We start from the raw sequence: 57,671 nt of genomic DNA, 5'->3' as shown, positions 1-57,671 counted from the left end.
AGGTTCCGCCGAATTCCCGCTGAATTCGCTTCAGCTCCCGCTGCATGTCCAGCCTCAGCTGCATATCCAATGCGGAGAGCGGCTCATCCAGCAGCAGCACCTCAGGACGGTTAACCAACGCGCGCGCGATGGCCACGCGCTGGGCCTGTCCGCCGGAGAGCTGTGAGATGGAGCGGCGGCTGTAGCTTCCCAACTGCACCAGCTCCAGAATTTCGCCCACCCGGCGTTTAATTTCGGCTGCTCCGGTCTTCTGCACTTTCAATCCATAAGCGATGTTATTGTAGACATCCATGTGCGGAAACAGGGCAAGCTGCTGAAAGATCATATTCGTGTTCCGCCCATATGCAGGGATGTGGGTAACATCCTTACCTGACAAGAGGATTAGGCCTTCGTCGGGGTGCTCCAGACCGCCCAGGAGCCGAAGCAGGGTAGTTTTGCCGCAGCCGCTTGGACCCAGGAGGGAGACGAATTCTCCCCGTTTGACCTGCAAGTGAACCTGGTTCACCGCCGTTTGTCCTGCATAACGTTTCACTGCCGCACGTGTTTCAATTGCGATGTCATCTTGATCGTTGCTCATTCTCCGCTCCTCCCTCCAATGTTGTGAGAATTTCATAGGATGCTCTACGGCTTACAGCTCAGTTTTGACCAGCCGGTCCCAGAATTCCTTCCACTTAGAGCTGTCCTTGGCCAGGGTTGCCCAGTCGGGATTAATACCCTTGCTCTGAACTTCAATCGAGAATGATGGATCATCCTTGTATTTGTCGGGAATAGCAGCTGTTGTACTGGTAACGGGAGTGCCTGTAGCTTCGGCGTAGCGGGAAAGCGCATCTGCACTGAGCAGCTCATTGATAATTTCGTTGGCCACTTTCTGCTGCTCCGGTGTGGAGCCCTTCACCACCTGAAGAGAATAAGGGAAGGAAATCGCCCCTTCCGAAGGGTAGGTAACCGCCAGCGGGGAGCCACCATCGATCCAGGTCTGTGCTACCTGTGCACTGAATGGGGCAATCAGGGCATCACCGGAATCAAGCAGTCCTTTTAATTGGTCGTTGGAGGTAACCAGGGTTCCGATCTGATCGCTGTGCTCCGCCCAGAACTTGAAGGCAGGCTCGGGATTATCATAGGTGGCTCCAAGCTCATCACCCTTCACGGCAATCAGCGGAGAAATGTAGGCGTAGAACATGTAATCCCACATTGCGGATTTGCCTTTAAACTCTTCGTTCGTCCATAAATCATTCCAGCTGGTTGGCGGTGTCTTCACCAGATCCTTGTTATAGACCAGGGCAAAGGAAGATACGCCCCATACAATACCCTTGTTATCTGCAGTATGGAAGGCTTCCGGGATATCCTTCATGTTGGTGACGATGGCAGGATCCAGCGGTTCCCACATATCATCATTCAACCCTTTGGCACTGGCATCTGCGTTAAAATAACCAAAATTGACCACGGGATTATTGGCATCGGCCTGCTTGCCTGCCACCATCTTGGGATACATCACAGAGTTGGAGGATTCTTCAAACGTAACCTCCACGTTCGGATGAGCTTTGACATATTCGGCTACTACCTCTTTGGGTACGATATCCTGATTGGAGCCTGCCCAGATGAACATGGTCAGCTTGACCTTCTCTCCGCTGTCCGTGGCTGCCGTACCCGGAGAGTCAGTCGCCGTATTAGCCGTATTATTGGAAGGAGATGCTGCATTCCCTCCACCGCAGGCGGACAAGGCAAGCAGAGAGGCTAGAGTGAGACTGGTCAGAAATACCGAACGTTTATTCATTGCATTTGTCATTGTTAACTCTCCTTAGATTGAAGTTTAGGTGATCTTTAGTCCAATCCTGCTGCGGACAGCTTCCATTCGCTGAGGTATTCCGGAGGCGGTTACCGATTCTCCGGCTTGAACCGCTTGTTCAATATCTCCCATCGTCTGCCGCTTCAGATAATCGCGCAGCGCCAGCGGATAAGACCGCAAGGCCTGTCCCAGGCTGTTCTGCATTTCATCGGTCCATAGCTGCTCAAACCTTTCTCTTGCCTCCCCGTAGCTGAATGGCTCCAGGTTCTCTGTATGGCCTTCCCGCTGCTGCAGGCTCAGAGCTTCGTTGATTCCATGCTCATCTACAACCACGCCATAGTATTCAGCGGCGCACCCGGGCGAGAGCAGCCCGCTGCGCACATCGTTCATCACCTCGGTGCTGCTCCTCAGATAAGGATCGCCATACCCGCCTCCGCCTTGGGAGAGGAAGGTCACCGAGTCGCCCGGCTGCAGCAGCAGCTCATCGATCCGGCCCAACTGCCGCTCGCCGGTCTGCCCGGCGTTCAGGATAGCTTCGCCATGCTGCCCGACTCCGCCACCAAGCCGCCCCCAAGGCTGGAACGACATGCGTTCCATATTGCGGGCAGTCATCACTGTATCCGGGCTGAGCACCCGGACTTTAAGCTCAATGCCGCTGCCGCCGCGGTATTTACCCGGACCGGCAGAGTCGGCCCTGAGCGAATACCGCTCAATCAGAATCGGCATCTCTGCTTCTGCTGTCTCTGCGGGAATATTCCGCAGATGGCCTACGGCGAAGTCCATGCCGTCAATCCCGTCCTTCATCGGCCGTGCACCGGAGCCGCCGCAGACCGGCTGAATGACACCCACCTTCTTCTTTCCGGTTATGGGGTCCGTCATGGCCATCATCACAATGCAGGCTTGGCCGGCTCCCGCCGCAGGCAGCTTATGGCTCTGAGCCTTGCTTAACGCTCCGGTAATCACATCCATTACCCGGATAAAGGTGGCAGCCCGGGCACCGACAGCCGCGAGCGGCTCAGGATTCAGGACGCTGGCATCCGGCACGTGATTGCTGACCATCCGGATCATGCCCGAATTCCAGGGTATCGAGGGATCGATGGTGCGGAAATAGCGGATTAATGCCGGCACCAGCATATAATGTCCTTGCTGATTGAAGGTCGGAATATTGAAGGAGGCTCTGACCTGAGGGTCGGTCCCTGTGAAGTCAAGATGGATGTCTTCCCCGGCAATCGTCAGCCGGCAGCGCAGCCGGATGGGATACCCTCCCGGTCCATCCTCTAGATAGTCCCAGAAATCGTAAGCACCGTCGGGAATCTCGTTTACAATGGCTCTGCCCTTCAGCTCGGCATATTCCAGCAGGTCAGCGATTCCTTGTTCAACCTGGACAGCACCGTAGCGGGCAATTAATTCCTGAAGCCGGCTCTCTCCCCGGTTCAGGGCCGCCATCAGCGCCTTCAGGTCGCCCAGATTCTGGTCGGGGATACGGCTGTTGTCCAGCAGCAGCCGCATCACCTGCTCATTGACCTTACCTGCTTCATAGAGCTTGACCGGTGCAATGCGGATGCCTTCCATATGAATATCATAAGCGGTGGGGGAGACGCTCCCCGGAACCTTCCCGCCGACATCCGAGGAATGGACAAAACACATCCCGAACGCGATAATTTGACCTTCATGAAAGTAGGGCTTGATCAGATGAATGTCCGGCAGATGGGTAACCATCCCTTCGGTCGTATACGGATCATTGCAGATGACAATATCCCCTTCCTGCCAATCGCCGACAGCCTGCAGGGTTGGCGCGGCTGGAATGCCAAGTGATAGATTATAGCCGGTATCAAGCGGAGAGCCGAAGGTCTCGCCGGCCGGAGAGAGCAGGTAGGTTCCGAAATCACCCGTCTCTTTGACAAAAGCGGTGAACCCCGTTCGCAGCACTACATGGGCCATTTCCTCGACGATCGCCTGGACACGGTTATTAAAGATTTCCAGAAACACCTTATCTGTGATCATCCTTCTGCCTCCCCGATAATATTGCCATGCTGGTCCCTGCAGATGGAGAAACCTGCCGGTACAAAAACAGTGGTGTCGTACTCTTCGATAATGACAGGTCCCGCCAGCCGGGTCTCTGTGCTTAGATGTTCCCTGCCGATAACCTTGGTCAGCTGTATCTCGCCGTCAAAGTCAATTAAGCGGCTCTCCTCCACTTGGCAGGAGTCTGCAGCTGCAGGCACTTCCATTGCAGGCAGTTTGGGGGTATTGCCGATTACTGTAGCGCGCAGATTCACGAACATGACCTCCGCTTCCGAATGGTTAACTCCAAAGACGGCTTGATATTGCTCATGAAATCTATGCTGCGCTGCTTCAGGATCGTTCCATTCCGGCTCGGTCAGCGGGACTTCGAGGTCAAAGGCTTGTCCCTCATATCGCATATCGGCACTGAAAAGCACATCAACACCTGCCAGCCTCACTCCCCCTGCGGCTTCTTCTCCAATCCAGCGGCGGCCTTGTTGCTCCAGAGTCATGAAATGCCGCTGCAGTTCATCCGGCTCCAGCTGGCCTGCGCTTGTGTGCAGCGTGTACACAAAATCATTGCGCAGATCGGCAACTGCGCAACCCATGGCGCACAGTGTCCCCGGTGATGGCGGAATCAGCACCTTGCGGATGCCTACCTCCCTTGCCATCAAAAAAGCGTGCATGGGACCCGCGCCGCCATAAGCCAGCAGGGTGAAGTCCCGCGGGTCTACGCCCTTACGGGCCATCAGCGGCGAGAACTGGGCATACATATTCGCCGTTGCCACATCAAGAATCGCCTGTGCGGCTTGTCTGGAGCTGAGTCCCAAGGAATCACCCAGCCGCTGCAGCGCCTGTTCCGCGAGCTGTGGCACCAGCTGCATTTCGCCTCCGAGGAATCGGTCAGCCTGCAGCACGCCCAGATGCAGGTAAGCATCCGTAGTGGTGGCCTGCATCCCTCCCCTGTTGTAGCAGGCGGGGCCAGGATTCGCTCCCGCGCTGCGCGGGCCGACCTTCAGCACGCCCACCGAATCCACCCAAGCGATGGACCCGCCCCCGGCGCCAATCGCGGTTACATCAATGGCCGGGAGGATAACCGGGAAGTCCCCCACATGGTTCTCGGTGGAATATACCGGTGAGCCGTCGATCAGTGCCACATCGACACTGGTTCCGCCCATGTCAAATGTGACCACCTGCTTCAGTCCTGCCCGCTCTGCAATGTATGTTGCCCCGATAACACCCGAGGCCGGGCCGGACAACAGGGTCTTGACTGGCTCCAGAGAGGCGCGCGCTGCTGTCATTACGCCCCCGTTGGACATAGTGGACAGCACACTCGCTTGCACGCCGTATGCTCCAATACCTGCTTCCAGTCTTTTGAAATAAGAGCCCATCCGTGTGCCAACATATGCGTTCATGACCGTAGCGAGCGTACGCTCATATTCACGCTGCTGCGGCCAGACCTCGCTGCTGGTGCAGATGAACAGCTGAGGATAACGCCTGCGGATCCATAATGCGGCCTGCTGCTCATGCTGAGGATTGGCGTAAGCATGAAGGAAGCTGATGGCAACGGCAGCAACCCCTGCCTCCACCAATACCTCCACAGCCTGCAGCAGCTGCTCTTCATGAAGCGGGGTATGGACGCTGCCGTTAGCGAGCAGACGCTCATCCACTTCCTGCACCAGATGACGGGGTACAAGCGGCAGTGTTTTATCTCCATAGAGGTTCGTCGTATTCTCCAGCCTTAGCCGGCGGATCTCCAGAATGTCACGGTAGCCTGCTGTAACCAGCAGGCCCGTAACCGCTCCACTGCGTTCGATCAGTGTATTGACGCCCAGTGTGGTGCCATGCACGAACCTCTCGATGCGGGCAGTATCCAATCCCGAAGCCTGAAGCTGCTCCAAGGCCTGGAAGATGGCCTGCTCAGGTGCTTCGGCCACTGAAGGAGTCTTAAGCGCCGCAGCTATCCGGCCCTGCTCGTCCATCACAATCACGTCTGTAAATGTACCGCCGATGTCAATGCCTAAACGATATGTCTTGTCCACGTTGTCCCTCCTCATTACCGTCTTAAGTCAAGATGCTGTCCGCTTTGAAGAGCGTAATACCGTTTAACGTCCTCAATCATCTGATTGATATGATCCACCATTGCCGCCTCAGCTGCTTCCGGCGATCTGCTGGCTACCGCCGCGAGGATACGCTGATGATCTACAGCCAGCGCACTGCCAACACTGCGGCGGATAAAGGCCGTCTCTTCGAAATCGCGGCTAGTCTGCCATACCAGCTCTACGGCGTGCAGCAGTACCTGATTGCGAGCCGCGAGAGCCAGCAGCTTGTGGAATTCACGGTCCTCCTCATAAGGAATCTCGCCCCTGGAGAGCATCTGCAGTTGAAGCTCAATGGAATCCTCCATTAGTTTCAGATCTGCTGAGGAAGCCCTCACTGCAGCCAGAGAAGCTATCTCCCGTTCCAGAGCCCGCCTGGCCACCAATACATCCAGCAGAGCGGCCTCCCCCGCATGGTTCAGCACCTGCAGCAGGCGGGAATTCACATTCTTCTGGAGCAGCTCTTTCTCCAGGAAGCTTACACGCTGGCTTCCCTTGGCGGTGAGCAGCCGCCCTTTTCTTCCTTTAAGCACCGTGTAGCCTTCCACGTCCAGCTCCATGAGCTTCCGGCCTATGGTGGCCTGGCTCAGATTATATTTTTTACCGAGTGAATACACCAATGTGCTCGCACCAACCGGCATGTTTGCCAGATCAAGCTCCTTTAACAGTTCAAGTTCCAGCTGTAAGGGATGCAGCTCCAGAGTCATTCCATTCATCCTTTCGAAGTTGAGATATCGTTAGCTGGGAATGTTGTTACTCATTGATGATTAACGAAATTATAACGTCGGGCATTACTAAAATCAAGTAATCACACAAAATTAGTTGGAATAAAATTAAGCATTATAAATCCGCCACGAATTCGATTCAATTAAATACATTAAATTCCTATTATTATGTAAATATACACTTGGGATTTACGCTTCACCAGTGCCATTTTGCTTATTATTTAAATTTTTCAGCTTCGCATACACATTCTGTATCGCCCATAGAAAAAAACCCTTATCCCAGCAGCTCCCTTCTGTTTCATCGTAAGGGTACTGTTAGGGGTAAGGGGTTCTAAGCTTAATGTAAGCCGCTTACGGGAACCCGGAACTGCTCGGTTATGGAGCTGTTGCCTTCCATGCCTGCCATCTGCCGGATGGTGGTTCCCCACACATTATGGAATTAATTCTCTTCCAGATAAGAAATTGGTTTCTTAACTTCTACCTTGGTTCCGCCAAAATTCTCTTTGATATAATTCTGGGTGTCCTCGCTATGGTACAAGGCCGACAGCTTCTGGATATCTTCATTATCTTGCTTGTCCGCTGTCGTTACTAGGATATTGATGTTATTCTTGGTCGCTTCTGAGATTTCTTCGTAATAGAGAGAATCCTCCAGCACATTCAGCCCGCCTTCGAGCGCAATCGTATTGCCGATGAGCACCAGATCTACATCCTTGATAACCCGTGGCCCTGTCGTATCGTCAATCAATGTGAAGCTGAGCTGCTTCGGATTGCTGTCAATATCGTTAACCGAGCCGGTTCCGTTATCGAAATCCGCCTTCAAGGTAATTAATCCGGCCGCTTCCAGCAGCTTCAGGCCTCTGGCTGTATTGGCAGGGTTGTTGGCGATCGCGACCTCTGCACCTTCGGGCACATCGGCAAGGTTCTTGATCTTATCGGAATAGATACCCATAGGCTCCAGGTATGTAGTGTCAAAAGCGACCAAATTGGCTTTGCTGTCCTTGTTGTAGCTCACCAGGTAAGCCCAGGATTGGAACGCGTTCACATCCACTTCGCCTTCCTTGGTGGCATTGTTCAGCGGAACGCCGTCACTGATCTCTTTCACTTCAAGCTTCAGGCCCGCATCCTTGGCTGCCTGGGATTCGGCAATATGCTTCCAGATCTGCGCATCTGATCCCATTGAGCCAATCACCAATTCCCCCGCTGCGGAATTATTCTTGCTGCCGCAGCCGGCAATCACCAGCAGAATAGTCATAGTTAGTAGAATAGCGGATATTTTCCTCATCAAAAACACTCCCTTTTTCTTTTTCGCAATTATACATCGGATAACTCGGAATTGCTACAAGGAATGTAAACTATTCTTGTTGTTCGCCTCTGCATTCTGTTGCCGGCTCTCTATAATTACCGCGTTGCGGTGAAGCTTGAACAATGAACTGTGTGTCCTATAAAGAACGGCAACGCCCAACAGACCGCATATTGCCACCGTCACGGTTATCACCATTAAAGCCTTGGCTGCACCTACCTGTCTCCTTATATAGCAGGTTAAGCTTATACCTAACCAAGCTCCGCAAGTGTTATAGACGAGATCATCTACATCACTACTGCCGATAGCCAGCCCGAACTGCAGAATTTCCAGCACCAGACTGAAGGCCGAACCAAACAGTAGTACCTGTCCTGGACGCAGCTTGGTCAATACGGGCAGCATGAGGCCCAGTGGAACGAACAGAACGATATTGCCGATGATATTCTCAAGCAGTCGTCCGCTGTCCATTCCGCCCTGGATCATCTCCAATGTAGAGGCCATAGGTACAGGACTGACGGTACGCGGAAATAATCCGATACCCCCTAGCAGATTGTAGAGCGGCGCGTCCTTGAACAGGATAATTCGGATCAACAGCGACAGGTAGAGAACAAACATAATCCATAAGACGGTAATTGTTCTTCCCGGTGAAACCTTAGGTGTTTTCTTCATGTTAAGTCCCTTTCTGCAGAACGGAGCTGCATAGCAACAGCCCGCCATATTTTAGCATCAGCATACTAAATCCGGGCGGGCTGTTGATTTTCTTTTTATGAAGAAAGCTTAAGAATTTCTTAAGGGCAACCCTACCTGAAAGGTTGTTTTTGTTCAGAGTAATCCCGGAAAAGCTGATCATCTGCCCCACCTTCTGCGGACCGGCTGTGTTATACAGTGTGCAGCGCCTTAGATGCGCCTTCACCCGTGCCACCAGCTCTAGCGGCAGAAATGGCTTTGTCACATAATCGTCCGCGCCCAGCGTCAGACCCGTAATCCGATCCATGCCTTCCGTTCTTGAAGTCAGCAGGATGATGGGATAATGGTGCTGCTCCCTGATCTGCCGGCATAGCTGGAACCCATCCATATCCGGCAGCATGACATCAAGGACAGCCAGTTCAACCGGCTCGGTGGCAACCGCTTGCAGTGCTGTACGAGCGTTATAATGTTTAGACACGGCATACCCTTCGTTCCTCAGATACAGCTCAATTAAATCAGCGATCTCCTGCTCGTCGTCAACTACAAGTATCGTACCGTTCAAGATTGAACCCTCCATTTCGTTGCTGGTCCTGCTGTGTCAGGCCGTACTGAAATTACACCAAACCGGCATACGATGTCAACGGCAATCGGCACGTCCGGAGTAAAGCCTATATCCTCAGGGAAAGAACAAAATCACCCTGGCGGGTGAATAACTTTCTAGCCAGCGGTTATTTATCCGCTGGCTCTTCTTTTCTCACCAAGGTTCCATTACAAACAGGACAGAAAAACTCTGGGGATTCTCCGCCTTCCAGTTCATACGAACACTCGGCTACTATAAATTCAGGTACAGGGTCCATCATCCCACATTTCACGCAGATATAATCGATCCATACCTCTGACTCCTCTTCTTCCTCCCATGGATTCCATAGGTCCAGTTCTTGTTCTTTATCCTGTCCGGACTTTTGGCCCTGTTCTTTTCCCATGACTTCGTATCCCCCATTTCTTTTGGTTTTCATATTCTCGCTGCTCGTCATAATAATAAATTCTCCCATATTCCGCATGCCAAATCACCACAAGCAACATCCGGTGCTTGCAGCAGGGACAAAGCATCGGGTCTCGCCCATAGCTCTCCAGCATCCGCTGGCGGTAGCTTTTCTTCTTCCTTTCCTCCGCTGGAAAAGTCATCTCGATTTGTTTGTGCACCATGTACCGCCACAGATTAATTACCTTTTGTGACTCTTTGTTTTTCCCCCGGCTGTATAGACCATAGCGCCCCACCATCCGAAAATGCTTGGGCGGAATGTGCTGCACCAGATCGTAAATGAATTTCATTACCGGCGATACCACATCCACCCGTTTGCCCGTTCGGTGATCCTCATACCAGTAGTGCACCTTGTGGTAGTTGTAGCTTACTACCCGGTACTCCGCGATCGCCGGACGCGCCAAATAGCGCCCAATGTATTTCGCTGCTCCTCGGGCATTTTTCATCCGCTGCTCCGCATTCACATAAAACCCCTGCGAATAGCGCTGGTATAACTCATTCACCAGTCTCTTTATACGTTCTTCCTCCGGATACCATTTCATCATTAAATCCAGTAGCAGTTTCTGCCACGATTTCCGCAAGTACTCATACGAGATATACTCCGCCTTCTTCCACTCCTTGTTCCGGTCTAGCGCGCCTTCCGTAATTAGCGCATGGATATGCGGATTAAACTTTAAATCACGGCCAAAGGTATGAATCACGGTAATCACACCGACTTCGTATTTCTTGCTCTTATTTTTCCGCCGGTAATAATATTGAATGACCTTGGCCACTTGGTTACTCAGTTCATTTAACTTCCGCCGGTCTTGAAAGAATACCTTGCGTAGTTCTTCAGGCACTGTAAATACGAGGTGGCGATGAGGTACATCTAGTATTCGTTCTTGCTGCTTTTCCGCCCATTCATCCGTATATTTCTTCCCACATCCATGACAAAAACGGCTTTTACAGGTGAAGCAAATAAACACGGGTTCCGGCGTTCCCTCCGTGCATCCCTTGCACTCATATCTGGCATAGCCCATATCCCGTGTACCACAGCGTATCGCTTTATTCACGGTTTCTATCATGCTACTGTGGAGTTCCTTGGGCAGATGATGTCCGTGCATTTCCATGAATCCATGAAAGTGATCTTTTAAAATCTGCCGGATGACTCCTCGTTTCTTCCACCTCTCCTGATTCTTCACGTCCATCCCTCCTCCTTTTTTCATCGGAGTTATCCACATTTTTTTACACTCTATAATTTCCTATACAATAAAAAAAGCCCCTAAAGGGGCTTTTGAATCTGATTATGGATGAGTCATCTCCAACTATGAAGTATAACTACTTTTGGGGTTACTGTTTAGGTCTCAGTGAGGATCTAGAATGTTACTCCGGGACGTTCAACGCAAATAGATGCATAAGTGCAACTAATTTCGGCTGAAACCTCTATCAGAGGCGATTAAGTGCGATATTACAACTAATTTCGAGTAAATCAAGTCTTCTACGCTCAAACGCCGGAATTAAGTGCCTTATTGCAACTATCCGCTCCAAAACGTAAAAAATCAGATAATTAGATGCACTTCTGCAACTAATTTATTGGCTCGGACTTAGCAAACCACTACGAAGTTAAATCTTCGATATTCTCATCATACGGAGGCCTAAGCAGTAACCTTTTTTGTCACTTGTATCCTGGATTATTTTATGGAATACTTTATTAATTTCAAGTTAATTGATGGGGTGTGGCCAGACTATGATAAAATTGGACTTCTTCTGATGGAGTAGAATGGAATATGAAAAAGTAAGCATAAAGCTAAAAATAAAAGCCCTGCAGAACATCCTGCAGGGCGTATATGAAGGTGAGAAGTGTAACTCCATATGAAGCTTTCTTGCTCATGCTGTTTTAGCCAAGCTGTAAGAACGGAAACAAATGCCGCAACCGCGTAATTAATTTTCTCTTGCGATGTTTCATGGTCCAGTCAACTACCTTTCGGAAATACAAGCAACTCTTGTGATTCCTGCTGACAATTGATACCTTCCACTTCCCACCTACTTGTAATTACCCGGTTTGACGGCTCACTAAACCGCTGAAAAGGCAAAAGGAGATAGATGAATGAATAAACTTGTATTTTTTCTCGGACCAGGCGGAGCAGGCAAAACGTCATTGGCCAAAGCTGTAGCGACACGCCGTAAGGCAGTTGTGCTGGATATGGATATTCTGCTTCGTCCCGCCTCGGATGTGATTATGACCCTGCATGGCCTTGACCCTACAGACCGCGATTCTGCAGAATATAAGCAGCTGTGCCGTGATCTGGGTTACCGGATTACGATGGACGCGGCGCTGGATAATCTGCCCCTCGGCACGGATATCCTGGTGGTGGGCCCCTTCACCAAGGAAGCTGAAGATCCTGGCTGGATTGAAAGCGAGCTGGCCCGGATCGGCTATACACTGCAGGATGTTGAGGTCAAGGTGGTTCTGGTCAAGCTGGCGAATGAAGCCCTCTACCGTCAGCGGATCATCGACCGGCAATCCCCGCTGGATGACTGGAAGCTGGAGCACTGGGACCAGTTCCGGCTTGCGCTGGGCAGCCGCACCGTAGCCTGGCCGCTTCCTCCTGCCCATATTACGGTTATTGATAATTCCAATCCTGATATGTCTGCCGCTGCCGCAGCGGTGGAGCATTTCATGGACGCTTAAGCTGATTCTTCCGCCAGTCGCACGTATTGGCACACGCGAAGGAACAGGCGGTGTAATCGTGCCTCATCTCCGACTAGAGATGCCGCCCACGCTGGGCTTACCACGAAAGCAGCGAGTTTCTAATAACAAGAAACTCGCTGCTTTTTGGGAAGTATTTACTTATTGAAAAGACTTTAATACCCCTATAATCTCATCCAGCTGCTTGTTCAGCGCATAAGCATCCGAGAAATAATATGTGGTGAGGTCATAAGTGAACACATGCCCTGCTTGTACAGCCGGGAGGCTCTTCCAGATTGGACTCTCCATAACGTCGAGCCTGTCCTGCTCATCTCCGCGGCTGAAGCCCTGGAAGATGTAATCGGCTTCGCCCAGATACTCCGGCAGTGCTTCGTGGGAAACGGAGGCCCAGCCTTCCTCAAAAGCCGCTTCCTCAACAATCTTCGGCGCATGCAGCCCAAGTCCGTTATACAGAATCTCGCCGCCCCGTCCATAGGAGGAACCGTACAAATACAGCTCTTTGCCGGCAATTTCGAAGATGGCCACTTTTTTGTCCGCTGCGATCAGGTCTGCAATTTCCGCTTTTTTATCTTCCAGTTTCTTGTCAAAATCAGCTACCCACTGCACCGCCTGCTGTTCCTTGTTCAGAATTTTACCGATTTCGATCAATCGTTCCTTGTAGTTGTATTTGCCCCAGGGAATGAAGACCGTCGGCGCAATCTTGGAAAGTTGTTCATAGTTTTCTTCTTGATAGGTAATAATCAGATCCGGATTTAGAGTTATAATTTTTTCTAGCGACAATGTAGTATCATCACCCACAACTTCTACCCCGGCCAATGGCTCTTTGAAGTACGGATTCTCCAAGATATTATTTCCGGTAACGCCAATGGGCGTTACGTCCAAGGTCAGTAAATCACCTATGAAGTCCGATGCGGGCAAGACTACTCTCTGTGGATTCCGGGAAATCTGTACCGACCCTTTGTCGCTCTCATAGGTCCATTCTTCCGTTTCTGCTGCCTGTTCCGCGCTGCTGGCGGCGCTCTCGTCAGCGGCTGCGTTGCCCGCGTTGGCTGTGTTGGCTGCGTTCCCCGAATTGTTGCCCTGGTTCGCAACTTGTCCGCAGGCACTCAATATCATCACTAGTATTAGCGCAAAGGCTATTCTGCTCATTTTTCCCATGGCTGTTATGTTGTACAATGTAAATCCCCCTTGAAGCTATTTTATTTGATATTGATAATCAATATCATTCAATCTCCGTCTACTATACCACCTCAGGGGGAACACATATATACACGCTAACACATCGATTTGCCTATGGACTATTGTCAGTTTAAACTGCAGCCGGTTAACAGATTAGTCTGTATCTCCAGCTGACGCTCCAGTGCAAGCCCCTCGCTGTACCAGAATTCCTCAAGCTTCAGATAATAGATATTCCCGTTCCTAAATGCCGGAAGATTACGCCAAACTGCGCTTTTACTAATATGTTTGCGTGTCCAGGCAGTCCAACCCTGGCGGCCCGAAGCGACAACAAACATATGGTCTGCGGCATACTCCGGCAAGTCTGAAACGGAAATGCACAAATGCTCGTTCCGCTCCAGTACATCTGTCCTTACCTTGTCAGGCGGAGTCAAGCCAAGCATCGGGTACAGGTTGTACACTCCCCGAGCCGTATGATTCCAGATGTAAATCCCGTTATTTTGCCTGATTTCATAGACCGCTACCGTTTCACCGGATTTGATTAGGGCGGACAGCCGATGCCGGGCCGAATCTACTTTCAATTGATAATGTCTGACCCAAGCCTCAGCCCGCTCTTCTTCACCCAGCAGCCTCCCGAAGAGACGGATCTGCTCCAGCCTGTCCATGTCGTCACATTCTACGGTAATGAGCGGCCCCAACTTCTCAAGGTATCTCAGCTGCTGTGGGCTCAGGAAAGTCGAGGCAATGACCAAGTCTGCTTCCAGGTCGGACGAAACCGGTTCTGCAGTATCTGTAGGCAACTCAAGCCCTCTCACCCCTTCAAGCTCCGGCGACAGCAGCAAGGAGTTGTTCATTATATGGGGATCAGCTGCAACAGGCAGTACCCCCAGAGCAAGCAAATCTCCGTAAAATTGCAGCGCTACAATCCGCTTCGGTTTGGGGCGTGCGCGGAATTGCGTCGGGGTCATCCCGGTGATCTGCTTAAATTTGCGGCTGAGATACAGTCCGTCTGTGTAGCCCACTCTTTGGGATATCTCTTGGATTGTTGTTTCGCCGCACATTAGCTGCATCTTCGCTTTATTCACTCTGAGATGTGTTAAATACTCCGTGAAACTCCAACCGGTCTGCTTGCGGAACCAAATCGAGAAATAACGGGGATTAAACCCCATCATCTGAGACATCACCTCCCGGGTAATCTCTTTATGAAAGTTCTGATGGAGATAGGAGAGCATCCTGAAATACGAACTGTCCGTAATGGTTGTTCCCGCCTTCGCCTCGATGACCAGCAAATGTATTTGGCACAGCAGGGACTGAATTTTATCGGTATCGGCTGCCAGATTGTTGGTGTTGAGATCTTCCAGTTCACTGAATAAGCGGGAAATCTTGTTCGTCAGGCGAACAGGCAGGATGCCATTCGTTGGAAAAAATTCACGGCACAGCTTGTACACCAGTTCTTGTTCCGTGCTGCTGCCCAGCTCATATACCTCATAGGAGAGCGAATGAACAGAGGCCGGTGCCTCCACTGTCCCATTCAACTGATAAGCCGTGCCTGCACTTAGAAAAAGAATTTCTCCCATTCTAAGCGTTGTACGCTCCCCTTCCACGGTAATTTGAACATTTCCTTCCTCCGGTGTCAGAACGAGAGGGGATTGGACGATTTCGGGACTTACGGCAAGCCCGCCGCCGACTTGGTGTTTCCCCGCTTCTTGTAACCTATAAATTCTATGGAGCGGCTTGTTATGGTAGGGCTTCATTTCTACTTCTCCCTTACGGACGGCTGTGCTCTTCAACCCATGGAAACCAAAGCAAGCGCACAGGACTCATATCCACTAAATATTGTTAATTCCTGATCGTCGCCAGGCGATGCGCAATGGAGCATTTCATGGACGCCTAAGCTGATTCCTCCGCCAGACGCACATATTGGCACAGGCGTAGGAAAAGCCGGTGTAATCGTACCTCATCCCCGCCGCCAAGCATTAACTTGCTTCCTTCCTCACCTAGCTGGTTCAGCAGCTCTGCCAGGTAATCCATCTGCAGCTCTGTGGCAGCGGCAGCCCGCTGCTCCAGCCGCTCCAGATCTTGCCGTGTCAGCTGAGACAGCCCCCGCAGCAGCAGCTCGTTATTACTGTTGCGGATGTTGTCCAGTATATGGGTTAGGTCTTCCATCGGTTTATCCTTCCTCCCTATGTTACGCCACCTATAGATCCAGCTTCAGGCTGATCAGCTGCTGTCCTTTCAGGAAGCTGACCGGTTGAATCCGGCTGCCTTCCAGCCGCACCAGTGCCAGGAAAGGGTCTGCAAGCTTCAAGCCGGCATGCTGTTCAAGGCGGTTGACCGCTTTCGCCCAATCCTGCTCAAAGGGCAAGGTCAGCTCCAGCGGTTCACCTGCCTCCAGCTCGGCAGTAAGCACTAGTTGCTGTGAGGAAGGATCGAACCGGGTTTCGGTAATCCGGGCAACAGGCAGAATGGCAAGCTGCTCTTTGCCCCCGCTGAATAAGGCAGTCTCGGCTTGCAGCCTCTCCTGCTGGCTGCTGCCAGGAACGAGAGTGCCGAAGTCCAGCTCCTCCACCCTCATTCGGGGCACCAGCTCCAGCCTTGCTCCTTCAGCGGTGGACAGCCGCCGCTCCCCATTTACTTTTACTCCGCTGAATTCAAGCTGTTCCCTGCTGAGTTGCTTCATGCTAATGCCAGGCAGCCAGGGCGAATAAGCTGCATATTGCTTGGAGAAATTGAACTCTGCACCTTCATAATACACCGGGCGAGTATCGGTATACGTATAGATGGCTTGGTCTTCAAGTCCGAAGAAATAATAGGTGATGCCCCTGTAGGCCGACCTTGTCTCCCAGGCATCGGCTCCGAGCGCATACAATCTAAGCTTCGGAACGGTGTAATATTGGCTGCGGAAACTTCCGACGAGCTGTTCTTGCTGCTCCGCCGCAAGCGGCTGCGCAAGGGCTTCAATCATCAGACCCAGCTCACTGAGCCGGTCCAGGAAGGCAGTCATCGAGAAGCGGACGTGCCGGGCAAAAAACAGTTCAAGCTCTCCTTGAATTCCACGCAGGGCACGCTCTATGTTAGGAAGCGCCTCACTGTGAGCCGACACTGCCATCGTCTCCAGCCGGGCGGCAAAGGTCTGCGGCAGGCGAGCCAGTCCTGTTCGCAGGATGGAGGACAGGAGGCTGGCGCATTCTTTGAGAAATTCGGGCGAAATACTCTTCGTTTCGGTTAGCCCGTCCAGCTCCGGGGCATCGTTAATCCCTTGTTGTGCCCGGTAGCGCAGAAGCGCCTCCAGTTTGCACAGCTCGCCTTCTCTTTGCTTCAGGCTACAAAGAGCTTTGCCTGGGTCTCGCTCCTCCGTAAAGGAGACTTCCGCATTGTACTGGAGCAGCTTGACCGTTAGCAGGGAATCCTCGCGGATCTCCACTTCCCCAGCAAACTTAAGCCGAAAGCGGACCTCGGCCACCACCAAGGGGGTAAACGACTTTAGCAGCTGCGCAAGCGGCAGCTTCAGCAGCCAACTGAAGTCTGCTGAGGCAACCGGCTCAGCTCCGGCGGAATCCGCAACTTGATGCTCGCGGTAATACAGAATCGAGATCAGCACATGCTTGCAGACCGTTTCAGCCGGGCAGCTGCACTGGCACTGCGCAAGCGTATCGGTTAACTTGCATTCGGTGCCGTCCTCCAGAGTGCAGCGGACCTCGTTCTCCGCCAAGTCATACTGCACCGCTGCGCCCTTCTCCAGTTCTTTTAATGCTCGCTTATATAAGCCTTTATTGGCATAACGGATCAAGTAGTCTTCCGTGCAGCGTACAATGAACTGCTGAAATTCCATTCTGAACTCTGCAGTCATCCTCAGCGTCCTGTGGCACGCATAATATCGTACAACGTTTCGCTGTACACGCGGGTAGGCACTTGGTCCAGATAGAGACCCTGGGTCTGATCATAATAATAATAAGTGCTGTGGCGGTTAGTGAAGAAGGCCAGTGATTCGAGCGTGATATCTTCCATACCTTCATAATAAGAGATGCTGGCTCCGCTGAATTTCAGCTCGGCGATCAGCTCACCGTACTCTTTGTAGAATTCGAAGTACATGCCTCCATCCTGAGCGGCTCCCTTGTACCAGCCGTATTTCTCCAGCACCTTCGGGAAGGCGGTAGGCGAGAAATCTTCCTCCGGGAGGGCTGTATAGGCACGGCTGCCACTGTCTTCTTCGCCAGGTTTATAGACGGTACGGTTCAACTGCTCGAACGGCTGGGTGATCTCATAATCCTCCAGCTGTGTTCTCCAAGCCGCCAGCGTCTCCTGATCCAGCTCCACCGGATGGATCAGACCAATCAGCACTCCATCGGCGAATTCATATTCATCCTCATCTACCGTGTTAAACGTACCGTCTTCCATATAACGAAAGGTATCTGCCAGCTTGCCGTCCCGGTAGACAGCCCATACCAGCCCAATGCTGAATTTGCGCATGATGACATTATGCACAAATAAATCACGCCATGCTTCGAGCGTCCACAGCCGCTGCTTGGACAAGGATTCCTCCACCCGCTGAGACTGGATTGCCACCATCATCTTCAGGTCTTTTTTAAGCTGGGTGAAGGTTTTTTTGGCTTGTGCAGCTAATTCAGCATCGTCTTTCTGAGCGGGTGCCGGCAGGCTTTTGACTTCTTTGCCTGTCTCTTCATTAAGGACGCTAAGCTGCAGATCGCCTGTCACCTTAACGGTAAATGCACGTTCACCATAGCTTAGACTAAGTGTACCTGCCTCGTCGAAGCCCAAGGACGTTACCAGTCTGTCCTCCAGCTCTTCTTGTGTTAATCCCATATTCTCGGCGGCCATTGACAATGCTTCTTCCGCCGCCCCTTTCACCTGACGGTTCTTGACGGACCGCTTCACACGGTCAATCGTCATCAAGGCTGCCTTGTCGTTCACATAGGACAGCGCTCTAACCGCTTCCGCGGCAATTGCACCCCGGCTGTTCTCGGTCCATTCCTTAATTTGAGCCGCCAGCAGTTCAATAACCCGGCGGTCACCGAACAATGCGGACAGGAACAACACCCATTTCTCTTTGGCCGGAGCCTGGTTCTGAATCCACAGCGACAGTATTTCTGCTGAGAAGTCTGCCAGCGAGAGCGAGTCGGCATATTCCCGAACCTCTGCCAGCCTCGGGTTCGGCTCAGTAGCGAAGTCAAGGGATTGAACCAGCAGATACAGTGGGATGCCTTCATCTAGCTCCTCCCCGCCTTGGCCGCGCAGAGCCGGCAGATGATCCAACGGCAGCCAGTTAAGCCGTGACATCCGCTTCGCGTCTGTCAGCTTGGCGAGTGCGGCATGGGCTGCAGTCGGACTCTGCCCTTCGGTATTAAGCAGCACCTGAATCAGCTGCTTCAAGGCTTCCGAAGTCTCGTAAGCCAGCAGCTCTTCATAGGCTTGACTTGCACCAGGAAGCTCCCGGAGTCCGTTCAGCACCAATTCCTTCAGGCTTGCCTTATTATCCGCCTTGTACAAGTTGACGTACAGCTCTCGGTCCGGATTGCGGGTGAATTCGCTCTGGGCCAGCTGATTGGCTTGCTTGGAGCTGTCAGTCAAGCCAAGCCGAAGGCTCTCTGCATACTCTTCAGTGGGCAGGGAATCCCGGTTCGTATAGGCCGTTTCCAGCAAGGTCAGCCTTGTATCTGTAGGCAGCTTCTTATAGAACTTCAGGCTGTTCGCCATATGGCTCTGTATGATACGTCCCAATTCTACCCTTGGTATCGATACATAATCGTATTCCTGCTGCCCATTTAGCATCAGGAGGTCCAGGAGCAGCTGTTCTCCGTCTACTTCCGGGTCATTCTCATACTGCGCCAGCAGCTGCTCACCGCTGAAATCAAATGATTTATAGAGCATAGCAAGAAGACCTGCAGTCCGGGTATCCGGGTGGCAGAGCAGCAGGACGAAGCGGCGGTAGGCTTGCGAATCCAGCGGCAGGAAGCTGATGGCGATGAACACGCTTCTGCGGCTGGTGTCCCGGTCGCGGCTGTCGAACATGGTCAGTTTATTATCATCACTCAGATAAGACTCCAGAGACAGTTCCCCGGACAAATAGCGGATCAGACTCAGTGCATGTTTGTTCTTGTTGCTTAAGTCACTTATAGATTGCAGAACTAACTGCTCCAGATTTCCCGGTATCGCCTCCAGATCAGCACTATTGTCTTCCAATACCTTCCTCAGAAAGGCTCTGGGATAAGGACGGCGCATAATTTCCAGCGCCCGTCCAGATCTGGCGGGATCGTCTTGCACAGCTGCTTTAAGCGTATTCCAGGCAATGGTGAAATACTGCAGCTGCGCTCCAAGCTGCTCGATCAACGGGTAGGGTTCATCCAGTGGAACGATTCCGGCCAGCAGGCTCTGGGGGTTCTTCGCCTTGTCATCCAGCTCAAGCAGGTTGCTGCGCACCTCCAGCGGAAGAACCTCATGCAGGTCCCGGACTGCTTCCAGCAGGAGTTGTCCTGTCTCATCCAGCTCCTTCAGGAAGACTTCCTTTCCGCCTTTCAGATGGATGGCGTACATAAAGGCACTGTGGATCTGCAGCAGGGAATCGTAGAAAACTTCCCTCTGGAGATGCTGCGAAGCGCTATATGCAGAGCTCGGGAATCGGCGGGCTTGCACCGCGTCCCGTTTCGCCTGCAGAAACTGCGGCTCCAGATCCAGTGTGGACAGATTGTCCTTAAGCGGCAGCTGCTGAATCACAACCCGCTCCAGCACTTGATCCAGTTCTGCCTGAAGACGCGTCTGGTCTTCATCCAGCAGCGCCTGCAGAAGCGGCGGAAGCTCCTTCTGCTTCTCCTGCACATACTCAGGATTCAGCGCCTTGTAGGCCTTCAACAGCAGCAGCAGTCCGGCAGCACTGTGAAAGTGACCGGTATTCTTGGTGCCGAATGCGGAATGATTCTGTCTGCTTTTTATTTCGGATTGGATCACAGCATCCCCTGCATATTGGACGATCAGGCGGAGGCGCTCCACCGCCTGATCCAGCCGCTCTGCTCCGATGACGCTTCTGGCGCCCAGGCCACGGGGCAGAAGGGTATCCCCTGTGGCAAGGTCGAAAATTTGATTGTAACGGTAATACACACGATTCTGGTTCGAACCGGTGCGAAGCACAATCCCCGCCGCCCTAGTAAAAACGTGCTCGTCAACCTTGCCTGACATTCTCTTCAGGGCCTCCATTGTTCGGTAAGAGTAAATATTGGAGTTATTCATCAATGAGGGGAACTCAGCAGATTCGCCCATGATATAGGCTGCAATCTCAGCTTTGCGGTCAACAGTACGGGAATATTCGTCTGAGCAGGATTGAGCAAATTTCTCAATCAATGGACTGGTAGTATGATTGATCAGGTTCATGATTAATCCCTCCTAGTTACTAAGTAATAATATCGCCGATCCAGTCGGCCAGCTTGTCCGGTGTAAGCGCAGCCACATAGGCTCCCATATTCGTCAGCACCTGGGCTGCACGTTCGTTATAAATGGCTGTTCCTGCGAAGTCCAGGGCAGTGAGCACCAGCAGCCTGCTGCCGCCGTCCAGAATATCCTTGGCCGCCCGGTACATCTGCTCCGCCGGATACCCTTCCTCCAGATCACTGACCAGGATAAATAACGTCCGGGCCGGATTCTCGATCAGAGTCTCTCCGTATCGCAAGGCTTTGGCAATATGGGTACCGCCTCCGAGCTGGACGCTCATCAATAGATCCACCGGGTCTTCCAGCCGGCCCGACAGGTCGACTACCTGGGTGTCGAAGATAAAGAGACTTGTCTTGAGCGAATTCAACCGGTAGAAGATACTGGCCATAATCGAACTGTAGATCACGGAATTCAGCATACTGCCGCTCTCGTCTACGCCAATAATGATATGCCAGCGGTTGTGCGTCTGGACGCTGCCGTCGAAATACAGCCGGTCGATCACGAAACGCCGGTTGCTTGTATCATAATTCTTCAGGTTTCGTACGATGGTCTTCTTGAAGTTCAGATTGCGCAAGGAGCGGGAGCGGCTGCTCTCATATCGGCTTCTTCGGCCTCTTAGGCTGCTCACAGCCTGGGACTCCAGCTGCCTGCGCAGCTCTTCGACCACCGTATGCACAATAGTCTTGGCACTGTTTAGCACATCGCCCTTCATCCGGTGCTTGAACTGCATAATATTCTTCAGCAGATTCATATTGGGTTCAAGCGATTCAAGCAGCTTCCTGTCGGTCAACAGCTCGTGAAGCCCATATTTGTCGAGGGCCTGCTTCTCCAGAATCTCTACGGTCTGCTTGGGAAAAAGTGTTCTTACCTTGTGCAGCCATTTCGGCACCGTCAGCCGGGAACTGCCTCTGCCGCCGCCTTGCTGGCGGTACCCCTGCTCCTCACCGTATTCCCGGTCATACAGAAATCCGAGAATTTCGTCCTGCTCCGTGTAGGTGAAACCCTCAGCAGAATAACCAGCAGCCTCAGATAAACCGTCCTCGGCGGCTTCGCCGAGCAGAAGACGCCAGCGGTTCAGTGTATCTGTTGCTCCGATGCCGTCTGTCTGACCTGCTGACGGAGTGGGATGCTTCATATCAGCTTCCATAAGGCAAACTCCTTTCGGATCGACTGGTCCAGAGCCTTGGCGCGCCGCAGCTCTTGTTCATCGATGCCCGAACGCTGCAGTTCCCCAGTGTCGACTTGATATAGTCCGGCTACCCGCTGTGCAATCAGTTCCGTCTCCACCGGTGTGAAGAAGGTGAAGGCCAGCCTCAGCTCGGGAATCATCTGCATAAAGTCATCAGGGGACAACTCCTGCAGCAGCAGATTGAGGTCGCTCAGCAGCGTGCTGTCATATAGGAAAGCTTCCCGGCCTGCCGTGAACACGCCCTGAAGATAAGGCGCGGTATGCTTCGCCTGGTTCGGCGCTCCCTGCATGTAGCTTCTGCCCCGTGCTGCAATCTCCAGCCGGTCCCGTTGACCTAGCCGCACGAGCAATGTGATGCAGACACCTTCGAGCTGCGGGGCAAGACTCCGCTGTGCAAGCAGTGCCTGCAGAGCATCACAGAAGCCTTCGCGGCTGAAGCTGCCCTCCGGCGCTTCCGCCAGCATCGCCAGCAGCTTCAGTGCCTGGACAATCTCCGTATGCTCTTCCGGCAGGGTCTTGCGCAAGGCATCCATTTTGCCTAAGGCGTTGTCATAGGCTTCCTCCTGCAAATGCAGCAGCTGGTGCCCTTCGGCAAGTCCGAACAACCTGCGGTGTTCGTGAATCCGGCCCAGAATGGTCAGCGTGCCGCACAGAGAGAGGAAGCTGCCGTCCAAACGCAGTGACCGCTTGACCAGCCCCACCAGATTGTCTGCCAGCTCTTCAAGCCCCATCAGCAGTGCACGCAGCAGCCACTGAGCAGCTTCCCTGCTGTGGTGCCCGGGCAGCTCGCGCACGGCTTGCTCCACCTTGGCGACAGCCGCTTCCTGCACCGTGCCGCCGAAGATGGAGGCTTCGATCAGCCTCGCCTCCGTTAGCGAGGAATACGTATAGGTCCAGTGCTCACGGACCAGATTCAGATTGCGGCCATGGACCCAATCCGGTCCGTTCTCCAGCCTGGCGAAGCCTGTCCCCAGGAAGTCAGCGCAATGCAGCAGCTGGCTCGTTCTGCGGTGCACCGGCTTCCCGTACAGCTCCAGAACCTTCTTATGCTTGCCTGTGAGGCGGAGCTGAAGCTTACTGACGGCGGATTGTGCCTTGAAGTCCTCGACCAGCGGCACGGCGAATTCATTGGGCGCGACCTCACCGATGCGGTCGCCGGTCAGCAGCCGCTGCAATTCTTCCAGCGGCCGGTCGGCGGCCAGGGTGTGCTCGCCCTTGACGAAAGCGGAGGTTACCGCATCCAGCAGCTCGTACACTCCGCCTTCCCTTTTGCCGCGCAACACGGCCAGGCCTTGGATCATCGAATAGGCTTCGATGGCATCGGTAGTCGAGACGGCTCCGTGACCCTTACGCAGACTGCGCAGCAGCCTCGTGAGGAAAGCGGTGGCGGTGCGGTTGTAAACAGCCTGCGGTCCCCGCCGCAATAGCTTCCACACCTGATCATAATAATTGACATAAGGCATGCCGCTGGCATAGCCGTTCAGACGGTCGGCTTCCGTGAAGGTATACACCATCGGATAGATCTGCTTGTCGGCAGCCTGCATCTGCTGTTCCCGCTGGCGGGCGTCCTCCAGATCGCGTTTGGCCGCGTTCTGCTCCAGCAGACCATAGGTATGGAAGCCTCCGGTTACGACCAGCACCCGCTCATATTGTGCAGAGGCTTCTTGAATCCGCTCACGCATATGAGCTTCTCTTGCCAGATCACCCTCCTGGCGAAGCCGTTCCTCGCTGTAGCACATCCGGGAAAGAGAGCAATAGGTGAAGACCTCACGGGCAAATGCCGCTGGAGTCTTGTCAAGACTGCCGATCTCGAAGACCTTCTCCCACAGCTCATCGAAGCTGCGGCAGTTCAGCTTGCCGCAGAGCCGGGCGATGAAGCTGGAGCCGGCCAGCAGCGTCTCATCCTGATAGGAAACCATCCCTTCGCGGGAGGATTCTGGATTCAGCCGGTAATCCAGATCGATAAACCACGCAGGAATCCGGCGTTCGGCCGCTTCCTTAATTGCGGTATACTCTGGCGAATAGTCCAGCATCGGGTAATAACAAGCTGCTCTCTCGTCCCCATTGTTGTAGGCATAATAGAGACTGACCGGAGTTCGGGTCGCCTCGTCCGCAAGCACCGGAATCAGCGGATTGCCGCTCTCGGGACCCTCGACCAGCACGATATCCGGCTTATAGTCTCTGAACACCTCCAGCAGGTGCCGCGAGCATGCCGGGCTGTGGTGGCGGACCGGATAATACAGGATGCCTCTGTCCAGATTAAACACTTCTTGGGTGAACAGCTCCTCCAGACGGTCTACCTGAGCCTGCAGAGGCTCAGCCTGCCCCTGATCCGGCAGCAGATCCGACTCCATATCCAGAAGCCCCGCTTGCTTGCTTAATTGATCCATTTCTTCTCCCGGTAGTATTCCTTCCAGATCCCGTCTTCCTGCGCCCGGTCTTTGACAACCTTGGAGAAATAGGTTCTCAGCACCGCCAAGTCCTTGTCATTCTCCTTGGCGATTGTACCCAGCATGTTCTGCACCAGCCGGTCCAGGGATACGCCCTTGTTCTCATAATAATAAGACGTCATTGCACTCTGCACATAGACTGAGACCGCTTCCGCCGTGCTCATCACAGCTTGCGGGGAATCAATCTTGTACCCTTCACGTGTCATTCCGGTGCGCAGCTCCATAAAAGTCGTGGCGAGCAGCTCGACCACGTCCGTGTCAATCTCAATTTCAATACCACTATGTATCAGCAGGCTCCGTGCTTGCGATTCGATAATCCGGGCTTCCATCTTCAGATTATCCACCGGCCGGATCGTTTCGAAGTTGAACCGCCGTTTCAAGGCGCTGCTCATCTCATTGACGCCTTTATCACGCACATTGGCCGTGGCAATGACATTGAAGCCCGGCTTCGCGAACAGTACGCCGCCATCCAGCTCCGGGATGCTCAGCACCTTGTCGCTGAGGATGCTGATCAGGCTGTCCTGCGCTTCGGCCGGACAGCGGGTAATCTCCTCGAAGCGGGTGAGAATCCCCTTCTTCATTCCGTTATATAGCGGAGCCGGAACGAGCGCCTGCTCCGATGGGCCTTTATCCAGCAGCATGGCATAATTCCACGAGTATTTGATCATATCCTCGGTTGTGCCTGCTGTGCCTTGAATCGTATTGGTGCTGGTCCCGGAGATGGCTGCGCTAAGCAGCTCGCTCAGCATGGTCTTCGCCGTTCCCGGGTCGCCCACAAGCATCAGCCCCCGGTTGCCCGCCAGTGTCACTACGGCGCGTTCAATCTGTATATCATTGCCATAGAACTTCCGCGTGATCTCCACCTGCTCCCCGTCCAGCAGCGCCGGCTGCTCGCGGCCGATAATGAAATCGCGCACCTGAACGGGCGAGAGCAGCCAACTCGCGGGCCGCAGCCCCTGCGGCTCTTCCCGCAATGCCCGCAGCTCCCGTTCATATAGAATCTCCGCGGGAGGCTTGATCATTTCGATGGACATCCCTATCATTATCCCCTCTCATAAACAGATCATATGTTCCTATTCTTGTATTCTAGCATATGTACTTAAGGTCATGCCACTGTTGAAAAATAGGTTTCATAGAAATATACTATATTAGACAAACATCGAATTCAAATTTGTGCAGGAGGAACTATGAATCTTAATATTCATGAACAGCTGGATCCCGTATTTGAAACGCTGGGCTTGCTGTATGTCAGCAGCCATATGGTTCATCACAGACAGCATATGATTGACGAGTTGGGCCGGTTTGGCGTCGATGGAGAAGCCTTCTATACGAAACATCTGAAGACCGTGGACAAATACCTCAACACCTTCAGGAAACACAGGGTAGATCATGAAAGTGACAGTTTCTTTTTTAAGGATGAGGACACGACGTTCTTTACCCTTCTGCTTAGGCTTCTGTGTGAGAATAGGAGTTGGCTGAGCGGCCTTGAAACAGCAGCTGAGGATCTGATCCGTCAGGAGTTGCTTAAAGTTCTGTTCGATGAGCAAAAAAAGGAGGATGACATTCCGGGGGAAGCGGTGTTGGCGGAAATACTAACCTTGGAGGACATCATTGCTTTTCTCGGCGGATGTTCGTACGAGGAAGGTATAAAATGGAAGCTGATGGCGCTGCTACAGCATCCCCATAAACAGATTGCAGCGTTGATTGCAGCTGTAAACAACAACATCCACGCGTTTGAGAAGGCCAGGCAAGAAGTGGAGAAGCCGCTCAGACGGCTGATTTCAGCCTATGTTCAGTCCATACGCAGCAACGGGGATCAGCCGTTTGTGAAGGTAGTAGAAATTTTTGCCCACGATGCTTCCATCTACCCGGCCTTGATTATGCCGCTCGGCCAATCGATTTATACCACACAGGGCCATTACGGGCTGTTTGTCGACTGCCTACCCTTGAACGGCAAGAATCCGGCCGATTCCAGGGAACACCTGCTGCTGCTGCTGAAGGCGCTCGCTGACAACAGTAAGCTGCAGATCCTCGCTTCGCTGAAGCTCAGTCCCAAATACAACCTGGAAATCGCGGAGCATTTGGGACTATCGGCGGCCACTGTATCCCATCATATGAACGTGCTGCTGACCTGCGGAATGGTTAGCATTGACAAACAAAATGGTAAAGTGTACTACCATCTGGACACGGCTAATCTGGAACTGCTGATCGAAGAGCTGGAGCGGTATTTGTTATAGTTATAGTTATAGTTATAGTTATAGTTAGCAGGCAAGCCTATGACTTTCTCATTGAACTGAAACTTCCCACTACTGTTGGGGAGTTTTTTTGCATATTGCTCCAAAGCCGATTTTGCGGGATCTGTAATCTCTATTTGCAATAATATATTATAATGATCTAATTTGTTTGACATTAATCGAATACGTATGATAATATTCCCTTGGGATTATACGGAAATCTAATTTTAGGAGTTGGCTGAACATTGAAAGCTTCCCTGCGTCAACACAAACTGCTGCTTATGATTACACTGTTCTTCAGCATCATCACGGCGGCGGCGGGAGTGCTGATTGCCCTTGTGCTGCAAAAGGTCATTGATGCCGCGCTGCAGGGCGACCGCGGGCTATTCCGCGAAATTCTGGTTATCTCAGTGGTTTATTTGCTGCTGCTCGGTGTGATGGGCCTGATTTATAATTTATGCAGCAAGGCATTGATTCGCAATCTTACCCTGTCGCTACGGGAGCGGGTGTTTCGAGGCATATTCAGTAGAAAAGCAGAAGCCTTCGCGGCATCCAACACGGCCGATTATTTATCCGCACTGACCAACGATATCAAACAGCTGGAGGATCAGTATATTCAGCCTCTGCTGCAGGTCATGCAGAATGTGGTGGTGTTTGCGGCTTCCGTGCTGGTTCTCCTCTACATTAGTCCGCTGGTGACGGCCATCCTTGCCGGCTGCATGGTGCTGATATTCATTATCCCCTCCCTCTTCGGCACAGCGCTGCAGACCAAGCAAAGCGCCGTATCAGCTCAGATGTCGATCTTTACCATCCGCTTAAAAGACCTGTTATCCGGCTTCGAGGTGATCAAATCCTATGCGATGGGCACATACGCCGGACACAAGTTCCAGACGGAGAACCGGCAGGCAGCGGATACCCGTTTTGCCGCCGACCGGCTGTTTGCACTGAATGAAAGTGTGTCCCAGACTTTGGCGATCCTGACCCAGTTTGCGGTTGTTTTTGTGGCCGCCTATCTGATTATTACCGGAAATCTATCGGCGGGAAGTCTGGTTGCGCTGGTCCAGCTGAGTGGCGGTTTCGTCGGTCCTGTTCTCGTAATTATGGAGAATCTGCCCAAGATCAAAGGTGTACGGCCGGTAGTGGAACGGATCGATGCCCTCTCTGCCCAGCACCATGATACCCCTGCGGAACAGCTTGATCCTCAATTCAACGTAGCTTTATCCGCCAACCATCTGCAGTTTGGGTATACGCCAGGACAGCCGGTCCTTAAAGACGTATCACTCACACTGGACAAAGGCAAAAAATACGCGCTCGCCGGACCCAGCGGCTGTGGTAAATCCACACTGGTCAAGCTGCTGACAGGTTATTATGACCGTTATGAAGGCACTGTCGAGTTGGACGGCACTAATCTGAAGCAGCTGGACACCTCTCGGCTGCAGGAACTGGTCTCAACGATTCATCAGAATGTGTATATGTTTGATAGTGACATCCATTTTAATATTTGTCTGCACGAAGAGTTCTCAGCGGAACAGCTGGAAGAGGTGCTTCACACCAGCGGCATACATAAGTTCCTCGAGCAGACTAATGGGCTGCAGTCCCCCGTAGGCGAGAACGGTTCACAGCTGTCCGGAGGCCAGCGGCAGCGGATTGCCGTTGCCCGTGCCCTGATCCGTAATAAGCCGATCCTGATTCTGGATGAAGGCACGTCGGCGATAGACATGCAGACCGCGTATGAAATCGAGGGCCGTTTGCTCGCGTTGGAGGATCTGACCCTGATTACGATCACCCATAATATGAATGAGCTGATGCTTGGCAGGTACGATGAGATTATTTATATGGAAGAGGGACGAATTGCCGAGCGGGGCAGCCTGCACGAACTGCTGGCGTATGGAGGGCGATTCCATGACTTCTACACGCAAAAAGAAGCCGTTACGCCGTCTAATGAACAACAGCAACCGTTGCTGCAAGAAATCGATGCTGTCTAATCCTACGCAATGATGCCATTAGATCCCGCGTACACCTCTGTAAACGCAAGAACAAACAGACCTGTTCCTCACGTTAAGGTGAGAGACAGGTCTGTGTTTTTTTATAAATATAAGAATTTATATAATTCCGTATAAATTATCCTTCTATTTCTCGCTGAAACGGTACCGTCCTATAAAAGGACGGCAAAGCCGTTTCCACTTGCCGGCTCAGAAGCGGGTTAACCCAGCTTGACCAGACTGTAATTTTTTTTGCCTTTACGGATAATGATGAATCGACCGCCAATGGCATGCTCAGCGGTAACGTCCAGCTGGATGTCACTTACGCGTTCGCCATTCAGGGAGATTGCACCCTTGGTGATATCCTCACGCGCCTGGCGTTTGGATGGCTCAATCCCCAGATCCACCAACCAGTCTACGATATTCTTCGTTTCGCGGCCAGTCGTGAATGTAGGCATTTCCTTGAAGCCTTCTTCAATTTCATCGGCGGTCAGTGAGCGGATATCTCCGCTGAACAAGGCGGCGGTGATCCGCTTCGCCTGCTCCAGCAGCTCTTCGCCGTGTACGAAGCGGGTCATTTCTTCCGCCAGCGCTTTCTGTGCTTCGCGTTTGTGCGGCTCACTCTGTACCTTCTCGGCCAATGCTTCAATAGCCGCCTGATCCAGGAAAGTGAAGTATTTCAGGTATTTGACCACATCGCGGTCATCGCTATTGGCCCAGAACTGGTAGAATTCGAACGGCGTTGTTTGGGCCGGGTCGAGCCAGATTGCACCGCCGGCACTTTTGCCAAACTTGGTGCCATCGGATTTCAGCATCAGCGGAATGGTCAGGCCGAAGGCCCTGGCTTCGGAGCCTTCTTTCTTACGGATCAGATCCAGTCCACTTGTAATGTTGCCCCATTGGTCGGAGCCGCCGATCTGCAGCTGCACATCCTCATGCTGGTACAGATGCAGGTAGTCGAGCGACTGCAGGATCTGGTAGGAGAATTCGGTGAACGTGATTCCACTGTCGAGCCGGCTCGCTACCACATCCTTCGAGAGCATCGTGTTCATGCTGAAGTTTTTGCCATAATCGCGCAGGAATTCGATCACATTAATCTTGTGGGTCCAGTCATAGTTGTTCACCATCCGCACCTGATTAGCCTCATTGTCGGTCAGGAACAGCTTCTTCATCTGGGCGGTCAAGGCATCCACATTCTCCTGCACCTGCTCCATCGTCTGCAGCGAGCGTTCGGTCTGGCGTCCGCTTGGATCGCCAATCGTTCCCGTTGCCCCGCCGATCAGAATGACCGGACGGTGACCGGCCAGCTGGAAACGCTTCAGTATCATGAACGGAATCAAATGCCCGATATGCATACTGTTGCCTGTCGGGTCAATGCCGCAATACAGCGAAACCGCCTTGGTCTCCATCAGCTCGCGCAAGCCTTCGGCGTCGGTCTGCTGGTTAATGGCCTCACGCCACTCCAGTTCATCAATAATGTTCAATGTGATACAGCCCCTTTGTGTACAGAAGATTTCCTTATGAATTACGTTGATGGCCTCGCAGCAGCCCATGGCGCACACGGTACTTCCGGACAACAAAAAATCGCCCCTTGTCTATTGTAGACACAGGGACGATTGAATAAACCGTGTTACCACCCAAATTGAACAAGCAGCACGTCATAGCGCAGCTCATACCACTCTTAGCGAGATATCGTTCGCTTCAGTCCGCTTGGCATTACCCAAGATACTCCAGAGTGTAATTCACAGACCTTGTATATATCAGGTTCCATCAACCCCTGACTTTCTATAACAGGGACAAGACTGCTACTGGGCTCTTTCAACGTATATCCTCTATAAGATTACAGCCAGTATAGCTTAACTGCAAAATACTTGTCAATACATGACATAGCCGGAGCGCGATGATAGAGCCTCACTTCATGCGGGTCTATAAGTCTCTGATGTACCAGGTGTCACAAGCATAGTGCTCAGAACCGGGAAGTGGAGCAGGCAGTGGCTCGAACCCTTGTTTGCTGTAGAAACGGTTCGCGGCGTGCATGTTCTGCAGCGTCTCCAGGTAACAATGGCGGTAATCGAGTTTGGCGAAATCAAGAGCAGTCTCCAGCAGTTGTGAGGCGATACCCGACCCGCGGCATTCCGGGGAGAGATACATTTTCTGAAGCTCACATACCTCATCCGATTCAGCGAACTCAGCTATTCCGCACCCGCCAAGCAATCTGCCATCTGATTCAACGATCCAATAAGCCCGCTTCCCGTGCTGATTGTAGTATTCATACAAATGATCCAGGCTTGGATCTGCCCAAGCCAAGCCTTCGCGGTTACCGCCGAATTCAGTCAGGCATGTTCTGATAATCTGTGCTATCGCTTCATTATCGCTGTTATGTATGAGTCTGATGTTCATCAATGAATGTACTTCCTCCTATGGGTTCTTAAGTAGTGTAGGAAGCTGGCTGCTCCAAGCCTGAACTTATGAATTAAGTCCATCGTCTCAGCTGATTTCAGTTGTGTTCATGCTCTAGAATCGAATATAGACAGGAATCATGCCATAGGCCCTTATGCCACATATGCTCTCTAAGCTGACCTTCGTATTTCATACCGATAGCTTGCATCACCTTGGCAGAACCGAGATTGACCGGGCGGCAGGTTGCATAAATGCGGTGAAGGCCCTGCTCCTTAAAACCCAATCGCAAAAGGGCTGCGGCAGCCTCTGAAGCGAAACCTTGACCCCAGTAGGTACGGTTATAACAATAACCGATTTCTCCTTGACCAGTAGCTGTGATATGTATGCCGCTGCCGCCGATCAGTTTTCCGGTTGCTTTGTAGACTACGGCGAACTCATAGTCTTTCCGGGGTTGATGCTGCTGTGTCTCGATGACAGCGGCAAGATAGTCTTGTGTATCCTGTTTGTCATTAGGTCCCCATATCATATACCGGGTAACCAATGGATCAGATGCATACACATGAACAGCCTCCCAATCTTCAGCCCGGAATTCCCGGATAAGCAAGCGTTCCGTTTCAATAACCATAGTATTCCTCCCAAAAGTTATACTAGCATCAGATTCACAGAAGTTACATCGGTAAAACTTGCTTCGTAAGCTCCCCATATAGAAACTGCTTAGCTACGATAGCATAAGTTTAGTATCACATGCCGAACTTTCGGAGTAAATGATGCGAATGTGATTACTACTTAGGACTCTTCCCTCTTCGCACGTAAGCCCGGCTCCGATTTCAGACCGCTAGCGGACCCAGGAGCCTCTATTTGCTGTACATACGCAGATTTGACGGATTAACGGACCGAGGAGCCTCTATATCACATAAAATCCCCGGGCCAGAGCCCGTTTGGACGATATAGCGGCTATACGGTCCTAAGACCTCTACCTATCGCAGTAATGAGCAAATAAGAGCTATGAGGTCCGCTAGACAGTGGGTTAGCTATCATTTAAGCTCTTGGAGTATCGCAGGGCCTAAGTAGTAACCGATTGTGCAACTAATTCCATCCCAATCGTAAGTTATCAGGCGATTAAGTGCGATAGTGCAACTAATTTCGAGAAAATAAAGTATTTTTCGTTCAAACGCCGGAATTAAGTGCTATTCTGCAACTATTTGCTCCAAAACGGAAAAAATCGTCTAATTAGATGCAGTTTTGCAACTAAATTAATAACTCCTGTTCAATCTTATGAAAACACTATGTAGCACTTCAAAGCATACCTCATGGTTACTCTAAACAATCTACTCGCTTTCGCCCCGCAGTGCCAGCTCGAACGCCTCATCCCGGTCACAGACCAGCTTGCCCTCCACCACGTCCAGCCGTGCAGCCTGAACCGAGGAGCGTCGGGTGGCATATGTGGACAGATTGGCATTCGCAGCAGAACGTTCCGGGTGCGTGAAATAGAAGATGAACGCCTCATCCCCCTGTACCACCACGTCAGCATGCAGGCCGATGGTTCCGTCATCCGGTCGGCTGCCGGGCTGATCGAGGATCAGACCATTGCGTTCCCAGTGCTCCAGATCCTCAGAGCGGAAGACGCCTTGCCCTCTCCACTCGTCGATGATCATCCAGTAGCTTCCTTTGAACTCAAACACATTCGGACCTTCATGGCCCTGATGGGTCAAGACTGGACCGACGACCTCCCAATCATACAGGTTCTGGCTGTCGGCGGCATAGGTGGCGGAGTTATGTGCTTCATCCTTATACCACATGCGGAAGCCGCCACCCGGCAGCGGGAACACACAGGCATCGATCACCCGATTCGAGCTAAGCGACAACATAGACTGGTAGGACCATGCTAGCAGATCCGGGCTGGTGTAGTGCAGAATATTACGTTCGAAACCGCTCCAGCGGTCCGGCACACCTTGGATGTAGCTCACATACATGTGATAAGTTCCTTCATGCCAGATGATCTCCGGCGCCCAGAACGTATTGTGTCCCCACTCGATGTCAAGGCCAGGCAGCAGCCCCCGGTAGGCCCAGGTAGCACCTCCATCCTTAGAGGAAGCCACACCAAGCCCGCTGCCGTGAACCCAGGCCACGCCGGAATCTTCGGCGGACGCTCTGCGGCTGGTGTACACCATCCACCATTCCTTCGCAGCACGGTTCCAGATCAGTGTGGGGTCTGTTGCCCCGTCATGAATCGGGTCACGGAATAAAGGTGCATTCATCTTCATTCTCCTATTCTATAGGTTATTGGGATACACGCTGGCGAATTCTAAAGACCGTGACCGATTGTTTCGGAAAAGTATAGGCGAAACCGGATTCCTCCGTACTGAAACTCCGCTCTTGCGGTACAATTTGCTCAGGGTGCTCGAAGCTGTTCTCGTCCTCCAGGTTGTGGCCGGACAATTCAAATACGTCTACATTCATTCCCCCTTGAATGTTGTCATCTATATTGATATGAGCGGTCACAGCCTCAGCCTGCACATTGACAGCCTTCAGAATGATGTCTCCGCTTGAAAGCTCCATGCTGGCCGTATAATACAGCGGTTCAATGGTTGGAAGCTTGTCTTCGGTCTCATTCACCAGTTCGCCGTCAATATAGGTGCGGATCTCTCTGCCGGACACTTCCAGCACCAGGCTGTATTCCACATCGGTTTCTACCGAGAACATGCTCTGCGTCAGGACAGAATTCCGTCCGTCTACAACGGCACAGACCATCGTATCCTGATTCAGCCAGCCGCCCAGCTCCCAGAAGAGGCGATTGTGATCATCCTTGCGCCCGAATTCAATAATGAACCCTTTGGGTCCTGCCGTTCTTCTCGCCTTCAGGCTTAAAGTATAGTGCTCCCAGCCGGTTTCACCCAGTTCAAGTACACGCGGAATATTGCTGCCTTCCGGCAGATCCTTCATTGTATTCACTTCCGGGGATAGTCCGCTGAAGGTTCGCTTCTCCCCGGTGACCCGGTTCAGCAGCTCTATGTCGTAGAATTCGGCCGCCGTATTACTGGCCGTCAGGACAATTGGCCCGATAATCGCAGAAGCCGCAGCCGCCTGCGGTGCGCTGAAGCCGCTGCCTTCCACAGCCAGCAATTGATCGCCGTGGTGATTCATAAACAGCTTTTGCACATAATAGTTGGGTGTTCCGTAAACTTGATGGTTATTGAACCAGATCATATCCGGCTTCCAGTTCACATAATCGGCATTGCATAACATGGGGGCATAGCAGACCAGGCCGACGGCATGGGCATTTCGTTCCAGACCGGTCATGTAAGCCGCTTCAGCGAGCGCATTATAATAGCTATTGCCCCAGGAGGCGAACTCTCCCAAGAAAACCTTCGGCTCATCCGCCTTGAAGTTGTCATAGCGGTGATAGTTGGCCAGGAACCACTCCGGTGATTGATAATAATGCTCGTCTACCAGATCGGAGCCATGTCCTTTTGCCGAGTTCCAGCCCCGGTCATATTCCGAGCCTGCCGCAAACGGGCCGCTTGAATTAATCACCTTGATGTCCGGGTAACGTTCTTTGATCGCCCGGTGGAAATAAGGATAACGCTCGAAGAAGGGTTCCCCTACTTCCTCGTTGCCGATCCCTACATATTCCAGGCCAAACGGTTCAGGATGTCCCAATTCAGCACGTTTGCTTCCCCAAGGGGTGGAGCTGTCACCGTTGGCGAACTCAATCAAATCCAGCGCATCCTGAATCCATGGTTCCAGCTCATCCAGCGGAACGGCTTGATTGCGGTGCGGATTATAGCCGCCGGGAAGTACGGGAAGCGGCTTGGCCCCAATATCCTCGCAGAATTGAAAATACTCATAATACCCCAGTCCGAGTGTCTGATTATAAGACCAATTGTTTCGTCTGGACGGTCTTTGCGCAACATCGCCAAGTGTATTCTTCCAGTGATACAGGGAATCTCTGGCATCCGGATTCAAGGAGCCATCATGGATCAGGCAGCCGCCGGGGAAACGCATGAACTTCGGCTTAAGCGCAGCCAGCCATTCAGAAATATCCTTGCGCATTCCGCCCGGACGTCCCCGGAAGGTCGCTTCAGGAAACAGGGAAACCATATCCAGGTACAGCTTGCCGCTTCCTGTGGTAACCAGCACCAGTCTGCTGCTGACATCGGTGTCTTGTGCGGTTAGTCTCACCTCATATTTCCGCCATTCTGCGCTGTCCACTGTAATGGATGCCTCAGCATGCACAACTCCTTCATGGCTCTCCAGTGTGAGCACAAGCGGTTCATTGAAGCTGTTGTCACGGCGGGCATACACCGAGAACAGATAGCTCTCACCCTTGGTCAGCGATATGCCGCTGTTAAATCCCTGATTCAGGATGCCGACACCTGCCCCTTCTGCCAGAATTTCGATTACGGCATAATGAGGGTTGCGCTCATTGAGCGGGTGGCTGGTTTCTATTGTGACTGCTGCTTTGCCACCCCCTCTTTCGACGGTTTCCCATGCCGTTAATGCGTGATATTCCCGATGATCAATAGGGTCAAATTCGAACGAACGGTTCTGCACAAGCTCTGCATAGAGTCCTCCATCTGCCGCATGATTAATGTCTTCGAAAAAAATGCCGAACATATCCCCAAGCTCTGCTCCACGTCTGCGGGGATGGATCGTTAATGCTGCTGTTGTTGTATCCATTAGGTTAGTCTCCTCAATTGGTTAATAAGTTAATATAAATATTAATTAAGTAGCACTTATATAAACCATTATAAGCAAACACCTTCTTATTCGTCAATTGATCATAGGCCGGAACTTGGGTGTGTCTCCCAGGCCTGAAATCCTCGCTCCACCATGACCGTTTATTAAAGCCAATTCAGCAAAAGAGCCTGACCCGCAGAATCGCGGATCAGGTCCTTTTGCTGCTGATACATAATCGAAAAAGCTGTTTGCGTAAAATTTGTTGTCTTGCGTAAATTTTAAAATGTATATTCTTGTCTATTCAAAATGACCTTGGTATAATTTACCTATGAATAGAAACAAAGGGGTGAGTTTAGATGAATGCAACTGATTTAATCATTTTTAATTTTGAAGAAGTTAGACGTAGAAGTATAAAATTATGGAAAGCTATACCCGAAGAAAGGTTAAATTGGAAACCTGATGAAGACGCTCTTACTTGTGCTGAAATGATTAGACATTTATTACAAGGTGAGTTTCTTTTTCACCAAGTTCTTATAGGTAGAGGTGGTAAAGCACTATCTAATTTGTTTAATCCCTTTGAAGCAAAAGAATTCACATCAGTAGATGATGAACTTGAATTTGCACAACCTTATCGTGAGGAATTCTTGAAATACATAAGAACAATTAGTATAAACGATTTAGAAAATATAGAAATCGACCTTTATGATGCAGGTGGTTATATTAGAACACTTGGGGATATGTTATTACGCATTGCTTACCACGAAGCTGTTCACACAGGTCAGTTGTTAGACTATATGAGAACAATGGGAATTGACCGCCCTAAGATATGGGATTGATAGTCTTAAATTACGTTTAAGCTCTCCTGATCGCTTGCCTTCCGTACCCTCCTCTGAAAGCTGATTACAACCACCGTGTACTCTAACAGAATGACTACCAGCGGTAGTACCAGCATCCACGGACTGGTGGAGAACGGTATATAATCGCCTGTCTGCAAAGAAATCAAGCGGAGAATTTGTTTAGTAATATAAATGGCCGGAAGCAGGGATAGCAGATAAAATACCACGAATAATGGTTTATATACATCCAGCAGGAAACGCCCAATCTCCTTCGGTCTGTAGCCAAGCAGCTTCAGCACTTGCATATCCCTGAGGCTGTCCTGGAAATTCAGCAGAATCACCAGGTAGATCAGCAGGCAGCCGATAACCAGGCCAATCACCTGGTTCATCACCGCACTGGAACGGTTGGACACCGCGCTGCTCTGCAGGGCGGCTTGCCGATCCGCTGAAGTAACCACCTGGGCTTGTACATCCGCAGTGTTCAGCTTGCTCCATAACCCGGAATGAACGTTCGCGGGCAGATTCAGCCACTCCACAAGCCGAGGTCTGGCAGTGTATACCGTATCCGGTTCGCCATTCTCGCTGATCGCTTCAACCGAAGCGGTAAATGTGCTGTCGCTCACCTTGAATTGCAGCTGATCCCCAGCGTCGATGCCATACAATACATGCATGGCCTGGGGGACCACCACGCCCTCCATATTCTCCAACTCAATAGGATGCTTCTTATCATCCAGCAGTATAAACAGGTCTCCGTCTGTGTCCAGTCCAAGCATTTGCAGCGGCTTACTGGTTGAACTGCTCTCTGTAAACAGCTCGACCGGCTGCCGCAAGTAATACATCCGGCCGGCTGCGGAAGCTTCAAGGGCATCCGGCTGCAGACTGGAATAGGATATATCGTAAGAATAATTTACGCCTGCCGTTTGCGAATCAATAAGGGTATTACTGGATTGGTATAAGGCATAGCTCATAATAAACAGCGTAGTCATCAGGAGCACAGCGGCAGCACTGAGAAGCAAGGCATTCCATCTGCGCAGTACCACGCGGAATGGCAGTCGCAGCTTCTCCGGCAGCAGGCTTACAAGCTTGTTCAGCGCTGCCAGTACTCCGCGATTATCCCTGTTGCTCTGAACGGGATTGAGTAAGCTGGCTGGCTCCCGCTTCATAAAGGGAACTATAGTCGCTAAAGTGATCAGTATCGTTCCGGCGACAGGAAGCAATAGTCCGAGCGCAAGGGAAGCGGCGGACACACCCCGCTCATAATAAGGGAAGGAATACGAGCTGCGCAGCATATTCATCAGCACATTGCTGGCCAGGAAGCCGGCGAGCAGACCTCCCAAGGCCCCCGCTGCTGACAGAATCACAGCAAAACGCAGCATTACAGAGCTAATCTGACGTCGGGTATACCCCAAGGCCTTATAGACTCCAATTTCTTGTTGATGCAGCAGCAAGAATCGTTTGTAGAACATATGAAAGATAAACCAGGTGACCATGCTCAGCACCACCAGGAAAGACAATGCCAAGCTGGTATTGGACTCCAGCGAATGCCGCAGCTCGGAATTGGCAGCCGTATCTTCTGATTGTTCGAAATTAATAAATTCAGGGTCATCCTTCAGCTTCTGCAGGGAGACAGCTGCCTCCACCCCTGACTTCGCTCTGGCGCTGTAATAGTTGCGCTTATAAGCGGTCACTGCCTGGTAATCCTCCGGCTGCATCAGCACAAACGTAGCAGAGGCATATTCCTGCTGCATTTCGCCCCACGGAACAAACGCCTGAACATCCGGAAGATACATACTTCCCGTAATGGTATACCCTTCACGTCCGATATACAGCTTATCCCCTACCCGTTTATGGTTCAACTCCAGAAATTGCGGCAGCACGGCGATCTCACCGGTACGCTGCGGCAGCTGACCTTCAACCAGATAAGGCAAATTCAACTCTTGCGGCGTTTGCATCAGGAACAGGTTACGGCCTTGTTCGGTCACTTTTTTGATCCTGCGTTCTTCAATCACGAACTGCTGCTTCAGTTCTTCCAGCTTCAGCTCTGCTTCCGGGGTATCGCTTAGCTGAAAGCGGAATTGTTCCTGCTTCTGAGCCAGATTGTATCCCTTAAGCTTCACTTCGTTCTTGTCTATAGAGAACTGTACGAAGAAGAACATCAGCGAGGTCAGCAGGACGATTAGAAACAGGACGATGGCATAACTGCGGCTCTGCCGCAACTGACTATAGATTTGTTTATTCAGACCCCTCATGCCCAGCTCATCTCTTCTGCCCGGATCGGCTTGGCATTGACAACATCCTTATGAACAGAACCGTCTTTCATAGTAATAACCCGCTGCGCAGTCCGTGCAATCTCCGGATTGTGGGTGATGAACAGCACTGTAACTCCATATTGCAGCCTTACCTGATGCAGCAGGGCGATCACCTTCTTGCTGTTCAGCTCATCCAATGCTCCAGTAGCCTCATCGCAGAACAGAACCTGCGGTTTCTTGATCAAGGCTCTGGCAATCGCCACCCGCTGCTGCTGGCCTCCGGACATCTGCCTGGGAAATTGGCCGAGAATCCCCTCGATATCCAGCAGCTGCGCCAGCTCCTGAACCGTTTGGCTGTCACCGGATACCGGCAGGCCCATGCGAATATTCTCTTCAGCCGTGAGATGGGACATCAGATAATAGCCCTGAAAAATCTGCCCCAGCGACCTCCTCCGCAGGTTGGCCATTTCCTTCTCGCTGAAGCGGGTAATATTGTTCCCGTTGATATACACTTCACCGCTGCTCGGCTTCTGCAAGCCGGACATGATGTTCAGCAAGGTGCTTTTGCCTGAGCCGCTGGGTCCTACGATGGCTGTGAACGAGCCCTCCTCCACCTCCAGCGTTACCTCCTTCAGCACAAGCTCCTGCTCGCGGTATTGCTTCGTTATCTTGTGAACGCTTAGTCCTGCTCTCATTAGGCGTTGTTCCTTCCATAGAGCTGGTTCTGAATAAAGCCCAACTGCTCAGTGATAAAAGCTTCGGTCAGCTCCACCGACAGGCTGAGTACACGCAAGCCTTCAATGAATACGACAATCCGGCTGGCGGCAGCCGGAGCCGAGTCGACTTCGAGCTCCCCGCGTTGATTGCCATAGCTGATTAACCCGGCCAGCAGCGTTGTATTCTGTTCATATTGCCCGCGCAGCAGCTCACGGTCCCCAGCGGATTTATGGGAGAGAAAAAATTCATAGGCTGCCGTCATCAGGCTATGGTGGATCTCCAGCAGCTCCACTTTCTGCTCCTGAATAAAAAGCTCCATGATATCACGGAATGTCATGCCTGCCCCCATCATATCTTCAAAAGCCGCTCGCATCGTATCCGTATTCTCGCTCATTAACGCCCGAAACAGCTCCTCCGTGGAGCTGTAATACCTGTACAAGCCGCCCCGGCTGATGCCGCATTGCTCCACGATATCCGTCATTGTAGCGGCGGTGAAGCCTTTACGGATAAATACCTGGTGGGCGGCCTCCAGGATAAGACGTTTTTTTAACGCTGATTTCTCTGTCATGGTAATTCCTCCATCAGATTGCTTCGCTATAAAACGACAATGATGTCGCTTTTTAATTTTATGACACTGGTGTCGTTTCTGTCAAGGCTTCTCTGTATCGGGGGCTTGCGCCGGTTGTACTCTTACCCACCTCCTCTGCTATGATGAAACCAGAGGTGACTCATGATGAAACTTGATTTCGCAACACTCGAAGATTGGGATGAAGAGTTATGGAGCAGAGTAGAACCGCTGTATTTGACTGCTTTTCCGTCAGGGGCCAAGCCTGTGTCCATTCTGCGCAGCATGGTGGAGCGTAAGCTTGCCTGTCTGCATATCGGAAGGAGCGGCGGCGAGTATATAGCGATGGCAATCACCGGACTTGGAGGGAAAGACCCGGAACAGGTGCTGATTATTGACTATATGGCTGTACGTGAGGATCATCGGGGCCAGGGATTGGGGACGTTGTTTCTGCGGCAGATCCGGGAATGGGCGGTGCACAGCTTCCAGCTGAAGGCACTGGTGATCGAAGTAGAAGCCGGAAACAGCCCAGTTCACTGGGAGCGGGTGCACTTCTGGGAGCGCTGCGGGTTCATGCTGACGGCCTATATCCATCAGTATATCTGGGTGCCTGAGCCTTATCAGGCCATGCTGCTGCCGCTTGAACCGGACTTTATGGTTAAGGACGAAGGGCAATCGCTGTTCAAGGCAATCAACAATTTCCACAAGGTCAGCTTTCGGCCGCAAAAACACCCCTGATGCGCTATGCATCAGGGGTGCTTTATTTTCATATTCTAACGTGCTTGTGCTCTTGTGAACTCATAGAACGAAAGGGCCTCATCCCATGACGGGAATCCGGCCTGGGCCATGACTGCGCTGCCGCCGCCTTTGCCGTTAAAGCCTGCCAGATGCGTCTTAAAAAAGGCTCCGCAAGACAACTCACCGCTGCCGCTGTGGGCATACACCAGCTTACTCTCCATCGTCGTGGCCAGCAATACAGCAGCATCCGTCTGAGCGGTCAGCTTAGTGGCAAGGCTCTGGAGATCCTTCAGCGGCTTGTCCGCAAAAATATACGAGATCAGCCCTCCATCCTCTTGCGCCAGCAGCTCTTGTGCCAAATAACTGTCGAGCTGCTCCTTGGCCGCGTTCAGCTGCGACTGAAGCAGCTTCTGCTCCTGATCCGCTTTTTGAATGCGGTCCATAATCTCTTCTTTGCCGGTATTGAACCTGACGGACAGGGCTGCCAGAATCTTCATCTGTTCATTGAATTCGTTCAGGGCACGGGTGCCGCATTTGAAATAGATTCGTGTCTTGCCTTTGATCTTCTCCGTTCTCAGCAGCTTGATTATGCCGATCTCACCCGTTGCAGCTACATGTGTTCCGCCGCAGGCGTTGTACTCCACCTCTTGGATCTCTACAATCCGGATTTCCTCTGTCACTGTGGGTGCTTTGACCAGCGGCAGTTTGGCAGCTTCCTGCGCGCTTACCCAATGGCTGACAATCCGGTGGTTACGGTAAATCTCCAGATTAACCTCCTGCTCAATGGAGGCGAGCAGCGTCTCCGACAATTCTACCCTTTCCACATCGATCGTACAATCCTCATTGCCCAGATGGAAGCTTGCCGTCACCGCCCCGGCCAGTTTCAGACAGACGGCGGAGAGCAGATGCTGTCCGCTATGCTGTTGCATATGGTCAAACCGCGTCTCCCAGTCGAGCCGGCAGCTTCCCTGCCGTTCTTGCGGCAAACTTTCCAGCTTATGCAGTACCTTGCCCTCTTCACTTACTACATCAAGAACAGCGATGCCCGAGATCTCCCCCCTGTCACAGGGCTGGCCCCCACCATGCGGGTAGAAGGCCGTTTGCTCAAGCGCCACATAAATCCCGTCCTCCCGTTCCAGCACCTCTTGAATGGTCGTTTCCCACATGGAGATATAGGCGGAATCATAATACAGTTTATCAGTCATCATTGATGTCCTTTCTTCCTCAGGTTTGTGGTTCCTCTGTGTTCTGAATGTACTCCAGCAGATCGCCGGGCTGACAGTTCAGCGCTTTGCACAAGGCGTCCAGCGTGGTGAAGCGGATCGCCTTACCCTTCTCATTCTTGAGGATGGACAGGTTGGCCGGGGTAAGATCGACCAGCTCGGAGAGTCGGTTTAGAGACATTTTACGTTCAGCCATCATCACATCAAGCTTTATGCGTATCATCATTATCCCCTACTTCGCTTATATGGTTTGGTTGTTCTCTTCAACTGCCCGTACCGCAACTTTCAGTGCCGAAGCAATGATCAGCAGCAGAATTCCGCCAATTAAAGGGTCGATATAAGACAGATTCGCATAAACAAGGCTTGCATTGGCGATCTCCAGAGTATCCAGTGCTCTTACTGCCAACAATCCATCCATATAATTAAAGCTGCAACCCAGAACCAGGAAGGTGATCCCCAATTTGAACAAAATAGTAACATTCTGCTGCATAAACAGACTCTCTTTATAGATGTTCTTCAACAGCTTGTGCATGTACCATGTAAAAAGAATGGAGAAAGCAAAGACAGCTATAACAGTTAATAAGGAAAGGTTAATAAAGGACTGATCGGCATACAGGGCAGGGTATTCATTGAACACCAGATCAAATTGTCCAAAGATAGGCTCGAATTCTCCCACATAATGTCCGATCACCGAGGCTATACCCAGAACGATCATGAAATAAAAAAGCACAAGAGATACATTGGAACCAACTTTAAACCAAATTTTGGATTTCATAACATAAACTCCTTTTAGAAATGTATTGTTGTTCTTGCAATTAACATTAACAGATCTAAAAGGTATTTTCAATAAAAATATATCGATAAACAATAAATAATTATTGTTATATGCCATTTTTATTGTTCGCTTTAGCTTCTGCACGCCGCAGTTTGGCCGTTGCCAGGCTAGTCCCTGCCGGGTAGGTGATCAGCTGGCTTTTGGAGATGCCAATCTGCTGTGAGGTATAGATCCCGCTGTGGCCGGAGCATAAATAGCTGACCAGACAAGCAATGAACATGTATACCGCACCCTGCGAGCCGAACAATTCGATGCCCATCAGGAAACAGGCGATCGGCGTATTAGCCGCTCCGCAGAAGACGGCGATGAATCCCAGCGAGGCCAGAAATGGCCCGTATAGATGAAGAATGCCTGCCAAAGTGTCACCCAATGTCGCTCCAATGGCGAACAGCGGTGTCACCTCCCCGCCCTGGAAACCAGTTCCGAGCGTAAGTGTGGTGAAGATCAGCTTCCAGAGGAAGGCAAACGTCGACACGCCCTCTTCAAAAGAACTGCTAATCAGCGGAATGCCAAGTCCCAGGTAGTCGCGCGAACCTACTATGTATACAAGTGCGATAACAATCAGTCCGCCTGCTGCGCTTCTTAATACCGGACTGTGGATGATGGCGGCCAAGCTTTTTTTGAGAAAATGAATCGTTTCGCTGAACAGCAGACTGGTCAATCCAAATAGTACGGAAGCCAGCACTACCTTCAGCAGTACGGGAAGATTCAGCGCCGGGTATTCACTCACAGCATAATGGATATGCTGCACACCCCACAGCTTGGTGGTTACCAGATCCCCGATGAAGCTGGCCACAAAACAGGGCAGCAAGGCCTGTTGGCTGATGATTCCCAGTGTCGCTACCTCCAAGCCGAATAACGTACCTGCAAGCGGGGTGCCAAAAATCGAGCCAAAGCCTGCGCTGATCCCGCACATCAGCAGGATCTTGCGATCCAGCGGGCTGATCTTGATCCAGCGGCCGAATGCATCGGCAAGGCTACCGCCCATCTGGACAGCGGTCCCTTCCCGCCCGGCGGAACCGCCGAACAAATGGGTGATCAGCGTGCCGAACAAGACCAGCGGTGCCATCCTGAGCGGGATGGTTTCTTTGCCCTCCTGAATCTGTTCGAGAATCAGATTGTTGCCCCTGGAGCTGCTCTCTCCTACCTTCATATACAGATAGCTGACTAATGCGCCGCCCAGCGGCAGCAGATACAACAGCCAAGGCTGGCTCAGCCGAGCTGATGTGACGTAATCCAGACTTTCCAGGAAAACCGCCGATGCGCTCCCGGCCAGCAGTCCGACTATGGAACCCAGAATCGTCCATTTCATGAAGGTGCTCCAAAGCGCGGTGTAACTTCTCTCAGCGGCGAATTTACGCCAGATTACTAGTTTGTCTCTCATACTTACGGACTCCCGAAATCAGATTAGCTCTCTACACAAGTGGAAACGGCTTCGCCGTCCTCTGCAAAAGCGTATGCTTCCGAAGCAGCGATACTACGTATCGCTTTCAGGCATCCGTTTCTGCGAGAAATAAAAGGATAATGGATAGCGTGAAACATATAAATTCTTATATTTTAAGAAGAAACGGCTTCGCCGTCCTCTGCAGAAGCGTATGCTTCCGAAGCAGCGATACTACGTATCGCTTTCAGGCATCCGTTTCTGCGAGAAATAGAAGGATAAATTATAGCATAGAACCTATTAATTCCTATAATTCAAAACAGACTCCTACCAGCGCTGTTCACTGGTAGGAGTCATTAGTCTGCATGAGACAGTTATGGCGAACTCCATCGCCTTATTGGACTACACTTATAGTAATGAAGTCCATTTTAAAAGTCAATTCATTCCTGCATGTACCGGCTGATGCCGCAATCACAAGCCCGAGGCTCCGGCCAACGTACCGGACTCGAAGCCGCTGTAGAATGAACTTTTGCGCTGCTCGGCGGTGCCGTGCGTGAAGCTCTCGGGAACAACGTACCCTTGGGCCTTCTTCTGGATCGTATCATCGCCCACTGCACTGGCTGCGGTGAGAGCTTCATCCAGATCGCCTTCCTCCAGCAGGTTCATCCCTTGTGCATGATGCGCCCATACACCTGCGAGATAGTCTGCCTGAAGCTCGAATTGGACCAGCTTCTGGTTAAATTGCGTCTCACTTAGCTGCTGGCGCTGGGCATTCAGCGTGTCGGATGCTCCGAGCAGAGTCTGCACATGATGCCCCACCTCATGGGCAATGACATAAGCCATCGCGAAGTCGCCGGGAGCCTGGAACTCCCGCTGCAGCTCATCATAGAAGCTAAGGTCTATGTACAGCTTCTGATCCCCCGGACAATAGAAGGGGCCCGCCGAAGCGCCCGATACCCCGCAAGCCGATTGCACACTCTCCGTGTATAAGACCAGCTTGGGATTCTCGTAGACCTGGTTGTTTTGCTGGAATACTTCTGACCATACGTCCTCTGTATCCGCCAGCACTACAGACACGAAGTCCGCTAGCTCCTTCTCCTGTTGCGTTTCAGTATAGGGAGCACTGGTGTCTGAGCCGCCGCCGGTAATGCCATCGAGCAGATCTCCCGGATTGCCGCCCAGCAGGGTGACAATCAGCAGAATCACTATGCCGCCAATTCCCCCGCCGATTAGTTTACCGCCGCCCAAGCCTCCTCCGCCACCGCTGCCTCTGCGGTCTTCTACGTTGGAGCTTCCTCTTCTGCCTCTCCATTTCATACGATGTCCCCCTTGATCTTGCCTCTAATGTCATGTTGTAGTATGGATGTAGTAGTGATTACCCTGAATAGGATGTGTTTAACACATCTGCTTCATTCGTGGTCAAGGTATATAGGGGGAAGGGATTAAACCCGGTCGTCCTTATGGAGCTACCCGAGCTAAACTGGACAGGCGAGCTGCTGCCTGCTGTGTTAATGAGGAAGTTCCTCCGCCAGCCAAGTTGAAGGTAGAAAGTGCAGGTTGGTTGTTGGGAGCAGATGGTTGTTGGGAGCAGATAAGTGTGGATGATGACAGGTAACTTTGGCAGTTTTGATTTTAACTGTATTTCGTACATTTATAACAGCGAATTTGGCGGCAGATTGAGGTATAACTGTATTTCGTACATTTATAATTCCCCATTTTGGCGTTGAGGAGCATTTTTCCGAAAAATAACTGCACCAAATACAGCTAAAGTTGTTTTGGGACGATTTAGAACCGAAATAAATGTACGAAATACAGTTGGCGTGGTTGCCACCAAGTTCAGCAAATGAGGCAGCGCTGATCGACACATCACCCACCTCATCTCCCGCTCGCCTTGTTATTCCTGATCATAATAAAACGGCTGCCCCTCATTCAATCTGAGGTGCAGCCGCTGTATTATTCCTCTTCCGAATCGGCGTTGTGATAGACCTGCTGGACATCCTCGATTTCTTCGAGTGCATCAATCAGCTTGTCGAATTGGGCCTGGGCGTCTTCAGACACTGCTACGAAATTCTGCGGCAGCATGGTCAGCTCAGCCACGGTAAATTCGGTAATGCCTACGCTTTTAAAAGCCTCCTGCACCGCGTGGAACTGATCCGGCTCAGCGTACACAATGACCGCCTCGTCTTCTTCCAGCACATCGCGCACATCGACTTCGGCATCGAACAGCAGCTCGATGACTTCGTCGGCGGATTTGCCTTCTACGCCGATAACCGCTGTGGAATCGAACATGTAGGCTACCGAGCCGCTCACGCCCATATTCCCGCCATTCTTGCTGAATGCCGAACGTACCTGAGGAGCTGTACGGTTAACGTTATTGGTCAGAGCCTCCACGATCAGCATCGTTCCGCCGGGACCGAACCCTTCGTAACGCAACTCTTCATAACTTTCTTCACCGCTGCCTTTGGCTTTCTCCAGTGCCCGGTCAATGATCGCCTTCGGCACGTTGTAGGTTTTGGCACGCTCCAGAACGACCTTCAGCGCACGGTTGGCCTCAGGGTCCGGCTCGCCTTTTTTGGCAGTAACATAAATTTCAACACCAAATTTCGCGTACACCCGGCTAGTGTTGGCGTCTTTCGATGCTTTCTTTTCCTTAATATTGTTCCATTTACGACCCATAGGATAACCGCTCACTTTCAACATGAATTAAAAAAATAACCTTCACAATTATACCCTTCTTGCCCGTCCCACGTAAAGTGTACGGAACGTCACAGGTTCGGAAGTGGGTTGCCATCCGCTTCGATCTGATATACAATATGTTTCCACATTATCTAAAGATCAAACCCATGAAAGATCAGGAGGTGTTGTCTATCCATGAAATTGGCAGATCCAACCACACATAAGGATTGGTTACCCCCGCACTCGTTTGCCTGGTACGCGCAGCTCGAAGCGTTGACTGGCGAATACGCATATCCCTGGCATTCCACCACTGCTGGCCGGGATGGAGAGCAGATTTTTGACAAAGAAGTTGCTGAACTGGTTCCGGGTCAGAGAGTGCTGGACATTGGATGCGGCGACGGGGCGTATACTATTTCCTGGAGTCCATCCGTTAAGTCCATTGTTGGGCTGGATGTTACCCCAGGTTTCATCGAGACCGGCAATGCCCATAAGCTTGCCAATGTTTCGTTCGTCGCCGCCAGCACCAAAGCCGCTCTGCCTTTTGCGAATGGTGAATTCGATTGTGCCTACAATCGCAAAGGTCCTACTTCCGCTTATCCTGATCTGAGCAGAGTGGTCAGACAAGGCGGCCTGATACTCGGACTGCATCCGGGGGATCATCGTCTCGGCGAGCTTGCCGGCTTAATCCCAACCCTGTTCAAGGCAGTGATTCCCGCTGAACGCCCCGTATTAGACAAGCTGGAATCTCAACTGGCTGGCGGAAACTTCGCACAGTCCTCTGTTGACCTGGTTACCCATCTGGAGTATCTGCATCAACCACTCGATGTGATCCGTTTAAGCTGCTTCGGGCAGACGTCTGCCGTCCACGAGATGATGATCTCCGAAGTTCTACCGGCAGTGGAGCAGCACTTCCGGGAGCATGCCACCCCGTCAGGCCTGGCTGTGAGCAATGAATATTACATAGTCCGTATCACGGTATAGGGCGGATGCAAGATCTCTGCCCTAGCGGAACAATGCCTCAGTGTTAGCGGGACTGGTTACGCCAAAACGGCTGCACTACCCTCACGGGCGGTACAGCCGTTCCTTTTTGACTATCTTACCTGTCTACACTGCTTAACCGCGCTTACTGCCACACCCCGTCCGCAATCTCTTTGATGAACCGCAGCTTCGCCCATTGCTGCTCCTCAGTCAAGATATTGCCTTCCTCCGTGGAGGCGAAGCCGCATTGCGGGCTGATGCTTAGCCGATTGATATCGACGTATTCAGCCGCTTCCGCAATCCGCTTCAATATTTCTTCCTTGTTCTCCAGCTCTCCGGTTTTGGAGCTGAACAGGCCAAGTACAACCTGCTGGTCCTTAATGAAGCGCAGCGGTGCGAAGCCTCCTGCCCGGTCGGTGTCGAACTCCAAATATAAGCCGTCCACATCTACGGTGCCGAACAAAACTTCAGCAATCGGCTCATAGCCGCCCGAAGCTGCCCAGGTGGAGTGGAAGTTACCGCGGCACACATGCATGGTGATTACCATATCAGCCGGATGGTCCTTGATCGCTTCATTGTTGATATGCGCATACAACTTGGCGATCTCGTTCACATCGACACCTTCCTTCTGGCGGTATTCCCAGTAGCCTTTGTCGCAGAGCATGCCCCAGGTGCAGTCGTCTAGCTGAAGGTTGCGGCAACCCAGCTCATAGAACGCCTGAATCGCATCGCGGTACGCCGCTGCGATATCCGCCACCAGCTCATCCTGGCTGCTGTATACGGCTTCCGTCGTCTGCTTATTCTCGCCGCGCTGCAGCTCCGAGAGGAACTGGGCCGGGGACGGAATGGTCTGCCTTGGCAGCGCCGCTTCACCGGCCGTTAGTTCAATAAAAACAGCGGCCGTCTAAGACTTTATCTTTCAAGTCTTGTCCGCCGCTGTTCGATTTTTATGCCAGTCTAATCATTCACCTTTCCATCTGCAAATAGCTCATAAGTTCAAGCTACTACAATTCCACACGCATACGTTTGAACCGGAAAAAAATGAATATACCGGTCAATATTATGACAACACCTGACCAGAAAAACCACACTTGAACACCATACCTATTAACGATCGGTCCTGCCAGCAGGAGTCCAATTGGGGAGGAGAGCAGCATCACACTAGTAACGAGTGAAATAACGCGTCCCAGCATTGCAGGCTCAAACGCTCTCTGAATCATCGCCATGTAAGGTCCATTGAAAAAGGGAGCTGCCGATCCCATGAAGAACGAAAGAATCACGAATAGAACAAAAGCCTCTTTACTAAGCAGGCCGCTAACCACACAGGTTAGACCAATCAAAGCCAAACTCAAACTCATATACGTTATATCTTTCCATTTCGAAGCGAGTACAGACAACATGACACCGCCAATAATCATACCTATGCCAAAAACCGCTTCTACGATGCTCGCACTATACCCCCCGCGGCCAAAATACGATAACGTCATGAAAGGGAAAAGGGTCGCAAGCGGCATAAACACGATGCCAAAAACAGCTGTAGCCATTGTGATTAAGACAATCGGTTTCACTTTAATAAATGCATCCCAACCCAGTTTGAATTCATTTAAGAATGAAGGGGTTTGTAGGGTCTCTGTTTTGGGCTGATGAATGCTAACAAACAACAGCATGATATTTGCGATCAAAGCGCCTGCCACGTCTAAAAACAACACGGTCCCAAGAGAAGTGGCCGAGTAAACTGCAATTCCAAGCGCAGGCCCAATAACATTTGAGAATGAGAAAACCATTTGCTGCCAGCCGGCCACTCGCGTTAATTGCTCTTCAGGCGCTAAGAGTGGAATTGCCGCTTGGAATGCTGGAGCATGAAAAGCAGAAGCAATAGAGCGTATCATTAAAATCAAATAAACAAAAGCCAAACTAGGTTCACCAAAAAAGAAATATAACCCTAATACTAAACTGAAGAATGCAATCGCACTATCGGCTATAATCATCGTTTTTTTACGGTTCCATCGATCAAGCCAGACGCCTATAAAAGGACCTAAAATCGCTTGTGGTAAAAATCCAGCTAGCCCAGCAATCATTAGTACCGAAGCTGACCCTGTTGTTTCTGTTAAATGCCAAATAATCGAAAATTGAACCATCGAAGTTGTCAATATCGAAAAGATTTGTCCGCTAAAAATGATCGCGAACGCTTTTTTCCATTGATGTTGCATAGCAGGGTCTCCTTTTTCTGTTGAGTTTTTGAATTTTATTGCGCCAATTATAACAGATTTATTAGACTTAATACCGTTGCCGCTTTTTGTTTCGTGACTTTTTCGGCCAGTGCAGCGGTATTGCCGGGTCCAAAAGTTTTAAAATACAACTACAAAAAAAAGGAGCACCCCTTGTGGGGACGCTCCTAATCACCCGTGCTTGTGATACGGTCATGTTGCTCCTGAAGTTGAAAAGTAACACTATCGATTGTATGATTCATACATTTCTCCACTCACACCCAAATCTCATCCGCCGTTTCCTTCACCAGCCGCAGCTTGTCCCACTGCTCCTCTTCGGTCAGACGGTTGCCTTCCTCGGTGGAGGCGAAGCCGCATTGCGGGCTGAGGCACAGCTTCTCGATATCAACATACTCCGCGGCTTCCTCAATCCGCGCTTTCAGTGACTCCTTGCTCTCCAGCCCGCCGTGTTTCGTAGTGACCAGGCCGAGCACCACGAACTGGTCCTTGATAAACCGTAGCGGCTCGAAGCCGCCGGAACGTTCATTATCATACTCCAGGAAAAAAACATCCACCTTCGCATGGGCGAACAATTCACTGGCAATCGGCTCATAGCCCCCGGCGGCGAACCAGGCCGAGCGGAAATTGCCCCTACAGACGTGAAGCGCTACGGTCATATCGGCCGGACGGCCGCTGATGCTCTCGTTGATCAGCCGCACATAGTCCTTCGCCAGCTGGTCGGGGTCAATCCCCCGGCTGCGCAGATGCGCACGGTGGCGGCCGCTGCAGAGCGTGCCCCAGGTGGTATCATCCAGCTGGAGGTAACGACAACCAGCGTCGTAGAACGCTTGCAGCGCATCCTTATAGACGGCAATGATGTCCTGATAGAGCGTTTCCTGATCAGGATAGACGTCATTTCCGTTATGATTCTCCACAAAATGAAACAGCGCTGGTGATGGAATCGTCATTTTGGGTACACTGTTCGCGGTCATAGCCTTGAGATCCTTAAACTGCCGGACCATCGGATGGTCCTTGAAGGAAATCCGGTCGATGATGCGGAAGCTCTCCGCACGCTGGTTGGCTTCCGGCCGGCCTCCGGCAGGATTAAGGTCAATCTTCACCGTACCTTGAAGGCCAAGGAAGAAATCCAGATGCCACCAGGAGCGGCGGAATTCGCCGTCGGTTACAGCTTGCAGTCCGAGTTCTTGTTCCATACGCAGCAGCTTGCGGATTTCAGCAGTTTCCACAGCATACAGCTGCTCTGCGGTGATCTCCCCCAGCTCCTGCAGCCTGCGGGCCTCATGGATCTCCTCGGTGCGCAGAAAGCTGCCTACGATTTCGCTGCGAAAAGGTGGGGCGGTTCGTCGGGTTCCAGTTACGGGACTAATCATAGCGTCCTCCTGCTTTTTTTATAGGATATATATTCATTGCTTCTATAGTAGAAATTGGTTGAATTCGAAGCTCTTGCGGGCCACCAGGTCGTTGAGCAAATCTATATAGGCGGAGGCTATAGGGCTGGCTTTGCGGTCCTTATGGGCAATCCAGCCCACGGTGAACACCTCTTCACTGTCAAAAGGGATGGTAAGCATCCCGTCACCGTCCAGCTCGGAAGCCAGAATGCCCGTACCCACTGTGTAACAATCCGTGCCCAGCAGCAGATGGCTGAGTGTGGCGCGGTCCGTAACCTTGATATGCTTGTCCGTTCCGGTGAAGCTCAGCATCTCCTCGGAGAAATGCAAGGAATTGTTCTGCCCCTGCTCAAAGGTCACATACGGGAACGAATGAATATCCTCGAGGCAGATACTCTCCTTATGTGCTAGCGGATGGCTGTCTCTGAGATACACATGGGGAACCGTATTAAAAAGCGGTGTAAACTTCAGGTTGCCGTCGCTGAACAGCTTATTCATTAGCTTATAATTGCTCTCATTAATGTACAGAATGCCCAGATCGCTGCGCAGGGTGCGCACATCTTCAATAATTTCGTAGGTCTGCGTCTCCCGCAGGCTGAAATTGTACTCCTGCACTTCACTTTGGTTCATCAGCGTTACGAACGCGTCCACGGCAAAGGCATAATGCTGGGTGGTGACGGAAAAATATAGCGGGCTGCGTTTCTTCCCTGTATATCGGTTCTCCATCAGCTCCGTCTGTTCAATAATCTGGCGCGCATAGCCCAGGAATTCGATGCCTTCCACCGAGATGCTGATCCCGCGGTTGGTCCGTTCAAAAATCGTAATGCCAAGCTCTGTCTCCAGCTCTTTGATGGCATTGGATAAGCTGGGCTGTGAGACAAACAGCTTTTTGGCCGCCTCGTTCATCGAACCGCTGCTGGCAATTTCAATCGCATAGCGGAGCTGCTGCAAGGTCAAACGGATGTCCCCCTCTCCCGGTGTTGTGTTTATTGTGATTCAATGTGTAGCTGGTTTGTTAATTTAAGTGCCTGCGAACTCCATAACCCTTATTTCAGCATTTTGGCTCATTTGGAGCAAGTTTCGGACTGAGGAGCCTCTATTCGCCCATTTTGTAGCTTAATCTAGGACATTTTGCCAAAATAACGGCTCCTGAGTCCGTTACACCCGCAAAAAGGCGGTTTGGAGTCAAATAAGGTCTCTCCAGTCCGCAAGTATGGCTCGCAGGAGCGTATCCCCCGTAATCTCTAGCGATTATCGTAGCACACCTGTCCACTGCATTCCAAGAGAATGCTGCAGATTCAGTTACAGGCATTGTTATATGTAGCTGCTGTAGTTGTCATGTAGTGTGTTTGCATAGTTGTTTGTAGTTGCAAGTATAGTAAAAAGCAGCAGGATTGCTCCCGCCGCTTCCGCTTCACTTATGATCAGTTCCGCTTCTTACCTGCGTCAATCTTGGCAGGGTCAAGCCCCTCCCAGATGTTCGGAATGTCCACCTGCTCCGGGTGCTCAAACACCAGGAATGCCGTAGGCAGATAACGCTCGCCATACTGGGAGGAAGGTTTGTTAACAATCTCATGGTCCTTCACCAGTACGGTCGACGAACCTCCGTCCAGATTGGCTGCGATTACCGCACCGTGCTTCAGCATAATCTGCTGCACATCGTAGAGGTTCGCGCCTATGCTGTAGCTGGGCTGGCGGCCGTCAATCACCACGAACAGAATCGCCCCATCTGCGCGTTGACCCATGGCCGTGCGCGGGGCAATGCCCCAGCCTTCGGCGGCATTCTTGATCAGCCCCTTGCCGTTGACGATCAGCCGCGGTTGAAACGATACTGCCTCCTGCACGCCAAGCTTGCTCAGCTCCTCCAGCGAATAATTGCCGGCAAGCATCTTGCCTTGCTTGTCGAGGCCGACGATTTGGGTCGATTTTTTGCCGCCCAGCCCGTTATAGTAGAGCTTGCCTTGGGAGACAACAATACCAATCGGCTTGAAGCCGTTCCCCTTCCAGTTCGGATCGGCGAAGCCGCCGCCGTTCACTCCGGCAATCGCTCCGGTCCGCTCGACCATGCTGGTGACTTTCTCACCGGAGCCGACCTTCGCGGGAATACCCAGCCGTACCTTGGTCGGATCGTTCACGATCATTACGAACCCGGTATACCCCGTTCCGCTGACCTGCTCAATCTCCACCAGCGGTTTGGGCTGCTGCTCATCCTGTGTATCCCCCGCTCCTTCGTCATCCGTAATAGGAGGCGGCTCGATAACATGTGTATCCTTCTCGTCGCCCATATGGGAGAACCGGTCGGAATATTCGGCTACCCTTGTCTTTAATTCGTCTTCGCCGATAATGTATTTGGCCCAATGGCGGTGCTGGGTGGTGATCAAGGTGTCTGCCACCGTATAGCGGAAATTACGGGCAGAGGGTGCCAGGTAGAACCAGCTGCCGCCAGCGATAATAAGGATCACCAATACTAGAAACAGCCGGGACAACTTGCGCAAGAAGCTTGTTCTCTTGCGCTTGCGGGTCTTCTTGTTCGTTCTTGCGTTTGATCGTTGGGGTAGAGATGAAGAGTTCACTTCTCGATATGCCTCCCTGATGAATGCTGTCTAATCTTACCTTTACAAGTCACATAAACTCATATTAGACGATTCGGAAGCTTGAAAAGTTTCATTTTATTCAATATTTTGTAACTTGAAGCCCCATCCGCAAGTGTCCTTTCTAAGCAGAAACGCCCCGCCCTTTTAAAGGACGGGGCGTTTCTGCGAGAAATAGAGGGATAATATATAGCGTGAAACAAATAAATTCTTAGATTTCACAAAAAGTCGGCGGCAAACTAATGTCTGCCCACACCTCCGCCACTGCTCGCGTTGCCGCCACCGCCGCCCGAAGAACCGCCGCTGGAGCCGCCACTAGAGCTGCGGCCGCTGCCTCCCCCACTGCTGGAGCCCCCGCCGCCGCTGCTTCCGGAGGAGGACCGGCCGCTGCCGCCACCGCTGCTCCAACCACCGCCGCCGGAGGAAGAGGAGCGCCCGGCTCCGCCACCACTGCTTCTGCCACCTCCGCCGCCCCAAAAGCTCTGTCCGCGAGGTTTCGCCACCTGGTCATTGTGATGGTGACGATGGCGGCGGCGGTTGTACCAGCGGCTGCCATAACCATAGTCCGCCTGGCCCCGCCACACCCCATACCGCCGGATGCTGCGGCGGGTGTAAGGATTAAACGGCACGCCATACAGCCCCACGTAGCGGTTGCGGCGCACGGCATTGATTCCCACCAGCAAAACAACAGCCATAAACACAATAAATACGGCCTTGGGGTTGGCCTCCGAAAGTCCGGCCGCTTCGTTGAACGTCTTGGCGGTTTGGCCCGCATTGCTCAGCTTAGCAGGTGCCGAAGTTGCTGACGAAGCCGCTGCAGGGCTGACTGATCGTTCCGCATTCTCCAGCATGAAGCTGTGGATGGCATTAACCGTTGCCGTGGCTCCGGCTGCATAGCTTTTTTTGGCGAAATAAGGTTCAAGCTGTTGATCGAGCATGCCGCTGATTACCTTATTGCTAAGCAGATTGTCAACGTTCTTCCCCTGCAGCACATGATAGTTGTCGCCTCCGATATCCAGCACAAGCATCACGTCACGCGGACCGGCAGCAACCGAAACAAACTTCTTGTAGGTATAATCCTGCAGACTTTGCCCGCCTGTATTCTTGACTGTAACGACATACACTGCGCTGCCTGAAGCGTCCAGGTACCGGTTGCTGGCATCGTTGATATAATCCCTGGTGACCTTCGGCAGAACGCCTGCGTTGTCGGACACATAATTCTTGGAGCTGACCGGCTCTGCCCAGGTGCCGCCTAGACTGCGAATGAATTCACCATAGGTCTTGCGGGCACCGCTGCTATACTGCTTGGATGCAAAGTCTGGTTCGAGATAGGTGGACAGGATACCGGAGAGGTCTTTGTCCGTGACCGTGTCTTTGATGCCTTCCCCCTGCACCGCCCAATATTCGTCATCCTGAATCGAGAACAGCAGCAGCATGCCGTTATTCTTGTCCGCCGAGCCAATACCCCAGCTGTTGAACAGGTCCGTGGCATATTCCCTCATCGGAGTGCCGTTTGTTGAATCCACCGTAACCAGCACCACCTGCGCCCCATCCCGCCGCTGCAGCTTGACCCCGTAATTCACTAAGTAATTCTCCGTCTTCTGGTCAATCACATTGGCATAATCATTGACTTCATAAAAAGCCTTCGTAGGCTGCGGCATAGCCCCTGCGGCCCGCACCGCTACGGGTTGCGGCAGAAGCATTACGCTAAGCAGCAGTGTGAGCAGCGTTATTCTAAGTGTTCTCCAGTTCATAAGTACCTCCTGCACATCATCTATTCTCTAGTTCTATTATCGGTTCCCCGCTTCTTCCAGAATAGTCAGAATAATGACAGAGGTGTCAGCTTCCGGCCGCCCTTAACCAGCGTGGATTCCAGCATATCGCCCTTGGTACCTGAGAAATACAGCTGCCAGTACACGCCGAAGCGCAGGCTCACATCATTCTTGACCAGCTCGGGCGGCGTTACGATCAGCCACTGGAATTTAAGCGCCTTGGAAATTTCGAAGACGGGGTCCAGCACATTGTTGGAGACCATCTCGCCAAAAGGATTATCGTACAGGAAGACCGTCCAGCCCTTGTTCTCCCGGTTGACCCGCTTGTGGGTCATAATCATCATCGCCACCAGAAGCTGCACGGACTGGCGTTGTCCGCCGCTGCCGACCGCTTCATCCATCGCCCCGCGGTTGATGACCTCCCAGTCGGAATAGTGGTAATCCTCAGGTGCCGCATAGAGGAAATAGTTCTCCGTTACCGGCTTGTATACCTGGAGCACCGGAAAACGGTTCTGCAGGGCTGCATAGAGCAGCCGCCCGTCATTGATGATCTCCTTCAACGCCGGTGCGGGCACCTGCTCCATCTTCGGATATTTGTCCAGCAGCTCATGGATGGTCCGGTTGAAGAAATCGGTCACCTGCGGTTCGATTTCATCGGTGGACCTTGGCACCTGGATGTTCTTGTAATTCAGCCGCACAAGTGGAAAAGCATGCTGATTCTCGTTATGAATAATCATCCGCCGTTCCATCCGCTTCAGGATGTCGAGAATCTGTACGACTCTTTTGGAAGCCCGGCCTACCCACATGCTGCGGGACAGCTCCATGCCTTCCTTGTCGCTGCGGATGCTCTCCATCTGGTCCTGCGAGCTGCGCAGCATCGAATCCAGCACCTGCCGGGCCACCTCGAAATCATCCCAATGCACGCTGTTCAGGCGCTCCTGGATCTTGGTTTCCAGCTCACGGTTCCAGCCGCTCTTGGACAGCTTGCCGCTTAATTCATGTTTCTCTTCCTTCACCTTGCGGGATAACTCCGCCCGCGCAGCCCGGCTCTCCTTAAGGGCTTGCAGCCAGTCCGCGACCAGCGCCTGACAGCTCTCCCGGACGCTTAACAGCAGCTCCTCCGGCAGCTCTTTCAGCAGCACGGGCACCTCCATCTGCGCATTCATAATGGTCCGCTGATTGTTCAGTATCTGCAGCAGCAGATCGATCCGCTCCAGCGTCTGCTTGCAGCGCTGAATCCGCTGCTCATTCTCGGCCGTCCGTTCGCGCAGCTCCTCCTGCTTCTCCTCCAGCGGCGCAAGCCACAATTCTGCCGCGCGCTCATGCGTATCCTGGATTGATTTCTCCAGCTTGCGCAAGTTCTTCAGCAGATGGTCCACTTCCGTTTCGCAGCGGATATACGCATCGTGAAGCTGCTGGTAGTCCTCATCCAGCATCAGCGTGTCTGCTTTCTGGCGTGTTCTTGCCGCCTGGATCGATTCCGGCGAGCCTTCGGGCAGCTTCTGCTGCGCCCAGTCACGGTCCACCTGTGTGAGGCTGACTTCCAGCTCCGTCACCTGCTGCGTTGCCGTTCTGATGCCCGCCTGCCTGGTGCGGATCTCCAGCTCATTG

Annotated in this window: 46 protein-coding genes, 1 riboswitch and 1 other annotated feature (2 of these 48 running past the window's edge); of the genes, 6 read left to right on the top strand and 40 right to left on the bottom strand. The window is 52.0% G+C overall.

Features of this window, described 5'->3' with window-relative positions; genetic code table 11:
• The 10 genes from B9T62_RS12040 to B9T62_RS11995 all read right to left on the bottom strand — a co-directional run.
• Positions 1 to 577 carry the 5' portion of an ABC transporter ATP-binding protein gene (locus B9T62_RS12040; RefSeq protein WP_087915472.1) on the bottom strand. Its footprint begins 551 nt before the window's first position, so only the first 577 of its 1,128 coding nucleotides appear in the window; it begins with the start codon at positions 575 to 577; the stop codon falls past the left edge of the window.
• 51 nt (positions 578 to 628) lie between these two features.
• Entirely contained in the window at positions 629 to 1,786 is a 1,158-nt protein-coding gene (locus tag B9T62_RS12035) for an ABC transporter substrate-binding protein (protein WP_087915471.1), read from the bottom strand.
• 24 nt (positions 1,787 to 1,810) lie between these two features.
• Entirely contained in the window at positions 1,811 to 3,790 is a 1,980-nt protein-coding gene (locus tag B9T62_RS12030) for a hydantoinase B/oxoprolinase family protein (protein WP_087915470.1), read from the bottom strand.
• Positions 3,787 to 5,832: a hydantoinase/oxoprolinase family protein gene (locus tag B9T62_RS12025; protein ID WP_087915469.1), complete on the bottom strand. Its 2,046-nt coding sequence runs from the start codon at positions 5,830 to 5,832 to the stop codon at positions 3,787 to 3,789. The genes B9T62_RS12030 and B9T62_RS12025 overlap by 4 nt, the downstream gene beginning before the upstream one ends.
• A gap of 14 nt (positions 5,833 to 5,846) precedes the next feature.
• Positions 5,847 to 6,596 (bottom strand): FCD domain-containing protein, encoded by a 750-nt coding sequence (locus B9T62_RS12020; RefSeq protein ID WP_087915468.1) that lies wholly within the window; start codon positions 6,594 to 6,596, stop codon positions 5,847 to 5,849.
• A 457-nt stretch (positions 6,597 to 7,053) separates the two neighbouring features.
• Complete coding sequence (locus B9T62_RS12015; protein WP_087915467.1) at positions 7,054 to 7,896, bottom strand: MetQ/NlpA family ABC transporter substrate-binding protein; 843 nt, start codon at positions 7,894 to 7,896, stop codon at positions 7,054 to 7,056.
• Positions 7,897 to 7,950: 54 nt separating this feature from the next.
• Complete coding sequence (locus B9T62_RS12010; RefSeq protein WP_157685583.1) at positions 7,951 to 8,583, bottom strand: VanZ family protein; 633 nt, start codon at positions 8,581 to 8,583, stop codon at positions 7,951 to 7,953.
• Between the two features lies 1 nt (position 8,584).
• Positions 8,585 to 9,163, bottom strand: a complete 579-nt coding sequence (locus B9T62_RS12005) for a response regulator transcription factor (protein ID WP_087915465.1) — start codon at positions 9,161 to 9,163, stop codon at positions 8,585 to 8,587.
• A 166-nt stretch (positions 9,164 to 9,329) separates the two neighbouring features.
• Positions 9,330 to 9,584 (bottom strand): hypothetical protein, encoded by a 255-nt coding sequence (locus B9T62_RS12000; RefSeq protein WP_087914887.1) that lies wholly within the window; start codon positions 9,582 to 9,584, stop codon positions 9,330 to 9,332.
• The gene (locus B9T62_RS11995; protein WP_169834340.1) at positions 9,547 to 10,830 is read right to left on the bottom strand and encodes an IS91 family transposase; all 1,284 of its coding nucleotides are present in this window, start codon (positions 10,828 to 10,830) and stop codon (positions 9,547 to 9,549) included. The genes B9T62_RS12000 and B9T62_RS11995 overlap by 38 nt, the downstream gene beginning before the upstream one ends.
• Before the next feature lie 899 nt (positions 10,831 to 11,729).
• On the opposite strand from B9T62_RS11995, the gene B9T62_RS11990 reads away from it, so the two are divergent.
• Positions 11,730 to 12,314 (top strand): P-loop nucleotide/nucleoside kinase family protein, encoded by a 585-nt coding sequence (locus tag B9T62_RS11990; protein ID WP_087915464.1) that lies wholly within the window; start codon positions 11,730 to 11,732, stop codon positions 12,312 to 12,314.
• A 159-nt stretch (positions 12,315 to 12,473) separates the two neighbouring features.
• On the opposite strand, the gene B9T62_RS11985 is transcribed toward B9T62_RS11990, so the two are convergent.
• The 8 genes from B9T62_RS11985 to B9T62_RS11950 all read right to left on the bottom strand — a co-directional run bounded on the left by B9T62_RS11985 (position 12,474) and on the right by B9T62_RS11950 (position 25,615).
• Positions 12,474 to 13,508, bottom strand: a complete 1,035-nt coding sequence (locus B9T62_RS11985; RefSeq protein WP_087915463.1) for an iron-hydroxamate ABC transporter substrate-binding protein — start codon at positions 13,506 to 13,508, stop codon at positions 12,474 to 12,476.
• Positions 13,509 to 13,636: 128 nt separating this feature from the next.
• Positions 13,637 to 15,262, bottom strand: a complete 1,626-nt coding sequence (locus B9T62_RS11980) for a helix-turn-helix domain-containing protein (RefSeq protein ID WP_087915462.1) — start codon at positions 15,260 to 15,262, stop codon at positions 13,637 to 13,639.
• Between the two features lie 136 nt (positions 15,263 to 15,398).
• Positions 15,399 to 15,674: a hypothetical protein gene (locus tag B9T62_RS11975; RefSeq protein WP_087915461.1), complete on the bottom strand. Its 276-nt coding sequence runs from the start codon at positions 15,672 to 15,674 to the stop codon at positions 15,399 to 15,401.
• Between the two features lie 31 nt (positions 15,675 to 15,705).
• Positions 15,706 to 17,358 (bottom strand): hypothetical protein, encoded by a 1,653-nt coding sequence (locus B9T62_RS11970; protein WP_087915460.1) that lies wholly within the window; start codon positions 17,356 to 17,358, stop codon positions 15,706 to 15,708.
• Positions 17,359 to 17,360: 2 nt separating this feature from the next.
• The gene (locus B9T62_RS11965; protein ID WP_087915459.1) at positions 17,361 to 20,891 is read right to left on the bottom strand and encodes a DUF4132 domain-containing protein; all 3,531 of its coding nucleotides are present in this window, start codon (positions 20,889 to 20,891) and stop codon (positions 17,361 to 17,363) included.
• A 19-nt stretch (positions 20,892 to 20,910) separates the two neighbouring features.
• On the bottom strand, positions 20,911 to 22,083 hold the full coding sequence (locus B9T62_RS11960; protein WP_087920246.1) for a VWA domain-containing protein: 1,173 nt from the start codon (positions 22,081 to 22,083) through the stop codon (positions 20,911 to 20,913).
• Positions 22,080 to 24,527: a DUF5682 family protein gene (locus B9T62_RS11955; RefSeq protein ID WP_245864426.1), complete on the bottom strand. Its 2,448-nt coding sequence runs from the start codon at positions 24,525 to 24,527 to the stop codon at positions 22,080 to 22,082. The genes B9T62_RS11960 and B9T62_RS11955 overlap by 4 nt, the downstream gene beginning before the upstream one ends.
• Positions 24,515 to 25,615: an ATP-binding protein gene (locus B9T62_RS11950; protein ID WP_211296498.1), complete on the bottom strand. Its 1,101-nt coding sequence runs from the start codon at positions 25,613 to 25,615 to the stop codon at positions 24,515 to 24,517. The genes B9T62_RS11955 and B9T62_RS11950 overlap by 13 nt, the downstream gene beginning before the upstream one ends.
• A 159-nt stretch (positions 25,616 to 25,774) precedes the next feature.
• Between B9T62_RS11950 and B9T62_RS11945 the strand changes: the two genes are divergently transcribed.
• Complete coding sequence (locus B9T62_RS11945) at positions 25,775 to 26,824, top strand: winged helix-turn-helix domain-containing protein (RefSeq protein ID WP_087915458.1); 1,050 nt, start codon at positions 25,775 to 25,777, stop codon at positions 26,822 to 26,824.
• A gap of 242 nt (positions 26,825 to 27,066) precedes the next feature.
• Entirely contained in the window at positions 27,067 to 28,806 is a 1,740-nt protein-coding gene (locus B9T62_RS11940; RefSeq protein WP_087915457.1) for an ABC transporter ATP-binding protein, read from the top strand.
• A gap of 218 nt (positions 28,807 to 29,024) precedes the next feature.
• On the opposite strand, the gene tyrS is transcribed toward B9T62_RS11940, so the two are convergent.
• The 5 genes from tyrS to B9T62_RS11915 all read right to left on the bottom strand — a co-directional run bounded on the left by tyrS (position 29,025) and on the right by B9T62_RS11915 (position 35,883).
• Complete coding sequence (gene tyrS / locus B9T62_RS11935; RefSeq protein WP_087915456.1) at positions 29,025 to 30,287, bottom strand: tyrosine--tRNA ligase; 1,263 nt, start codon at positions 30,285 to 30,287, stop codon at positions 29,025 to 29,027.
• Between the two features lie 121 nt (positions 30,288 to 30,408).
• Positions 30,409 to 30,634, bottom strand: a binding site (T-box leader).
• A 95-nt stretch (positions 30,635 to 30,729) separates the two neighbouring features.
• The gene (locus tag B9T62_RS11930; RefSeq protein WP_087915455.1) at positions 30,730 to 31,203 is read right to left on the bottom strand and encodes a GNAT family N-acetyltransferase; all 474 of its coding nucleotides are present in this window, start codon (positions 31,201 to 31,203) and stop codon (positions 30,730 to 30,732) included.
• A gap of 97 nt (positions 31,204 to 31,300) precedes the next feature.
• Positions 31,301 to 31,828 (bottom strand): GNAT family N-acetyltransferase, encoded by a 528-nt coding sequence (locus B9T62_RS11925; protein ID WP_087915454.1) that lies wholly within the window; start codon positions 31,826 to 31,828, stop codon positions 31,301 to 31,303.
• Between the two features lie 703 nt (positions 31,829 to 32,531).
• Positions 32,532 to 33,461: a glycoside hydrolase family protein gene (locus B9T62_RS11920; protein ID WP_087915453.1), complete on the bottom strand. Its 930-nt coding sequence runs from the start codon at positions 33,459 to 33,461 to the stop codon at positions 32,532 to 32,534.
• Positions 33,462 to 33,483: 22 nt separating this feature from the next.
• Positions 33,484 to 35,883 (bottom strand): alpha-L-arabinofuranosidase C-terminal domain-containing protein, encoded by a 2,400-nt coding sequence (locus tag B9T62_RS11915; RefSeq protein WP_087915452.1) that lies wholly within the window; start codon positions 35,881 to 35,883, stop codon positions 33,484 to 33,486.
• A gap of 356 nt (positions 35,884 to 36,239) precedes the next feature.
• Between B9T62_RS11915 and B9T62_RS11910 the strand changes: the two genes are divergently transcribed.
• Entirely contained in the window at positions 36,240 to 36,719 is a 480-nt protein-coding gene (locus tag B9T62_RS11910; RefSeq protein WP_087915451.1) for a DinB family protein, read from the top strand.
• 5 nt (positions 36,720 to 36,724) lie between these two features.
• Here B9T62_RS11910 and B9T62_RS11905 read toward each other — a convergent pair whose 3' ends face one another.
• The 3 genes from B9T62_RS11905 to B9T62_RS11895 are packed head-to-tail and all read right to left on the bottom strand — an operon-like array spanning position 36,725 to position 40,253.
• Complete coding sequence (locus B9T62_RS11905; protein ID WP_087915450.1) at positions 36,725 to 38,968, bottom strand: ABC transporter permease; 2,244 nt, start codon at positions 38,966 to 38,968, stop codon at positions 36,725 to 36,727.
• Positions 38,965 to 39,663: an ABC transporter ATP-binding protein gene (locus tag B9T62_RS11900; RefSeq protein WP_087915449.1), complete on the bottom strand. Its 699-nt coding sequence runs from the start codon at positions 39,661 to 39,663 to the stop codon at positions 38,965 to 38,967. The genes B9T62_RS11905 and B9T62_RS11900 overlap by 4 nt, the downstream gene beginning before the upstream one ends.
• Positions 39,663 to 40,253: a TetR/AcrR family transcriptional regulator gene (locus B9T62_RS11895; protein ID WP_087915448.1), complete on the bottom strand. Its 591-nt coding sequence runs from the start codon at positions 40,251 to 40,253 to the stop codon at positions 39,663 to 39,665. The genes B9T62_RS11900 and B9T62_RS11895 overlap by 1 nt, the downstream gene beginning before the upstream one ends.
• Positions 40,254 to 40,415: 162 nt before the next feature.
• Here B9T62_RS11895 and B9T62_RS11890 point away from each other — a divergent pair, with 162 nt between their 5' ends.
• On the top strand, positions 40,416 to 40,988 hold the full coding sequence (locus tag B9T62_RS11890; protein WP_245864425.1) for a GNAT family N-acetyltransferase: 573 nt from the start codon (positions 40,416 to 40,418) through the stop codon (positions 40,986 to 40,988).
• Between the two features lie 35 nt (positions 40,989 to 41,023).
• Here the strand turns inward: B9T62_RS11890 and B9T62_RS11885 are convergent, their stop codons facing one another.
• From B9T62_RS11885 to B9T62_RS11860, 7 genes are all read right to left on the bottom strand, one after another.
• Positions 41,024 to 42,193 carry an alanyl-tRNA editing protein gene (locus B9T62_RS11885; RefSeq protein WP_087920242.1) on the bottom strand — a complete coding sequence of 390 codons (1,170 nt, stop codon included), beginning with the start codon at positions 42,191 to 42,193 and terminating at the stop codon, positions 41,024 to 41,026.
• 19 nt (positions 42,194 to 42,212) lie between these two features.
• Complete coding sequence (locus B9T62_RS11880; protein ID WP_087915447.1) at positions 42,213 to 42,437, bottom strand: helix-turn-helix domain-containing protein; 225 nt, start codon at positions 42,435 to 42,437, stop codon at positions 42,213 to 42,215.
• A gap of 15 nt (positions 42,438 to 42,452) precedes the next feature.
• Positions 42,453 to 42,986 (bottom strand): hypothetical protein, encoded by a 534-nt coding sequence (locus B9T62_RS11875; RefSeq protein WP_087915446.1) that lies wholly within the window; start codon positions 42,984 to 42,986, stop codon positions 42,453 to 42,455.
• Between the two features lie 106 nt (positions 42,987 to 43,092).
• Positions 43,093 to 44,430 carry a voltage-gated chloride channel family protein gene (locus B9T62_RS11870; RefSeq protein WP_087915445.1) on the bottom strand — a complete coding sequence of 446 codons (1,338 nt, stop codon included), beginning with the start codon at positions 44,428 to 44,430 and terminating at the stop codon, positions 43,093 to 43,095.
• 337 nt (positions 44,431 to 44,767) lie between these two features.
• Positions 44,768 to 44,830: riboswitch (Fluoride riboswitch) on the bottom strand.
• Between the two features lie 68 nt (positions 44,831 to 44,898).
• The gene (ypfJ, locus tag B9T62_RS11865) at positions 44,899 to 45,744 is read right to left on the bottom strand and encodes a KPN_02809 family neutral zinc metallopeptidase (protein ID WP_087915444.1); all 846 of its coding nucleotides are present in this window, start codon (positions 45,742 to 45,744) and stop codon (positions 44,899 to 44,901) included.
• Positions 45,745 to 45,935: 191 nt separating this feature from the next.
• Complete coding sequence (locus B9T62_RS38980; protein ID WP_157685581.1) at positions 45,936 to 46,301, bottom strand: hypothetical protein; 366 nt, start codon at positions 46,299 to 46,301, stop codon at positions 45,936 to 45,938.
• Positions 46,302 to 46,380: 79 nt separating this feature from the next.
• Positions 46,381 to 47,103: a YebC/PmpR family DNA-binding transcriptional regulator gene (locus B9T62_RS11860; RefSeq protein ID WP_087920241.1), complete on the bottom strand. Its 723-nt coding sequence runs from the start codon at positions 47,101 to 47,103 to the stop codon at positions 46,381 to 46,383.
• A gap of 195 nt (positions 47,104 to 47,298) precedes the next feature.
• On the opposite strand from B9T62_RS11860, the gene B9T62_RS11855 reads away from it, so the two are divergent.
• The gene (locus B9T62_RS11855) at positions 47,299 to 48,084 is read left to right on the top strand and encodes a class I SAM-dependent methyltransferase (RefSeq protein WP_087915443.1); all 786 of its coding nucleotides are present in this window, start codon (positions 47,299 to 47,301) and stop codon (positions 48,082 to 48,084) included.
• Between the two features lie 142 nt (positions 48,085 to 48,226).
• On the opposite strand, the gene B9T62_RS11850 is transcribed toward B9T62_RS11855, so the two are convergent.
• The 7 genes from B9T62_RS11850 to B9T62_RS11820 all read right to left on the bottom strand — a co-directional run.
• Complete coding sequence (locus B9T62_RS11850) at positions 48,227 to 48,970, bottom strand: 5-methyltetrahydropteroyltriglutamate--homocysteine S-methyltransferase (protein WP_087915442.1); 744 nt, start codon at positions 48,968 to 48,970, stop codon at positions 48,227 to 48,229.
• A 115-nt stretch (positions 48,971 to 49,085) separates the two neighbouring features.
• Positions 49,086 to 50,291 (bottom strand): MFS transporter, encoded by a 1,206-nt coding sequence (locus tag B9T62_RS11845; protein ID WP_087915441.1) that lies wholly within the window; start codon positions 50,289 to 50,291, stop codon positions 49,086 to 49,088.
• A 272-nt stretch (positions 50,292 to 50,563) separates the two neighbouring features.
• Complete coding sequence (locus B9T62_RS11840; protein ID WP_087915440.1) at positions 50,564 to 51,679, bottom strand: 5-methyltetrahydropteroyltriglutamate--homocysteine S-methyltransferase; 1,116 nt, start codon at positions 51,677 to 51,679, stop codon at positions 50,564 to 50,566.
• 42 nt (positions 51,680 to 51,721) lie between these two features.
• The gene (locus B9T62_RS11835; RefSeq protein WP_087915439.1) at positions 51,722 to 52,654 is read right to left on the bottom strand and encodes a LysR family transcriptional regulator; all 933 of its coding nucleotides are present in this window, start codon (positions 52,652 to 52,654) and stop codon (positions 51,722 to 51,724) included.
• Positions 52,655 to 53,121: 467 nt separating this feature from the next.
• Positions 53,122 to 54,270 carry a phosphodiester glycosidase family protein gene (locus tag B9T62_RS11830; protein WP_087915438.1) on the bottom strand — a complete coding sequence of 383 codons (1,149 nt, stop codon included), beginning with the start codon at positions 54,268 to 54,270 and terminating at the stop codon, positions 53,122 to 53,124.
• Positions 54,271 to 54,527: 257 nt separating this feature from the next.
• A complete protein-coding gene (locus B9T62_RS11825; RefSeq protein ID WP_087915437.1) occupies positions 54,528 to 56,042 on the bottom strand; it encodes a TPM domain-containing protein in 1,515 nt (504 codons plus the stop codon).
• A gap of 65 nt (positions 56,043 to 56,107) precedes the next feature.
• Positions 56,108 to 57,671, bottom strand: partial view of a coiled-coil domain-containing protein gene (locus B9T62_RS11820; protein WP_087915436.1) — the 3' portion only. Its footprint extends 2,915 nt past the window's final position; 1,564 of the gene's 4,479 nt are visible here — the last part of the coding sequence; its start codon lies off the right edge, out of view — the gene reads right to left on this strand; its stop codon occupies positions 56,108 to 56,110.

Source organism: Paenibacillus donghaensis, assembly GCF_002192415.1.
GTDB lineage: Bacteria > Bacillota > Bacilli > Paenibacillales > Paenibacillaceae > Paenibacillus_AQ > Paenibacillus_AQ donghaensis.
Note: the sequence above shows the minus strand (reverse complement) of the source record. Positions and strands in the feature narration are given on the sequence as shown.

Excerpts from the sequence above, each read along its gene's own strand:
- B9T62_RS12015 (WP_087915467.1), bottom strand. The coding sequence starts at position 7,896 with ATGAGGAAAATATCCGCTATTCTACTAACTATGACTATTCTGCTGGTG.
- B9T62_RS11975 (WP_087915461.1), bottom strand. The coding sequence starts at position 15,674 with ATGGAAGACCTAACCCATATACTGGACAACATCCGCAACAGTAATAAC.
- B9T62_RS11890 (WP_245864425.1), top strand. The coding sequence starts at position 40,416 with ATGATGAAACTTGATTTCGCAACACTCGAAGATTGGGATGAAGAGTTA.
- B9T62_RS11995 (WP_169834340.1), bottom strand. The coding sequence starts at position 10,830 with ATGGACGTGAAGAATCAGGAGAGGTGGAAGAAACGAGGAGTCATCCGG.
- B9T62_RS11960 (WP_087920246.1), bottom strand. The coding sequence starts at position 22,083 with ATGAAGCATCCCACTCCGTCAGCAGGTCAGACAGACGGCATCGGAGCA.
- B9T62_RS11895 (WP_087915448.1), bottom strand. The coding sequence starts at position 40,253 with ATGACAGAGAAATCAGCGTTAAAAAAACGTCTTATCCTGGAGGCCGCC.
- B9T62_RS12030 (WP_087915470.1), bottom strand. The coding sequence starts at position 3,790 with ATGATCACAGATAAGGTGTTTCTGGAAATCTTTAATAACCGTGTCCAG.
- B9T62_RS12010 (WP_157685583.1), bottom strand. The coding sequence starts at position 8,583 with ATGAAGAAAACACCTAAGGTTTCACCGGGAAGAACAATTACCGTCTTA.
- B9T62_RS11905 (WP_087915450.1), bottom strand. The coding sequence starts at position 38,968 with ATGAGGGGTCTGAATAAACAAATCTATAGTCAGTTGCGGCAGAGCCGC.
- B9T62_RS12035 (WP_087915471.1), bottom strand. The coding sequence starts at position 1,786 with ATGACAAATGCAATGAATAAACGTTCGGTATTTCTGACCAGTCTCACT.
- B9T62_RS11840 (WP_087915440.1), bottom strand. The coding sequence starts at position 51,679 with ATGATTAGTCCCGTAACTGGAACCCGACGAACCGCCCCACCTTTTCGC.
- B9T62_RS11980 (WP_087915462.1), bottom strand. The coding sequence starts at position 15,262 with ATGAAGCCCTACCATAACAAGCCGCTCCATAGAATTTATAGGTTACAA.
- B9T62_RS11855 (WP_087915443.1), top strand. The coding sequence starts at position 47,299 with ATGAAATTGGCAGATCCAACCACACATAAGGATTGGTTACCCCCGCAC.
- B9T62_RS11930 (WP_087915455.1), bottom strand. The coding sequence starts at position 31,203 with ATGAACATCAGACTCATACATAACAGCGATAATGAAGCGATAGCACAG.
- B9T62_RS11915 (WP_087915452.1), bottom strand. The coding sequence starts at position 35,883 with ATGGATACAACAACAGCAGCATTAACGATCCATCCCCGCAGACGTGGA.
- B9T62_RS11880 (WP_087915447.1), bottom strand. The coding sequence starts at position 42,437 with ATGATGATACGCATAAAGCTTGATGTGATGATGGCTGAACGTAAAATG.
- B9T62_RS11825 (WP_087915437.1), bottom strand. The coding sequence starts at position 56,042 with ATGAACTGGAGAACACTTAGAATAACGCTGCTCACACTGCTGCTTAGC.
- B9T62_RS11870 (WP_087915445.1), bottom strand. The coding sequence starts at position 44,430 with ATGAGAGACAAACTAGTAATCTGGCGTAAATTCGCCGCTGAGAGAAGT.
- B9T62_RS11845 (WP_087915441.1), bottom strand. The coding sequence starts at position 50,291 with ATGCAACATCAATGGAAAAAAGCGTTCGCGATCATTTTTAGCGGACAA.
- B9T62_RS11925 (WP_087915454.1), bottom strand. The coding sequence starts at position 31,828 with ATGGTTATTGAAACGGAACGCTTGCTTATCCGGGAATTCCGGGCTGAA.
- B9T62_RS11920 (WP_087915453.1), bottom strand. The coding sequence starts at position 33,461 with ATGAATGCACCTTTATTCCGTGACCCGATTCATGACGGGGCAACAGAC.
- B9T62_RS11860 (WP_087920241.1), bottom strand. The coding sequence starts at position 47,103 with ATGGGTCGTAAATGGAACAATATTAAGGAAAAGAAAGCATCGAAAGAC.
- B9T62_RS11970 (WP_087915460.1), bottom strand. The coding sequence starts at position 17,358 with ATGACTGCAGAGTTCAGAATGGAATTTCAGCAGTTCATTGTACGCTGC.
- B9T62_RS11900 (WP_087915449.1), bottom strand. The coding sequence starts at position 39,663 with ATGAGAGCAGGACTAAGCGTTCACAAGATAACGAAGCAATACCGCGAG.
- B9T62_RS11875 (WP_087915446.1), bottom strand. The coding sequence starts at position 42,986 with ATGAAATCCAAAATTTGGTTTAAAGTTGGTTCCAATGTATCTCTTGTG.
- ypfJ (WP_087915444.1), bottom strand. The coding sequence starts at position 45,744 with ATGAAATGGAGAGGCAGAAGAGGAAGCTCCAACGTAGAAGACCGCAGA.
- B9T62_RS11965 (WP_087915459.1), bottom strand. The coding sequence starts at position 20,891 with ATGAACCTGATCAATCATACTACCAGTCCATTGATTGAGAAATTTGCT.
- B9T62_RS11955 (WP_245864426.1), bottom strand. The coding sequence starts at position 24,527 with ATGGATCAATTAAGCAAGCAAGCGGGGCTTCTGGATATGGAGTCGGAT.
- B9T62_RS11885 (WP_087920242.1), bottom strand. The coding sequence starts at position 42,193 with ATGACTGATAAACTGTATTATGATTCCGCCTATATCTCCATGTGGGAA.
- B9T62_RS12000 (WP_087914887.1), bottom strand. The coding sequence starts at position 9,584 with ATGGGAAAAGAACAGGGCCAAAAGTCCGGACAGGATAAAGAACAAGAA.
- B9T62_RS11945 (WP_087915458.1), top strand. The coding sequence starts at position 25,775 with ATGAATCTTAATATTCATGAACAGCTGGATCCCGTATTTGAAACGCTG.
- B9T62_RS11910 (WP_087915451.1), top strand. The coding sequence starts at position 36,240 with ATGAATGCAACTGATTTAATCATTTTTAATTTTGAAGAAGTTAGACGT.
- B9T62_RS12020 (WP_087915468.1), bottom strand. The coding sequence starts at position 6,596 with ATGACTCTGGAGCTGCATCCCTTACAGCTGGAACTTGAACTGTTAAAG.
- B9T62_RS11990 (WP_087915464.1), top strand. The coding sequence starts at position 11,730 with ATGAATAAACTTGTATTTTTTCTCGGACCAGGCGGAGCAGGCAAAACG.